The organism is Streptomyces caelestis (assembly GCF_001279005.1).
GTDB classification, from domain to species: Bacteria; Actinomycetota; Actinomycetes; order Streptomycetales; family Streptomycetaceae; genus Streptomyces; species Streptomyces heliomycini.
The window spans coordinates 115343-171455 of the sequence record NZ_LGCN01000120.1 but is presented as its reverse complement, the minus strand read 5'-3'; the positions used below and the strand labels follow the sequence as shown (position 1 = coordinate 171455).

At 73.5% G+C, this 56113-nt stretch carries 51 protein-coding genes and 1 riboswitch (2 of these 52 cut by a window edge); of the genes, 28 read left to right on the top strand and 23 right to left on the bottom strand.

Annotation, left to right across the window (positions count from 1 at the left end):
- Positions 1-819: the 5' portion of a helix-turn-helix domain-containing protein gene (locus ADK41_RS12625; RefSeq protein WP_030824460.1), read on the bottom strand. Its footprint begins 72 nt before the window's first position; 819 of the gene's 891 nt are visible here — the first part of the coding sequence; the start codon lies at positions 817-819; the stop codon falls past the left edge of the window.
- Positions 820-1140: 321 nt separating this feature from the next.
- Between ADK41_RS12625 and ADK41_RS12620 the strand changes: the two genes are divergently transcribed.
- The 3 genes from ADK41_RS12620 to ADK41_RS12610 all read left to right on the top strand — a co-directional run bounded on the left by ADK41_RS12620 (position 1141) and on the right by ADK41_RS12610 (position 3065).
- A complete protein-coding gene (locus ADK41_RS12620; protein WP_030824457.1) occupies positions 1141-1365 on the top strand; it encodes a DUF397 domain-containing protein in 225 nt (74 codons plus the stop codon).
- Between the two features lie 86 nt (positions 1366-1451).
- Positions 1452-1919 carry a hypothetical protein gene (locus ADK41_RS12615; protein WP_030824454.1) on the top strand — a complete coding sequence of 156 codons (468 nt, stop codon included), beginning with the start codon at positions 1452-1454 and terminating at the stop codon, positions 1917-1919.
- Positions 1920-2045: 126 nt separating this feature from the next.
- Complete coding sequence (locus ADK41_RS12610; protein ID WP_051843109.1) at positions 2046-3065, top strand: hypothetical protein; 1020 nt, start codon at positions 2046-2048, stop codon at positions 3063-3065.
- Positions 3066-3213: 148 nt separating this feature from the next.
- Here the strand turns inward: ADK41_RS12610 and ADK41_RS12605 are convergent, their stop codons facing one another.
- Positions 3214-4284 (bottom strand): hypothetical protein, encoded by a 1071-nt coding sequence (locus tag ADK41_RS12605; RefSeq protein WP_030824450.1) that lies wholly within the window; start codon positions 4282-4284, stop codon positions 3214-3216.
- Positions 4285-4623: 339 nt separating this feature from the next.
- Here ADK41_RS12605 and ADK41_RS12600 point away from each other — a divergent pair, with 339 nt between their 5' ends.
- Positions 4624-5076, top strand: coding sequence for an ATP-binding protein (locus tag ADK41_RS12600; protein ID WP_030824448.1), 453 nt, complete (start codon positions 4624-4626; stop codon positions 5074-5076).
- Between the two features lie 34 nt (positions 5077-5110).
- On the opposite strand, the gene ADK41_RS12595 is transcribed toward ADK41_RS12600, so the two are convergent.
- A complete protein-coding gene (locus ADK41_RS12595) occupies positions 5111-6430 on the bottom strand; it encodes a hypothetical protein (protein WP_030824446.1) in 1320 nt (439 codons plus the stop codon).
- A 185-nt stretch (positions 6431-6615) separates the two neighbouring features.
- Here ADK41_RS12595 and ADK41_RS12590 point away from each other — a divergent pair, with 185 nt between their 5' ends.
- A complete protein-coding gene (locus ADK41_RS12590) occupies positions 6616-6819 on the top strand; it encodes a hypothetical protein (RefSeq protein WP_030824444.1) in 204 nt (67 codons plus the stop codon).
- Positions 6820-6864: 45 nt separating this feature from the next.
- Here ADK41_RS12590 and ADK41_RS12585 read toward each other — a convergent pair whose 3' ends face one another.
- Entirely contained in the window at positions 6865-7767 is a 903-nt protein-coding gene (locus ADK41_RS12585) for an SDR family NAD(P)-dependent oxidoreductase (RefSeq protein ID WP_030824441.1), read from the bottom strand.
- Between the two features lie 100 nt (positions 7768-7867).
- Between ADK41_RS12585 and ADK41_RS12580 the strand changes: the two genes are divergently transcribed.
- The 4 genes from ADK41_RS12580 (at position 7868) to ADK41_RS12560 (ending at position 11160) form a co-directional block, all read left to right on the top strand.
- Entirely contained in the window at positions 7868-8533 is a 666-nt protein-coding gene (locus tag ADK41_RS12580; protein WP_030824438.1) for a TetR/AcrR family transcriptional regulator, read from the top strand.
- A gap of 346 nt (positions 8534-8879) precedes the next feature.
- The gene (locus tag ADK41_RS12575) at positions 8880-9743 is read left to right on the top strand and encodes an alpha/beta fold hydrolase (RefSeq protein WP_199822373.1); all 864 of its coding nucleotides are present in this window, start codon (positions 8880-8882) and stop codon (positions 9741-9743) included.
- Between the two features lie 389 nt (positions 9744-10132).
- Positions 10133-10747 carry a TetR/AcrR family transcriptional regulator gene (locus tag ADK41_RS12565; RefSeq protein WP_030824429.1) on the top strand — a complete coding sequence of 205 codons (615 nt, stop codon included), beginning with the start codon at positions 10133-10135 and terminating at the stop codon, positions 10745-10747.
- Positions 10744-11160: a DUF6069 family protein gene (locus ADK41_RS12560; protein ID WP_037803923.1), complete on the top strand. Its 417-nt coding sequence runs from the start codon at positions 10744-10746 to the stop codon at positions 11158-11160. Before ADK41_RS12565 ends, ADK41_RS12560 begins: the two co-directional genes overlap by 4 nt.
- An 83-nt stretch (positions 11161-11243) precedes the next feature.
- On the opposite strand, the gene ADK41_RS12555 is transcribed toward ADK41_RS12560, so the two are convergent.
- Complete coding sequence (locus ADK41_RS12555; protein WP_030824424.1) at positions 11244-11444, bottom strand: type II toxin-antitoxin system VapB family antitoxin; 201 nt, start codon at positions 11442-11444, stop codon at positions 11244-11246.
- Positions 11445-11674: 230 nt separating this feature from the next.
- On the opposite strand from ADK41_RS12555, the gene ADK41_RS12550 reads away from it, so the two are divergent.
- The 4 genes from ADK41_RS12550 to ADK41_RS12535 all read left to right on the top strand — a co-directional run bounded on the left by ADK41_RS12550 (position 11675) and on the right by ADK41_RS12535 (position 17070).
- Positions 11675-12700: a hypothetical protein gene (locus ADK41_RS12550; RefSeq protein WP_030824421.1), complete on the top strand. Its 1026-nt coding sequence runs from the start codon at positions 11675-11677 to the stop codon at positions 12698-12700.
- Between the two features lie 172 nt (positions 12701-12872).
- On the top strand, positions 12873-15089 hold the full coding sequence (locus ADK41_RS12545) for an MMPL family transporter (protein WP_030824418.1): 2217 nt from the start codon (positions 12873-12875) through the stop codon (positions 15087-15089).
- Positions 15090-15193: 104 nt separating this feature from the next.
- The gene (locus tag ADK41_RS12540; protein ID WP_030824415.1) at positions 15194-16393 is read left to right on the top strand and encodes a sensor histidine kinase; all 1200 of its coding nucleotides are present in this window, start codon (positions 15194-15196) and stop codon (positions 16391-16393) included.
- Positions 16390-17070: a response regulator transcription factor gene (locus ADK41_RS12535; protein WP_030824412.1), complete on the top strand. Its 681-nt coding sequence runs from the start codon at positions 16390-16392 to the stop codon at positions 17068-17070. The genes ADK41_RS12540 and ADK41_RS12535 overlap by 4 nt, the downstream gene beginning before the upstream one ends.
- 53 nt (positions 17071-17123) lie before the next feature.
- Here ADK41_RS12535 and ADK41_RS12530 read toward each other — a convergent pair whose 3' ends face one another.
- From ADK41_RS12530 to ADK41_RS12505, 6 genes are all read right to left on the bottom strand, one after another.
- Entirely contained in the window at positions 17124-17351 is a 228-nt protein-coding gene (locus ADK41_RS12530; protein WP_158717661.1) for a hypothetical protein, read from the bottom strand.
- 108 nt (positions 17352-17459) lie between these two features.
- On the bottom strand, positions 17460-18167 hold the full coding sequence (locus ADK41_RS12525; protein ID WP_030824406.1) for an ABC transporter ATP-binding protein: 708 nt from the start codon (positions 18165-18167) through the stop codon (positions 17460-17462).
- Positions 18160-19149 (bottom strand): ABC transporter ATP-binding protein, encoded by a 990-nt coding sequence (locus tag ADK41_RS12520; protein WP_030824403.1) that lies wholly within the window; start codon positions 19147-19149, stop codon positions 18160-18162. Before ADK41_RS12520 ends, ADK41_RS12525 begins: the two co-directional genes overlap by 8 nt.
- Entirely contained in the window at positions 19146-20060 is a 915-nt protein-coding gene (locus tag ADK41_RS12515; protein ID WP_030824400.1) for an ABC transporter permease, read from the bottom strand. Before ADK41_RS12515 ends, ADK41_RS12520 begins: the two co-directional genes overlap by 4 nt.
- Before the next feature lie 5 nt (positions 20061-20065).
- Complete coding sequence (locus ADK41_RS12510) at positions 20066-21034, bottom strand: ABC transporter permease (RefSeq protein ID WP_037803955.1); 969 nt, start codon at positions 21032-21034, stop codon at positions 20066-20068.
- Positions 21035-21054: 20 nt separating this feature from the next.
- Positions 21055-22644 carry an ABC transporter substrate-binding protein gene (locus ADK41_RS12505; RefSeq protein WP_030824394.1) on the bottom strand — a complete coding sequence of 530 codons (1590 nt, stop codon included), beginning with the start codon at positions 22642-22644 and terminating at the stop codon, positions 21055-21057.
- A 201-nt stretch (positions 22645-22845) separates the two neighbouring features.
- A riboswitch (cobalamin riboswitch) is annotated at positions 22846-23026 on the top strand.
- A 30-nt stretch (positions 23027-23056) separates the two neighbouring features.
- Here ADK41_RS12505 and ADK41_RS12500 point away from each other — a divergent pair.
- From ADK41_RS12500 to ADK41_RS12485, 4 genes are read left to right on the top strand one after another with little or no spacing between them, the layout of a single operon-like run.
- Entirely contained in the window at positions 23057-23785 is a 729-nt protein-coding gene (locus ADK41_RS12500) for an energy-coupling factor ABC transporter permease (RefSeq protein ID WP_030824392.1), read from the top strand.
- Positions 23782-24264 (top strand): energy-coupling factor ABC transporter substrate-binding protein, encoded by a 483-nt coding sequence (locus tag ADK41_RS12495; RefSeq protein ID WP_051843108.1) that lies wholly within the window; start codon positions 23782-23784, stop codon positions 24262-24264. The genes ADK41_RS12500 and ADK41_RS12495 overlap by 4 nt, the downstream gene beginning before the upstream one ends.
- Positions 24265-24270: 6 nt before the next feature.
- A complete protein-coding gene (gene cbiQ, locus ADK41_RS12490; RefSeq protein WP_030824387.1) occupies positions 24271-25020 on the top strand; it encodes a cobalt ECF transporter T component CbiQ in 750 nt (249 codons plus the stop codon).
- Positions 25017-25859 (top strand): energy-coupling factor ABC transporter ATP-binding protein, encoded by an 843-nt coding sequence (locus ADK41_RS12485; protein ID WP_030824385.1) that lies wholly within the window; start codon positions 25017-25019, stop codon positions 25857-25859. Before cbiQ ends, ADK41_RS12485 begins: the two co-directional genes overlap by 4 nt.
- A gap of 19 nt (positions 25860-25878) precedes the next feature.
- On the opposite strand, the gene ADK41_RS12480 is transcribed toward ADK41_RS12485, so the two are convergent.
- From ADK41_RS12480 to ADK41_RS12470, 3 genes are all read right to left on the bottom strand, one after another.
- A complete protein-coding gene (locus tag ADK41_RS12480; RefSeq protein WP_030824383.1) occupies positions 25879-26673 on the bottom strand; it encodes an SGNH/GDSL hydrolase family protein in 795 nt (264 codons plus the stop codon).
- Between the two features lie 228 nt (positions 26674-26901).
- Positions 26902-32088, bottom strand: a complete 5187-nt coding sequence (locus ADK41_RS12475) for a DNA repair ATPase (protein ID WP_234318693.1) — start codon at positions 32086-32088, stop codon at positions 26902-26904.
- Positions 32089-32160: 72 nt separating this feature from the next.
- A complete protein-coding gene (locus ADK41_RS12470) occupies positions 32161-34206 on the bottom strand; it encodes a flotillin family protein (protein ID WP_030824379.1) in 2046 nt (681 codons plus the stop codon).
- Positions 34207-34597: 391 nt separating this feature from the next.
- Here ADK41_RS12470 and ADK41_RS12465 point away from each other — a divergent pair, with 391 nt between their 5' ends.
- On the top strand, positions 34598-35656 hold the full coding sequence (locus ADK41_RS12465; RefSeq protein ID WP_030824377.1) for a PucR family transcriptional regulator: 1059 nt from the start codon (positions 34598-34600) through the stop codon (positions 35654-35656).
- 14 nt (positions 35657-35670) lie between these two features.
- On the opposite strand, the gene ADK41_RS12460 is transcribed toward ADK41_RS12465, so the two are convergent.
- A complete protein-coding gene (locus ADK41_RS12460; protein WP_030824374.1) occupies positions 35671-36114 on the bottom strand; it encodes a DUF6299 family protein in 444 nt (147 codons plus the stop codon).
- A gap of 218 nt (positions 36115-36332) precedes the next feature.
- Here ADK41_RS12460 and ADK41_RS12455 point away from each other — a divergent pair, with 218 nt between their 5' ends.
- Entirely contained in the window at positions 36333-36563 is a 231-nt protein-coding gene (locus ADK41_RS12455) for a DUF5999 family protein (protein WP_106979428.1), read from the top strand.
- A 13-nt stretch (positions 36564-36576) separates the two neighbouring features.
- Here ADK41_RS12455 and ADK41_RS12450 read toward each other — a convergent pair whose 3' ends face one another.
- Together ADK41_RS12450 and ADK41_RS12445 are read right to left on the bottom strand one after the other, a co-directional pair.
- Positions 36577-36975: a RidA family protein gene (locus ADK41_RS12450; protein ID WP_030824370.1), complete on the bottom strand. Its 399-nt coding sequence runs from the start codon at positions 36973-36975 to the stop codon at positions 36577-36579.
- Positions 36972-38186, bottom strand: a complete 1215-nt coding sequence (locus ADK41_RS12445; protein ID WP_030824368.1) for an acyl-CoA dehydrogenase family protein — start codon at positions 38184-38186, stop codon at positions 36972-36974. The genes ADK41_RS12450 and ADK41_RS12445 overlap by 4 nt, the downstream gene beginning before the upstream one ends.
- Positions 38187-38303: 117 nt before the next feature.
- Between ADK41_RS12445 and ADK41_RS12440 the strand changes: the two genes are divergently transcribed.
- The 8 genes from ADK41_RS12440 to ADK41_RS44055 all read left to right on the top strand — a co-directional run bounded on the left by ADK41_RS12440 (position 38304) and on the right by ADK41_RS44055 (position 46137).
- Positions 38304-39914 carry an AMP-binding protein gene (locus tag ADK41_RS12440; protein WP_030824366.1) on the top strand — a complete coding sequence of 537 codons (1611 nt, stop codon included), beginning with the start codon at positions 38304-38306 and terminating at the stop codon, positions 39912-39914.
- Between the two features lie 35 nt (positions 39915-39949).
- Positions 39950-40771: a PaaX family transcriptional regulator gene (locus ADK41_RS12435; RefSeq protein WP_030824364.1), complete on the top strand. Its 822-nt coding sequence runs from the start codon at positions 39950-39952 to the stop codon at positions 40769-40771.
- 1171 nt (positions 40772-41942) lie between these two features.
- Positions 41943-42128 (top strand): hypothetical protein, encoded by a 186-nt coding sequence (locus ADK41_RS12430; protein ID WP_030824362.1) that lies wholly within the window; start codon positions 41943-41945, stop codon positions 42126-42128.
- Positions 42129-42229: 101 nt separating this feature from the next.
- Positions 42230-42793, top strand: coding sequence for a MauE/DoxX family redox-associated membrane protein (locus ADK41_RS12425; protein ID WP_051843107.1), 564 nt, complete (start codon positions 42230-42232; stop codon positions 42791-42793).
- Positions 42790-43296, top strand: a complete 507-nt coding sequence (locus tag ADK41_RS12420) for a S26 family signal peptidase (protein ID WP_051843106.1) — start codon at positions 42790-42792, stop codon at positions 43294-43296. The genes ADK41_RS12425 and ADK41_RS12420 overlap by 4 nt, the downstream gene beginning before the upstream one ends.
- The gene (locus tag ADK41_RS12415; protein ID WP_030824357.1) at positions 43284-43841 is read left to right on the top strand and encodes a TlpA family protein disulfide reductase; all 558 of its coding nucleotides are present in this window, start codon (positions 43284-43286) and stop codon (positions 43839-43841) included. Before ADK41_RS12420 ends, ADK41_RS12415 begins: the two co-directional genes overlap by 13 nt.
- A gap of 8 nt (positions 43842-43849) precedes the next feature.
- On the top strand, positions 43850-45709 hold the full coding sequence (locus tag ADK41_RS12410) for an ABC transporter ATP-binding protein (RefSeq protein WP_234318691.1): 1860 nt from the start codon (positions 43850-43852) through the stop codon (positions 45707-45709).
- A 68-nt stretch (positions 45710-45777) separates the two neighbouring features.
- Positions 45778-46137 carry an adenylyl-sulfate kinase gene (locus ADK41_RS44055; protein WP_078661911.1) on the top strand — a complete coding sequence of 120 codons (360 nt, stop codon included), beginning with the start codon at positions 45778-45780 and terminating at the stop codon, positions 46135-46137.
- On the opposite strand, the gene ADK41_RS12405 is transcribed toward ADK41_RS44055, so the two are convergent.
- Together ADK41_RS12405 and ADK41_RS12400 are read right to left on the bottom strand one after the other, a co-directional pair.
- Positions 46062-48506, bottom strand: a complete 2445-nt coding sequence (locus ADK41_RS12405) for a bifunctional salicylyl-CoA 5-hydroxylase/oxidoreductase (protein ID WP_030824352.1) — start codon at positions 48504-48506, stop codon at positions 46062-46064. The genes ADK41_RS44055 and ADK41_RS12405 overlap by 76 nt on opposite strands.
- Positions 48507-48511: 5 nt before the next feature.
- Positions 48512-49339, bottom strand: a complete 828-nt coding sequence (locus ADK41_RS12400) for an enoyl-CoA hydratase family protein (RefSeq protein WP_030824350.1) — start codon at positions 49337-49339, stop codon at positions 48512-48514.
- 202 nt (positions 49340-49541) lie between these two features.
- On the opposite strand from ADK41_RS12400, the gene ADK41_RS12395 reads away from it, so the two are divergent.
- The gene (locus ADK41_RS12395; RefSeq protein ID WP_051843105.1) at positions 49542-50015 is read left to right on the top strand and encodes an ATP-binding protein; all 474 of its coding nucleotides are present in this window, start codon (positions 49542-49544) and stop codon (positions 50013-50015) included.
- 15 nt (positions 50016-50030) lie between these two features.
- Here the strand turns inward: ADK41_RS12395 and argF are convergent, their stop codons facing one another.
- The 4 genes from argF to ADK41_RS12375 all read right to left on the bottom strand — a co-directional run.
- Positions 50031-51038 carry an ornithine carbamoyltransferase gene (gene argF, locus ADK41_RS12390; protein WP_030824346.1) on the bottom strand — a complete coding sequence of 336 codons (1008 nt, stop codon included), beginning with the start codon at positions 51036-51038 and terminating at the stop codon, positions 50031-50033.
- 59 nt (positions 51039-51097) lie between these two features.
- Positions 51098-52333, bottom strand: coding sequence for an arginine deiminase (locus tag ADK41_RS12385; protein WP_030824344.1), 1236 nt, complete (start codon positions 52331-52333; stop codon positions 51098-51100).
- 394 nt (positions 52334-52727) lie between these two features.
- The gene (locus tag ADK41_RS12380) at positions 52728-55286 is read right to left on the bottom strand and encodes a polynucleotide kinase-phosphatase (protein WP_030824342.1); all 2559 of its coding nucleotides are present in this window, start codon (positions 55284-55286) and stop codon (positions 52728-52730) included.
- On the bottom strand, positions 55283-56113 hold the 3' portion of the coding sequence (locus ADK41_RS12375) for a 3' terminal RNA ribose 2'-O-methyltransferase Hen1 (protein ID WP_030824334.1). 633 nt of this gene lie beyond the right edge of the window; the window shows 831 of its 1464 coding nt (coding positions 634-1464); the start codon falls outside the window, past its right edge; it ends in the stop codon at positions 55283-55285. The genes ADK41_RS12380 and ADK41_RS12375 overlap by 4 nt, the downstream gene beginning before the upstream one ends.

Here is a 56113-nt window from a genome sequence, read left to right as displayed (position 1 = left end):
GTCATAGCGCTGTTGGAGAACTCTCACCTCTTTCGAGTCACCGATCAGCCTCCCGCTCTCCTGACCCTCCGAGTATGCGAGTCGACGCCCTTCCGGGGTCTCCAGCAGGCGCAGAGGGCCATCCATGCACGAGTGATACTCGGCTTCCAACGGCATGATCTGCAAAGTCACATGGCGAGGCGACGTGTGCTCCAGAACCTGGTTCAGCTGCTCGCGCCACACCTCGGCACCGCCCAGTCTCCGTCGTAGTACCGCTTCCTCAACGATGAAGTGGAACGGAACTGTCGGACGCTCATGCAACATCCGCTGCCGTTCCATCCTCGCCTCAACCTGGGCCTCCAACTGCTCATCCGTCAGCAGCGGAATCCGGTTCTCGAAGAGTGCCCGCGCATACGCCTCCGACTGCAACAACCCCGGCACCAACCGGCACTCGTACGTGCACAGGCTCACCGCTTCCCGCTCCAGCCGAGCCCACCGCCGGAACCACGCCGCCAGTCCCGCCTCCCCCCGCGTGAGATGCCGCGCGGACTTCCGCAGCGCCCCCGTGTTGCCCAGCGCCTCCTCCGCGCGCTCCACGAACGCCTCGTCCGGCATCCGCCGCCCCAACTCCACCGATTCAACGGTGTGCTTGGAGTACTGGACGAAGGCGGCCAACTCGGCCCGGCTGAGCCCGGCGTGCTCCCGCAGCGCTTGGACGAACGCCCCGAACGTCCGCAAGCTGTCCGACGGATTCGGCTCCCGCTCCCACTCCCCCGCCGGAACCGCCCGCGCACCGCCGGCGCTCCCGGCCGCCTCCCCCTCGACCCCGACCACGTCCATCCGCCGCCCCTTTCCTCTCCTCCGCACCGCGCACCACGACGGCTCCTCGCGCCGCCCGCGTCCACCTCCAGCCTGACGGATCATCAGACGTACCGTCCACTCTTCGTGTCCGTACGCTGACTCAGCGTACGGGGTGCCACACTCGTCCCCGCCCCCGTCCGACCGCCACCCTGAGGTCACGGAGAGCCGGGAGGAACCGCCCCCGTCCACCGCTCACCTGCGGAAACGACCGGGCGGCCGTCTCCCCTCCCGTGCACTCCCGCCCACCACGGGCGGTGGCGGCCGGACCCGGCCGCGTCGGACGAACTGGAAGGTGCAGTCATGCAGAACGGAACCGACCTCTACGCGCTCGACATCAGCGGGGCCTCGTTCACGAAGGCGTGCGGCGGCCCCTGCACCGAAGGATGCGTGACCCTCGCCCGGATCGGCGAGGACGCCTGGGCGCTGGGCGACAGCAAGCGGCCGGACGCGCAGCCGCTGCGGTTCACCACCGAGGAGCTGGACGCCGCCGGTATCGACCCGGCGCGCTTCGGCCTCGGCGCCTGACCCTCCCCCCTCCCCTCCCCGCCGCCGGCCGGACCGGGTTCCTCCCCGCGTCCGGCCGCCGGCGCTCCTCGCAACGGGAGCAGCACGTGCACCACCACGCCTACCTCTGGACCGGCCCGAAGGCGCGCTTCGACGACGAGGCCCTGCGGCGGCCCCCGCACCCCGATCCGCCCCCGGCCGGGAGCAGACCGGAGCTGATCGACCGCTACCGCCAGGTCGCCGCGGAGTTCCGCACGTCGGACCTCCCGCCCCTGGAGACGGCGTACTGGCTCGTCAAGCCCCGCTCACTGGTCCGGGGCACCTGGGACGAGGCGAAGGAGGCGGCGGCCTGGCTCGGTGAGCGGCTGGCCGAGTACACGCCCCGGTTCGCGGCGGAGGGCGACCGGGACACCGCGCGCCTGGTCCGGCTGGTGGACGCCGCCGCCGAACGCCTGCGCGCGGGCGCCGACGTCTCGTACGGCCACTACCTCGAACGCCCCTCCTACCTCACCCTGGCCGTGGTCACGTGCTCCCCGAACCGCACGCTCCCCGAACCGGCCTGCCCGTGCGCGTAGAGCAGCCCCGGCACTCACCCCCGCCCTGACCGCACGCCTCGGCGTCAACCGCAGAGGTATCCACCAAAAGGGTGATCACGCCTCAAAAGCCAACGAATGTTCTTGCTTCGCGCATAGTTTCACCTCATGCCCAACGTCAGTCACGACACCCTGCACGGCTTCCTGCCGGGACGTCCGAAAGCGCTGAACCGTGCGCTGGACCTCCTGGACCTCGGAATCCCGCCCGGTGTCACCACCGAGATCCTCCCGACGGACGCGTCCAGCGCCCCGAAGATGTTCACCCGGCAGATGGACTCCGTGCTGCGGGTGGTCCGTCCCGACGGGCGTGATCCGTTCATCCTGCTGGTCGAGGCGCAGACCCGCATCGAGACGAAGAAGGAGACCTCCTGGCCGTACTACGTCGCGTACTTGCGTGACCGGTACAGGCTCGAGGTCGTCCTGCTGGTCCTGTGCGTGGACACGGCGACGGCTGCGTGGGCGGCCAGACCCCTGCACACCGGTCTGGGGCGTCCCACCCAGGTGACGGTGCCCCACGTGCTGGGCCCGGCGAACGTTCCGCGGGTGAGCCGGGTCCAGGACGCCTCGGCCGACCTGGACTTCGCCGCGTTCTGCCTGTGGATCCACAGCAACGCACCGGACATCGAGGGCATACTGACGGTCATGGGCGAGGCCTTGGCCCAGGACACGGACCGCGAAGCGCGGGACGACCTGGCGGGACTGATCGAGGACGGCTTGGGCAGCGAACACGCCCGGAAAATCTGGAGGAACCTGATGGAAACCCTCTTCACCCCCAGGCGAGGCACCATCGTGGGCGACGCTCGCCTTGCAGGACAGGAAGAAGGACTCAAGGAAGGACGCGAGGAAGGACGTGAGGAAGGGCGCGCGGCCGGAAAGGCCGAGCAACTGCTGCGCCTGATGGAGCGCCGCGGCTTCTCGCTGACGGAAGAGACCCGACAGCGCGTCACCACCTGCACGGACATGCCGATCCTGGATCTCTGGTTCGACCGCGCCATCGACGCCACCACCCTCAACGAGGTCTTCGCCGTCCCCTCCTCCACGGACCGCGTCCCCGCCCCCGTCCAGAGGCCGGAACACACCGCGGTCCCCAGCCAAGGGATGACGGACCCCGGGTCCTCGGCCGACTGACACCAAGGGCGCACACCCGGCCGCGCCCCACTCCGGGGTGCGGCCCGCTCGGTTCACGGCCCGGCCCCCAGCGCCTCGTGCATGCCCGCTCCGAAAGCGCACCGACTCCTCTCCGCCTCCGCGGAGGAGCCCGCCCCGGAGCCGACCTTCATTGGATCAGGTCGGTGTGCGGGTGCTCGGGGGAGGTCGGGCAGACGTAGAGCTGCATGTTGTCGGTGCTGCCCACTTCCACCCTCGTCGGCTGCGCGGGGGACAGACCGGCGGGGCGACCGTCGGCGTAGGCGGCCCGGTCCTCGTACGGCACCCAGCCGTACCTGCTGCTGTCCCATTCGAAGGAGGCGATGGTCAGCAACGGGACCATCTGCGCGTCGCAGACGGTGCAGTACCGGCGGTACGGGTCGGTGCGGCCCCACGGCGGCCAGCCGCCGACCTTCCAGCCGGGAGCGTTGGCCAGATTGCCGTCGTAGAACTCCGCCGGATACTCCGCGTACGAGCCGTCCACGTCCGCACCGGCCGCCTGCCATCTGCTCCAGTCCCCCACCACCTTCCTCAACTCCGTGGTCAGATCCAGGCTGTTGGGATACTCGGTGATCGCTTCCGGGGCCAGCGGACACGGCTCCGGCACATAGCCCGAGCAGTTCGCCTCATACGGTTCCGGTGGCGTGGCGAGGACGTCGACGACCGAGGCGGCGGACCGCCAGAACACCGCGGTCGCGGGCTTCCAGTTGGGCTCGTGGTCGTAGGGACACCAGAGGACCTGGAGCAGATCGGCCTCTCCGGGCGGCCGCAGCAGGGGTACGTCGCGCACGTACAGCTGGGCCACGGGCAACAGGGGGACCGGGCGCTCCGCGGGCCAGGGAGGGCCGGCGTCGAGCAGCTCCGCGTACCTCTCGGCCTTCTGCTCCAGGGCCGCCTGCTCCTCGGGCGTGAACGAGGGGCCGTCGGGGGCCTCGTACCGCCGGGCCCGGCTGTGCCTGCCGAGCCGCACCTGTGCCGGCGACTCGCGGAACCCGCTGTCGCCGTGCAGGTGCGCGTCCTCGCAGTGCGGCCAGGGTTCGTCGGCCGGCCACAGCAACGGGCCCCCGACCGAGCTGTCCTTGACCGAAGGCGATCCCGGACGGGGATGCAGCCGGATCGCAGGACGCGCCAGCGGAGCCAGTTCGGGAAAGACCGCGGTCACCTCGACGGGCCGCGGTGGAGTCGTCCGTACGAAAACCATGCCGGTGATCCTGTCACCCGCCACCGACAGTCCCCCGCCGCCTCGATCGGCGTCCACGCTCAACCGGCCGCGACGCCCGCCCACCCCAGCCGCGGTGACAGCGTGGACGGCGGGCCGGCCGACGCGCCACGCCGCCGCGAAGGCTCTCCCACCGACCGCCGAACCGCTCGACCGGCCCGGCCGCGGACGCGCTCCGGGAACCCTCTGCCGCCTTCCCGCGTTCCTCACACGGCGGCGCGGGAATCCGGCGTACCGCCCGCCTCCCCCCGTCCGTACGCCTCCTCCCCGTACGGGGCGCGGCACTCGCCCCCGCCCGCGTCCGGCCGCCACCCTGGCGCCATGAACCACGCAACACCTCACGTCGGCACGCCCGTTCACACCTTCACCCAGCTGCTGTCGTCCACCCGGCGCGGCGCCCGTCTCGCCCGGCTGCTCGCGGTGACCGAGCTGCGCTCCCGGGGCGCTTCCCACGACCTCACGGAGCGCGCCGAACTCGTCGTCGCGGAACTCGCCGCCAACGCCGTCCTGCACGGCCGCGTGCCCGGCCGCTGCTTCCGGCTCACCCTCGTCCTCGACCCGGCCGCCGACCGTCTCCGCGTCGAGGTCAGCGACGCCCGCGGAGACCTCCGCCCGCACCCCCGCCGCCCCACGGACACCGCGCCCGACCCCCTCCCCACCGGCGGACGCGGCCTGACCCTCGTCACCGCCCTCGCCGACCACTGGGACTGCGTCCCCTACCCGCCCAGCGGCAAGACCGTCCGGGCGGTGTTGACGACGCCGGTCGACGGGTGACGGCGCCAGCCGGGGAGAGCCGGAGCCCGCGCGCCTACGCCTCCGCGGGCAGCGCGGGGAACACGACCACCGAGCCGTCCTTGTCACGGGCGATCTCGATCGCCACGTCCGTCGGGCGGCCGCCCACCGCGACGCCGTCGCCCAGCCCACGGATCTGGTACGCCGTATGCATCAGACGGTCGACCTCACCGGTCGTCAGGACGGGACGCACACTCTTCGGTCGGGCCAGCTTCAACGCCGACAGCCGCAGCACGACACCGGCAAGGCCCTTCTCCAGCTCGTCGAGGCGCTGCTCGTCACCCCGCAGCGCGCGAGTGAAGTTCTCGAACAGGTTGTCGGGCTCGCTCTGGGCCAGCTCGACCGCCTGGAGGACGTTGACACGCCGCTTCAACGCGATCGCCAGGGCGGCCAGTTCGAGGTGGGTGCGGAACGTGCCACCCTGTTCGTCCACACCGGGGAACGACTCGGTCAGCGTGCCGATCTCGACGGGCGCGCCGTCGGGAAGCTTGTCGAGCGCGCTCGTCCACCGGGCCAGGCGGATGTCGGCCTTGCTCAGCGCGGTGTCGATGGCGTGCACCGCCGAGTCGAGTCCCAGCGAGACGCCGAGCTTGCCCTGGTCCAGCAGGACGGCCGTGGCCTTGTCGATGGCGGGACGGCAGCCGTTGAGCGCGCTGTGCTCGTCGTCGAGCTTGTCCGCCTGAAGCTGCTCCAGCAGTTCCGTGATGTGCTCGATGGCCTCCTGCCGCTTGGCGTCGGCGTGCGCGCTCACCCCGACCGCCACGGCCATGAGGACGAGCGGTGCGGCCACGGTGAGCAGCGTGCCCCCGGCGGCCGCGGCACCGGCGGTCGCACCGGCCCCGCCGGCCGTACCAGCCGCTGCCGCTCCTCCGGCAGGCACGAACGTGGCCTGGGCGGCGATCTTGCCCGTCGTCGGATTCACGATGGGGCCACGGATACCGCCGGCCACCGCCTTCGACCTCATCGGGCGGAGGATGCCCTGACCGACCTGCTTGGCGACCTTCGCCGGAACCACCATGACGTACAGCCCCTCGCCGGAAGCCGTCGCCTTGGCCGCCGCGGAACCGCGCGCCGACTGTGTGATCAGCTGCGACAGGTGCTGCGCCAGCGGACTCGCGGCATCGAGCGAGATGCCCCGGCTGCGGTCGAGCTTGTCCGGCAGCGGATGCAACTCGAGTGTGGCGATCGGCCGGTCGGCCAACGCGGCCAGCACCCCGCGCAGTTCGGCCAGACGCTCAGCCGTCATCGGCCCGTCCCCGGCCACCGCCGGCACCTGGACGTCACCTGTCGCCAGCGTCCAGACCGGAACGTTCGGCGCCTTGCGATAGTCGATCATCGTCCCCCCAACTCATCCGCACGTCAGCCTGCGCCTGACGTCCCAGCAGAACGGTATAGCCGAATCACAGCACCCAGGGGTCACTCGATCCGCATCGACCGGCTCGCCGGACCGGTGAGAATCGAACGACCCTCGCAGCATAGACTCCGTTGACAGTACCAACACACTCTTCTACGGTTCTTGCGTTGCCTGAGCCCCGGGAGTTCACCCTGACCTCCCGCGAACTGCACGTCGTCCATGCGGCGCTCACGGCCGTCGCCCCTATGTTCCTGACGAACAGGGGATTCTCGGAGGAAGGGTTCTACAACAGGACCGGCTTCTTCCGGGAGAACTTCGACGCCATGGCGTCGAACATCATCAGTGCCGTGTCCGAGGCCACGACGCCATAGGCGGACCGGTCGTCCCACCCGGCACCACGCCGTGGGGTCACCGCTTCACCGCACGGGAAACGTCACCCCGGTGAGCTCCTCGGAGACGGTCCACAGGCGCTGCTGAACGGCCTGGTCGTGGGAGTCGGGGCTGGAAGTGACCAGCTTGGGGTGGTCTCGGGTCTCGCTCCGGTTGCCGGGGCCGTAGTACTGGCCGCCGACGACCGCGGGATCGGTGGCGGCGCGCAGGGTGGGCAGGGCGCCCATCTCGGGCTTCTGGGCGAGCAGCGGCGCGAGCCAGGTGACGGGCGCGCGGAGCGGGGCGGGCAGGTTGCGGGCGAGCTCGGTGTTGGAGACGCCGGGGTGGGCGGCCACCGCGATCGTGGTGCCGTGGGGTGCGAGCCGGCGCTGCAGTTCGTACGTGAACATCAGGTTGGCGAGTTTGGCCTGGCCGTAGGCGGCGACGCGGCTGTAGGAACGCTCCCACTGGAGGTCGTCGAAGTGGATGGCGGCCCGGATGCGGTGACCGGTGCTGCTGACCGTCACGACGCGGGAGCCGGGGACGGGCAGCAGCCGGTCCAGCAGCAGACCGGTCAGGGCGAAGTGGCCGAGGTGGTTGGTGCCGAACTGCAGCTCGAAGCCGTCGACGGTGGTCCGTCGCGGGGTGTGCATCACCCCCGCGTTGTTGATCAGGAGGTCGATACGCGGGTGGACCGCGCGCAGATCGGCCGCCGCGGACCGGATCGACTCCAGGGAGGCCAGGTCGAGAGCCTGGACGGTGACGTCGCCGGCGATGCGGGCGGCCGCCCGCCTGCCCTTCTCGACGTCGCGGACGGCCAGGACCACCGTCGCCCCGCGTGCGGCGAGCATCCGGGCGGTCTCGAAGCCCAATCCGGTGTTGGCGCCGGTCACGACCGCCACCCGGCCGTGTTGATCGGGGATGTGTTGCTCGGTCCAGTCGCTGCTCACGACACCCTCCTAAAGAACCATCGGTCTGTTACAAGGGTCAACGTAAAAGACCACCGGTCCCTTGTCAAGGGACCGGTGGTCTCTAAGCTAGGCTGAGGGGGTGACATTTCAGCGGGCGCGAAGCGAGGAGCAGCGGGAGATCCGCCGCCGGGCGATCCTGGACACCGCGGCGGCGATGCTCGACGAGATGCCCGTGGCCGAGGTGAGCCTCAACGAACTCAGCCGGCGGGTGGGCCTGGCCAAGTCGAACGTCCTGCGGTACTTCGAGTCACGCGAGGCGGTACTGCTCGAACTGCTGGACATCTTCCTGGAGAGGTGGCTCGCCGAGCTGGCGGAGGAACTGGCCGCGGGCATCGAGGCGGATGCCGCGCCGGAGGTGCGGGCGGGCCGGCTGGCCGAGATCCTCAGCCGCTCGCTGGCGAGCCGGGTGGTGCTGTGCGACCTCTTCGGCGCGCAGGGCGGCGTCCTCGAGCACAACGTCTCCGTCGAGGCGGTCAAGCGGCACAAGCGCTCCTCCCTCAAGCGGCTCGCGGACATGACCGGGCTCGTGCGCCGCCACGTGCCCGAACTCGGCGACGGCGCGCAGCTGTTCTGCCTGATGAGCCTGGTCTCGGCGGGCGCCCTGTCGGCCTACGTCCCGCCGCCGCCCAGCCTCCTCGCCGCCTACGCGGAGGAGCCCGCCCTCGGCGTGCTCCACCTGGATCTGCGTGACGCCCTGCGCACCTCCTTCACCTCGACGCTCCTGGGCATACTGCCGCGCGCCTGAACCGTCGGCGACCCGCCCGGTGAACGGATCGGCCGAGGCCGTGCCGAGGCGGGGCGGGGCGGGGCGGCGATGTGCACAAGTGGAAGGACTCGTCCGGGTAGTGCGGATGATCTTTCGCTGAGTACTGTGAGCCATCGGATGACGGGCAGCTTGCCCCCCAAGTCGCCTTCGTGACTCCGTGCTTGTCCGCCGGCGCTCGCCGTGCACGAGAACCTCCCCGCAGCGGGATCGGTACGCCGCGGGACGACCACTCGTTCCCCGGCCTCGGCCGTGAGGCGGTTCGCGTCGCCGGAACCGGCGACACGCGTGCCGCCGGCGTCGCAGGGGCCAGAAAGTGAGCAGACAGATGCAACCGACGTTCGTACTGGTTCACGGGGCTTTCGCGAACTCCTTCTCCTTCGCGCCGCTCCAGGCCGAACTCGGCCTCCTCGGACACCGCTCCGTCGCCGTCGACCTTCCGGGGCACGGGTTCGCGGCGACGTACCCGCGCGCCTACCAGGCGCCGCAGGACCTCGAAGGGCTCGCCACCGCGCCCGGGGCCATCCAGGGCGTCACGCTCGCCGACAACGCCGCGCACCTCATCGGGACACTGGAGCGGGCCAAGCGGAACGGGCCCGTCATCCTCGTCTCCCACAGCCGGGGCGGCATGACGGCCACCGTCGCGGCCAACCAGCGGCCCGACCTGATCGACCACATCGTCTACGTCTCCGCCTGGTGCCCCGTCGACCTCGACGTCGGCGCCTACTACGCCGAGCCCGAGATGGCCACCGTCGACGCCACGGGGCTGGCCTCGGCGATGGTCGGGAACCCCGCCGAACTCGGACTGCTGCGCTCCAACTTCCGCACCGCCGACCCCGGCGTCCTCGCGGCCTTCAAGGCGGCTTTCCTCGCCGACGGGACGGACGAGGAGTTCATGGTCTTCCTCAACACCTTCCAGCCCGACGAGAACCTCGACGCCGGCACACCCGACGACCGGGCACGGGCCGACACCTGGGGACGGATCCCCAGGACGTACGTCCGGCTGACCGAGGACACCAGCGTGCCGCTCGCCATGCAGGACCGGATGATCCGCGAGGGCGACGCGCTGACGCCGGGGAATCCCTACGACGTCCGTACGCTCACCAGCAGCCACCTGAAGTGGCTGGTCGACCCGGCGCCGGCGGCCCTGATGCTGGGGGAGATCGCCGCGCTCCTGCCCACCGGCTCGTGACGGGACGCGCGAACCGTGGTGCGCGCGGAGAGACCTCGGCCGAGTAGCCGGCCGCGCCCTGGGAAGTGACCTGCGGTTTCCCGCCCTTGCGGATCGCAGCGCCCGGACGCCCGAGGCGGACGCTCCCTCAGAACCGCGGTGTGAACGACCCGGCGGATCCGCGCGGCGACCATGACGCGCCTCGGTGACGAACCGACCCGGGCCTTCGGCGTCCAGGGCGCTCCGACCGCCGTCCGCATGGGCCGCGAAGGCCAGGGCGAGGGCGGATCGGAGAAGGCTGCCGCAGTCCTGGTGGACATCGGCAAGCAACCGGCCGGGGACAGGGAAAGCACTCGGAGTGAGTGCTCACTCATTGACGGAGTGAGCGCTCACTCCGTACTCTTGCAGTCATGACGGCACCCGAGGAGAACCAGACGACCACCCGCCGCCGCGCCCCCTCCATGTCACCGGAGCGGCGCCGCGAAATGATCATCCAGACCGCGATCCCGCTGATCGCCGAGTACGGCGCCGCGGTGACGACCGCGAAGATCGCCCGCGCCGCGGGCATCGGCGAGGGCACGATCTTCCGGGTCTTCGCCGACAAGGGCGAGCTGCTGCAGGCCTGCGTGGCCGAGGCACTCTCCCCCGAGCATGCGGTCCGCGAGCTCGACGCGATCGACCTGTCCCAGCCGCTGCCCGACCGGCTGGCGGAGGCGGCCGAGGCGCTGCAGGCGCACATGTCCAGGATGGGCGCGATCATCGGCTCGCTGGGGCATCACGGCGGCAAGCACCCCGGCACGGTGCGCGGCGCGGGTCGCGACGAGTCGACGACCCGCATCCGCGCCGCCCTCGCGGAACTGCTGGAGCCCGACAGGTCCGCTCTGCGCCGGTCGCCGGAGCAGATCGCGGCCCTCTTCTTCGGGCTGCTCTTCACCCAGCCGCGTACGCAGGACGAGCCCGACCTGACCCCGCAGGAGCTGGTGGAGGTCTTCCTGCACGGGGCGCTCCCGGGGGGCGCCAAGTGAGCGCGCGGAGGAGGCGCCTGGGGGTCACGGCCCTGGCCGTCCTGGCCCCCGTCCTGGTGTGGCTGGTCGCGGACCCCCTGCTGGGGCACCGGCTGCGGATCGCCGACGGCGAGCGGACCCTCGACGTCGGCGCCGCGCCCGTGGCGGTCGTCGCACTGCTCGCGTCGCTCTGCGGCTGGGGCCTGCTGGCCGCCCTGGAGCGGCTCGGGGCGCGGCGCGCCCGCGCCGTCTGGACCGGGGCGGCCGGCGCCGTACTGGCCGTCTCCTTCATGCCGTTCCTCGGTGACGGCATGGACGGCGGCACCCGGATCTCCCTCGCCCTGATGCACCTGGCGGTGGCGGCGGTGCTGATCCCGGGGCTGGGCGGCAGGCCCCCCGCGAGCACGACAGGAGCCGGTGCCGGCAGGGGGTGACCGCCAGGCGGCGCCCGACCCACCGGCCGGCACAGGGAGGGACCCGTGCCCCGGCTCCCTCCGCCCGGCGGTGCGGGCGGGGATCAGCCCTGCGGCTCCTGCGGCTTGGCGTCGATCTCGCGCAGGGTCTGGTCCTTGAGCTCGGTGCGGGCCTCCGTGCGGTGACCGCGCGCGATGTAGTCCCGTACGACCACCTCGACCGCGTCCTGCGGCGAGCCGACCCCGGAGAGCACCATCACCTCCACCACGAGTTCGGCGTCCAGACTGACGTTGACCTTGGCCACCGCGCTCCCCCTCGCCTCGTCCTCCTCGCACTCTAGCCGCACGGGGTCGCGCGGGCACGCGGGGCGGCGCTCGGGAAGGTGACGGGCGGTCATGTCCGGGAAATTCCCTTGTGACGTACAACCGTTCGGGCCGATGATCCGTCTTCACGGACGACCGCTCTGGTCGTATTCACGAGGAGACCGTCATTCCCGCCATACGCAAGACCCTCACCGCCACCGCCGTCGCCACCGTGGTCCTGGCCGGGTCCGCCGCCTGCGGCACCGTGGAGAACCTGTCCGCCGGACAGAAGCTCGACCAGGCCGTCGAGAAGCTCGGCAAGGAGCGTTCGCTCTCCTTCGAGCTGGACCTGGACACCGACGCCGCGTCGCTGAAGGCGCTGGACGCCGAGGCGGAGCCCGGCGAGGAGATGCCCGAGGAGGTCGCCGAACTGCTCAGCGACGCGCGGATCTCCTTCTCCGTGCAGTCGAAGAAGCCGATCGAGGAGTCCGGCGAGAAGGACCTCACCGCCATGGCGATGAAGTTCAGCGGCCAGGACGGCGACCTGTTCGAGTACCGGCTGGTCGGCGACTACACCTACGTCCGTGCCGACCTCGACGCGATCGGGCGGATGAGCGGCGGCCCCATGCCGTCGGCCGACGAACTGCCCGACAGTGCGGGGGCGTTCAAGAAGCTCCTCGCCGGTGAGTGGATCAAGATCTCGACGAAGGAGCTGAAGGAGACCAGCGGGCAGATGTCGGGGGCGGAGGGCGCAGGGGAGCCCTCGGCGGAGCCCACGCTCGACGCCAGGACGCAGAAGAAGCTCACCAGGGCGCTGCGTCAGGTCATCGCCCGGCAGGTCGACTTCACGACCTCCGAGGGGCCGGACGGCACCGAGCACATCAAGGCCACGGCGCCCTTCCGCACGCTGATGACCGAGCTGTTCGACGAACTCGGCCCGCTGACGGAGCAGCTGCCGATGGGCGCCGAGACGCCGACGGCCAAGGACTTCAAGGACGTGCCGAACGAGAAGGTCACGGCCGACTTCACGCTGAAGAACGGCGAGCTGACCGAGGTCTCCGTGGACCTGGCCAAGCTGGCGGAGAACGCGAAGGTCAAGAAGTTCGCGCTGGTGCTGCGTCTGGGCGGGGGCGAGAAGGCCACGGCCCCGGCGAACGCCACCGAGGTGCGGATCGACGAGATCGTGGAGGGCCTCTTCGGCGGCTTCGCGGCGAGCGGGCTCGGCGAGGAGGAGTTCATGGAGGGCATCGAGGGCTGACCCGGAGGGGAGGTCCGCGAGACGGGGCGCCGTCTCCTCCTCGAGGAGGAGACGGCGCCCCGTCTCGTGCGAGCGCACCAGGGGAAAGTGACGGCAGGCGCACGACGCCGTGACGGGCTCCGCCCGCGAGTCTCGGTACACAACCGAGTTCGAACGCGGAGATCCCTGACCTGTGGCTACCTTCCTGTACCGCATCGGCCGCGGCGCCTTCCGGCGGCGCTGGCTCGTGACCCTGCTGTGGGCGGTGATCCTCGGCGCCGCCGGGGCCGGCGCCGCCACGGCGCCCGCCGCCGGTGACGACGGCACGTCCTTCATGCCCGGCATCGAGGCGCAGCGCGCCTTCGACCTCATCGGGGAACGCTTCCCGGGGTCGGACGCCGACGGCGCCGACGCGCGGATCGTGTTCATCGCCCCCGACGGGGAGAAGGTGACCGCCGCCGGACACCGCGCCGCCATCGACGCGTTCGTGGCCACGGCCGGCGACGGACCGCAGGTCGCGAACGCCGTGAGCCCCTTCGCCGCGAACGCGGTGAGCGAGGACGCCTCCACGGCCTACGCCACCGTGACCTACGAGGTCTCCTCCGGCGACCTCTCCGACACCGGACGGAGCGCGCTGGAGAAGGCCGTCGACGAGGCCCGCGCCTCCGGTCTCACGGTGGAGGCCGGCGGCAGCGCGCTCTCCTCGCAGCCGGCCGCCGGGGGCGCGGCCGAGGCCGTCGGCATCGGTCTCGCCGCCGTCGTCCTGCTGATCACGTTCGGCTCCCTCGCGGCGGCCGGGCTGCCCCTGCTCACCGCCGTCGTCGGGGTGGGCGTCAGCATCTGCGCGATCCTGGCCCTCGGCAGCGCCCTGGGGCTGTCGATGACCACCGGGACGCTCGCCTCGATGCTCGGGCTCGCGGTCGGCATCGACTACGCCCTGTTCGTGGTCTCCCGCTACCGGGAGGAGCGGGGGAACGGGCACGATCCCCGGGAGGCGGCGGGTCTCGCGGTCGGCACGGCCGGCTCCGCGGTGGTCTTCGCCGGCCTCACGGTCGTCATCGCGCTGGCCGGGCTGTCCGTGGTCGGCGTGCCCATGCTGACGAAGATGGGGCTGAGCGCCGCGGGCGCGGTCGTCGTCGGCGTGCTGGTCGCGCTGACCCTGGTGCCCGCACTGCTGGGGATGTGGCCGGACGCGGTGCTGTCCCGCACGGCGCGCGGGCGCGGCACCGCCGCCGCACGGCGCACCGGTGGCGCGGGAGGCGGCGGTTCCCGCTGGGCCCGGTTCGTGCTGCGCCGCCCGGTGACGGTGCTGCTGGCCTGCGTGGCCGGCCTGGGCGTGCTCGCCCTGCCGGCCGCCGACCTCCGGCTGGGCATGCCGGGCGCCGAGGCGAAGCCGGTCTCGACGACGGAGCGGCGCGCCTACGACGCGCTCGCCGAGGGCTTCGGGCCGGGCTTCAACGGCCCGCTGACGATCGTCGCCGACGTCCGGGGCGCGTCCGCCCCCGAGGCCGCCGCGGCCACCGTCGCCGACGCGATCCGGGACACGGACGGCGTCGTGTCCGTCTCGCCGCCCCGGTTCAACGCCGAGGGCGACACCGCGCTGTTCTCGGCGGTCCCGGCCACCGCGCCGACCGACGAGCGCACCAAGGACCTCGTGCAGACCATCCGGGCGGAGCGCCCCGGCCTGGAGGACGGCACGGGCGCGACCTTCGAGGTCACCGGCAGCACGGCGATGAACATCGACGTCGCCCGGGCGCTGCAGGACGCCCTCGTGCCGTACCTGTCCGTCATCGTGCTCCTCTCCCTCCTCCTGCTGATGCTGGTCTTCCGTTCCGTGCTGGTGCCGGTCAAGGCCGCCGTCGGGTTCCTGCTGTCGGTGCTGGCGTCGCTCGGCGCGGTCGTGGCGGTGTTCCAGTGGGGCTGGGGCGCCGGACTGCTGGGCGTCGAGCAGACCGGGCCGGTCATGAGCCTGATGCCGATCTTCCTGGTGGGCATCGTCTTCGGCCTGGCCATGGACTACGAGGTCTTCCTGGTCTCCCGCATGCGGGAGGCGTACGTGCGGGGCGAGCGGCCGGCGCAGGCGGTCGTCAGCGGGTTCCGGCACAGCGCCCGGGTGGTCGCCGCCGCCGCGGTGATCATGATCGCGGTGTTCTCCGGGTTCGTGGGGTCCGGCGAGTCGATGATCAAGACCATCGGTTTCGGTCTCGCGGTCGCCGTGCTGTTCGACGCGTTCGTCGTCCGCATGGCGTTCGTGCCCGCCGTCCTGGCCCTGCTCGGTGACCGGGCGTGGTGGCTGCCCCGCCGGCTCGAGCGGCTGCTGCCCCGCGTGGACGTCGAGGGCACGGGGCTCACCGGGCGGTCCGCGCCCGCGGACGGGGACCGCCCCGCCCCGGAACCGGTCCGCGGCTGATCCGGGCCCGCTCCCGGCGGGCCGCGCGGCCGTCCCCCACGGCCGCGCGGCGCCGTCCGTCACGTGTCACGATGTCCCCGCAGGCCCGACCCGGAGAACGCACGATGAGCACACCTTGGCGAAGCCGGGCGGCGAGCCGTCCTCGGACCACCGAGGCCGTCCTCCTCGTGTCGCTGTTCGCGGTCGCCGTCTCCGGCTGTCTCCTCTCCTCCTCCGTGATGCCGGGACCGCCCCCGCTGTGGCCCGCGCTCGCCCTGTCCGCGCTCGCCTGCGCGGCACTGCCCCGGCGGCACGGCCACCCCCTCCCGGTGCTGGCGGTGACCGCGCTGAGCACGGTGGCCATCGCCGCCCTGGGGCACCTCGTGACGGCCATGACCATGGCCCCGCTCATGGTCGCGCAGTACTCCGTCAGCCTGCGCGCCGAGCGCCGGACGGCGTGGTACGGCGCGCTGGCGGTCACCGCGGCCCTGGTCGTCTCCGGTCTGTTCCACAGCGGGCTGCGGCACCAGTGGATCATCGGCATCGTCAATCCGGCGGGCTGGGTGCCGCTGTCCGCGGCCCTCGGCGGCTACGTGCGGGTCCGCCGCGAGTACGCCGCCGCCAGGACCGAGCACCTGGCCCGCGAGCGCGAGGAGGAGGCCCGCCACCGCGTCGTCCAGGAACGCATGCGCATCGCCCGCGAACTCCACGACGTCGTCGCCCACCACCTCGCCCTGGCCAACGCCCAGGCGGGCACCGCCGCCCACCTCTCGCGGATCGATCCGGAGCGGGCGTACGCGATCCTGGACGAGCTCTCCGGGACCACCGCGGCGGCCCTGCGCGAACTCAAGGCCACCGTCGGACTGCTGCGCCAGGACAGCGACGCCGACGACGGACTGGCGCCCGCACCCGGCCTGGCGCAGCTGCCCGCACTGGTGGCCGCCTGCGCGACGGCCGGGCTGGACGTCACCGTCACCGAGGAGGGGCGGCCGCGGCCGCTCGCGCCGGGGCTCGACCTGACGGCGTACCGGATCGTCCAGGAGGCACTCACCAACGTCACCAAGCACGCGGGCACCCGCACCGCGCGGGTCCGGCTCGCCCACACCCCCCATTTCCTCACCCTGACGATCACCAACGACACCGCCGACCCCGCGTCCCGGCCCGGTTCCGGTCCCGCCTCCGGCCACGGCTTCGGGCTCCTCGGCATGCGCGAACGGGCCCTCGCCGCGGGCGGCGCCTTCCGTGCGGGCCCCCGGCCGGAGGGCGGCTTCGAGGTCGCCTGCACCCTTCCCCTGCACGGCCACGACGAAGGCGCCGCCCCATGACCATCCGCGTCCTGCTCGCCGACGACCAGGCCCTGCTGCGGGCCACCTTCCGCATCCTCATCGACTCCGACCCCGGCCTGACCGTCGTCGCGGAGGCCGCCGACGGCCGGGAGGCGGTCGACCTGGCCCGCCGCCACACGCCCGACGTGGTCCTCATGGACATCCGCATGCCCGGCGCCGACGGTCTCGCCGCCACCGCCGACATCTGCTCCCGGCCGGAACTGGCCGCCACCCGCGTCCTGATCCTCACCACCTTCGAGAACGACCAGAACGTCGCCAGGGCCCTGCGGGCCGGCGCCAGCGGCTTCCTCGGCAAGGACGTCGGCCCGGACGTCCTGCTGGCCGGCATCCGCACCGTGGCCGCCGGCGACTCCCTGCTCTCCCCCACCGCGACCCGGGCCCTCATCACCCGCTTCCTGGCCACCCCGGACGACGCCGCCCCGCTCGCCCCGCCGGAACGCCTCACCGCGCTCACCGAGCGCGAGCGCGAGGTCATGGCGCTGGCCGCGCACGGCAGGTCCAACGCCGAGATCGCCGACCACCTCGTCGTCAGCCCGCTGACGGTGCGCAGCCACATCCAGCGCGCCATGACCAAGCTGCACGCCCGTGACCGGGCCCAGCTCGTCGTGATCGCCTACCAGAGCGGCCTGGTGCGGCCCCCCGCGCAGGACGGCTGACCGCGCAGGACGGCTGACCGGGCCGGGCGGTGGCCGCCGCGCTCCGTGGTCCGTTAGTGTCCGAAGAGGCGCCGGTGGCCGTGGACGGGCTGCGTCCCCCCGCTCTCCCGGTCCTCCCCCGTGGCCGCCACGGGCTCGGTCACCCGGACCCGGCGTTCATGGTGCCACCGCCTCAGCCCGCCGGCGAGCGCGGCGAGCCCCGGACAGAAGATCAGGGCCAGGGCCACACCGGAGGGGGAGAGCCCCGGCGGGCTGAGCGTCGCTGTCCGGTTGCCGAACACCTCCACCGTGTCCTCGGGTCCCCGGAGAAGTTCTCCATGACGACGACGGCCGTGAAGGCGGCGGTGGCCGGCGCCGGCGGGAGCAGCGACACGGGCATCGCTCTCACCTCATGATGCGGCCTTTCCGGCCGGGGCCCCGGCGCCGGGTCCCCCACACGAGCGGCCGGTGACGGTCTCCCAGTCGGCCGTGCGGTCGCACCAGCGGTCCAGGAGGGTCCGGTCGTGGCCCACGGCCAGCAGGCCCGCGCCGGTCGAGGCGCGGTAGTCCTCGACGACACCGACCAGTGCGGCCGTGGTCGACGCGTCCAGCATCGCGGTCATCTCGTCGCAGATCAGCCAGCGCGGGCGGAGCACCAGCGCACGGGCCACGCACGCGCGTTGGAGCTGGCCGTCGCTGACCTCGTGGGGGCGGCGGGCGAGCAGGTCGGGGGTCAGGCCGACGGTTTCGGCGAGTTCGGCCATCCGGACGGGGACGGCCGCGCGGCGGCCGGTGGCGCGCAGGGGTTCCGCGATCAGGTCGGTGAGGCGCAGGCGGGGGTCGGCGGAGAGCCGGGGCTGCTGGAAGACGACGCCGACGGCGGTGCGCAGCTCGCGCGGGGCGCGGTGGCGCCAGCGGTGCACGGGGGCGCCGTCGAGGAGCAGCGTGCCGGCGTCGGGGCGGTGGAGCAGGGCGGCGACCCGCGCCAGGGTGGACTTGCCGCAGCCGCTGGGGCCGAGCAGGCCCACGGACTCGCCCGGGGCGACGGTGAGGGTCGCGTCCCGGACGACGGGGGCGCGACGGTCGTATCCGGCGGTGATGGCGCGCAGTTCAAGCACGGATGTCCTCCGGGGCGGGGGCCGGGGCGGGGGCCGGGGCCGGGTGGTGGCAGGCGATCGACCCCGTGAAGGGCGGGAGGGCCGTGCAGGCGTCCGTGGCGCGGTCGCAGCGGGCGGCGAAGGCGCAGCCGTCGGGGAGGTCGCCGAGTTCGGGGGGCATGCCGGGGATCGGGGTGAAGGCCCGGTCGGGGAGGGCGTCCAGGAGGCCCCGGCTGTAGGGGTGCCGGGGTCCGGGGGCGCCGAAGAAGGCCTTCGCGTCGGCGAGTTCGACGATGCGGCCCGCGTACATGACCGCCACCCGGTCGGCGACGCGCTCCGCCGCCGCGAGGTCGTGGGTGATCATCAGCAGGGCCCGGTCGCCGTCGGCGTCGACGTGGCGGCGCAGTTCGTCGACGGTGCGGTCCACCAGGTCGCGGTCCAGCCCGGTGGTGGGTTCGTCGGCGAGCAGCAGGGGCGCGTCGCCGATCAGGGCGAGGGCGGTGGCGGCGCGCTGGGCGAGGCCGCCGGAGAGTTCGTGGGGGTGCCGGTCGAGGTGGTCCGGCGGGAACCCGGCGCGCCTCGCGGCCCGTTCGGCCGCGGTGCGCAGGGCCGTGCGGCCCCGGACGCCGGTGAGCTGGGCGACCGTCTCCTCCATCTGGGAGCGGACGGTGCGCACCGGGGTGAGGTGCGCGGCCGGGCTCTGCGGGATGAGACCGATGCGGCGGCCCCGTACCGTACGGGCGAGGGTGCGCTCGTCGGCGGTGAGCAGGTCCAGGTCGCCGAGGAACGCGCCGCCCGCGGTCTGCGCGTTGGCGGGGAGCAGGCCGAGCAGGGCGGAGGCGAGGACGGACTTGCCGCAGCCGCTCTCGCCGATCAGGGCGAGGCACTCGCCGGGCGCCACGTCGAAGCGGGCGTCGGTGACGGCGGCGATCCGGCGGCCGCCCGGCAGCAGGAAGCGCACGGACAGGCCGCGCACCGACAGCACGGGGGGTCGCTCGGTCACAGGGTCAGCTCCGATCGGCGGCGGGGGTTGATCCGCTCCCGCCAGACTCCGGCGAGGCCGGCGACGGCGAGGGTGGGGATGATCAGGAACAGGCCGGGGAAGAGGGTCGGCCACCACTGTCCGGCGAGCAGGGAGCCGCGGGCACCCTGGATGAGGGTGCCGAGGCTGGCCGTGTGGGTGGGCAGCCCGAGGCCGAGGAAGGACAGGGCCGACTCGTGCCACATGGCGTGCGGCACCATCAGGACGGCGGCGAGGCCGGCCTGGGGCAGCACGCCGGGCAGCAGGTGCCGTACGCCGACCCGCCACCGGGAGGCGCCGCCGGAGACGGCCGCGTCGATGTGGGGGCGGGAGCGTAGCGAGAGGACCTCGGCGCGCACGATGCGGGCGGTGGACAGCCAGTGGGTGAGGCCGACGGAGACCACCACCGGCCAGACGCCCGGCCGGAACATGGCGACGATGAAGACGCCGAGCAGCAGGTGCGGCACGGAGGAGAAGGTGTCGACCAGGCGCATGACCACGCGGTCGGCCCGGCCGCCGAGCGCGCCCGCGGTGGCGCCGACGGCGGTGCCGATCACCGTGGCGGCGAGCGCGGCCACCACGCCCACGAGGAGGGAGACCCGCAGCCCGTACACACAGCGCAGCAGCAGGTCGCGGCCCACGTCGTCGGTGCCGAAGGGGTGGGACCAGGACGGCGGCAGGAGTTTGGCGGCGAGGTCGACGGCCTGCTGGTCGAGCCGGACCAGCGGCGGTACGAGGAGCACCGCGAGGACCGTCACGGCGACCAGGGTCGCGGAGATCCGCAGGCGCAGGGTGTGGGTGGAGCGGCGGGCGGCGCCGTGCGCGCGCCACGCCGGCCCCGCACCCGGCCCCGTCTTCGTCTTCGTCTTCGTCACGGCGGTGGTGTCAGCCATGGTGGTCACATCTCATTCAGCTTCACCCTCGGGTCGATCAGTCCGTAGAGCAGGTCGGCGAGGAGGTTTCCGGCGAGGACGGCGGCGGTGGCGAGGGTGGTCAGCGCGGCCAGCAGCGGGAAGTCGACGGAGGTGGCCGCCTCCACGGTGGCCGCGGCGATGCCCGGCCAGCTGAACACGGTCTCCACCAGCAGGGCGCCGGTGATGAGTTCGGGGACCCGGGAGCCGATCAGGGTGAGCACGGGCAGCAGTCCGGAGCGCAGGGCGTGGCCGAGCAGGACGCTGCGTTCGCTCAGGCCGCGGGCGCGAGCGCCGCGCACGGGGTCCTCCGCGAGGGCGTCGCCGACGCCCTGACGGACGTAGAGCGTGAACCAGGGCAGCTGGGAGACGGCGAGGACGCCGGCGGGCAGGACCAGGTGGCCGGCGACCTGGCCGAAGGTGACCCGGTCGCTGCCGGTGTCGGTGAGGCCGCCGGCCGGCAGCACGTCCAGTTCGAGGGCGAACAGCCAGACGGCGAGCAGCGCGATCCAGAAGACCGGGGCGGCCTCCAGGGCGTACGCGAGGGAGGTGACCGTGCGGTCGAGGAGCGAGCCGGGACGGCGGGCGGCGAGGACGCCGAGCACGGTGCCGAGCAGGACGGCGACGGCGAACGCGACGGCGCACAGCAGGGCCGACCAGACCAGCCGCTCGCCGATCACCTCGGCCACGGGCTGGCGCATGACGGTGGACCGGCCGAGGTCGCCGCCGAGCGCGGAGGTCAGCCAGTCCCACCAGCGGGCGGTGAAGGGCCGGTCCACGCCGAGGTTCTCCCGCAGCCGGTCCAGGGTCTCCTGGTCGGCGCCGAGCGCGGCGGTGCCGGCGTACGCCTTGACGGGGTCGAAGGGGGAGGCGGCGGCGACGGCGAACACGCCGAAGGTGACGACGAGCAGCACGGGCACGGCGGACAGGGCCCGCCGTGCCGTGAGCCGGGTCATCTCCCTCCAGGGGAGCGCGGTCATGCGTCGGGCTGCCAGTCCTCGACGTTCCACCAGGGGCCGCTGGCGAAGCCGTGCTCGTGCGGTTCGACCTGGGTGGTCAGGCCCTTCCAGCGGTCGGCGAGGACGTACATGTGGTCGATGTGGGTGAGGAAGGTGTAGCCGGGGTTCTTCACCAGTGCGCGCTGGAGGGTGTCGTAGGCGGCCTTGCGGTCCTCGGGGTCCTGGCCGCGGCGGCCGGCGTCGAGGGCCTCGTCGACGGCGGGGTTGTCGTAGAGGGCCATGTTGTTGAAGCCGTCGCCGGCGAGGGAGGAGTGCAGGAGCGTGTAGAGGCCGAAGTCGGGGTCGCCGACGCTGCCGAAGCCGGCGAGGACGGCGTCGTGCTTCATCCGGGGTTCGATGACCTCCCAGGTGGCGCTCTCCACCCGGACGTCGATGCCGGCCTTCTTGGCGTCGGAGGCGTAGGCGAGGGCGTGGTCCTGGCGGACCTTGTCGCCGGAGGGGTAGTAGAGGGTGAAGCGGGCGGGGCGGCCGTCCTTGGCGCGGACGCCGTCCTCGCCGGCCTTCCAGCCGGCCTCGTCGAGTACGCGCCCGGCTTCGGCGAGGTCCCGGGAGCGCTCGACGTCCTTCGCGAACCAGGGGTCGTCGACGGGCAGCGGGCCGTAGGCGGGGCGGCCGGCGCCGTCGAGGATCTTGTCGACCATGGCCGTGCGGTCCACGGCGAGGTCCAGGGCGCGGCGGATCGCGGTGTCGCCGGCGACCGGGTTGCCGGTGGGCAGGGAGACGGCGCGGAAGTCGTACGAGGTCGCCCGGTAGGTCTTCCTGCCGTCGTCGTCCTCGAAGGTGGCGGCGAGGTTCGGCGGGAGGGTCGCGCCGTCGAGGTCGCCCGAGCGCAGCCGGGTGGCGCGGACGTCGTCGTCGGCGACGATCGCCATGGTGAGCTTCTTCACCTTCGGGGCGCCGCCCCAGTAGTCCGGATTGGCCTCGAAGGTGAGCTTCTCGCCCTTGCTCCAGCCGGTGAGGACGTACGGTCCGGTGCCGACCGGCTTCGTGTTGAAGGAGCCGGTGTTGGGGTCCTGTCCGCCCGCGACGTGCTCGGGCACGACGGGCAGCACCGTGCGGGCGGCGAAGGCCGCGTAGGGGTGGTCGAGGGTGAAGACGACCTTGTCGTCGCCGACCGCCTCGACCTCCTTGATCGCGGCCAGTTCGCTCTTGGCGGTGTTGTTGGTCCCGTCGGCCAGCACGGTGTCGTACGTGAAGACCACGTCGTCGGCGGTCAGCGGCTCGCCGTCGCTGAACCTCACGCCGTCGCGCAGGGTGTACGTGTAGGTGCGGCCGCCGTCGGTGACCTCGGGGAGGGCCTTCGCCAGCGCGGGCTTCAGCTCCATGTCCGCGTCGCGGGCGAGGAGTCCGTCGAAGATCTTGGAGTTGCCGTCCTTGCCGTAGCCGAGCAGGGGGCTGAGGGTGTCCGGTTCGGACGGGACCCCGATCACGACGGAGTCGGCGGACGCCCCGCCGTCCGCGCCGCCGTCGCCCGGCGCCGAGCAGGCGGCGACCGCACCGGCCATCGCGACCGCGGCGGCGGCCCCCCGTATTCGTCGGGTCGTCATCGAACCTCGCTCCATGTTGCCTGGATATGGTTGTTGCATATTAATTGCAGCAAGGTACTGCCCAGGACGGCGGCCCCTCACTCCCTCGCCCTGGTGAGCGGCGCCGCTCCTGTCGAGTGCGCAGGTGTGCGCCGGAGTGCGAGCCGCCGGGCGCCGTCCGCGCGCCCCCGGCGGCCGCTTGTCACCGGACCGCAGCGGGCACTACTGTCGCCACGCCTTGGTGACGGGAAATCGGTGCGATACCGGTGCGGCCCTCGCCACTGTGATCGGGAAGTCCGGCTCCAGTCCTCACGGACGGCCACTGGGTCCTAGGACCCGGGAAGGCGGAGCACGGGCGGTGGTACCCGTCAGCCAGGAGACCGGCCAAGGCGCGTCAACCATCCACGAGGTGCTGGAGAGGGTCTGCTGAGCCATGCACATTGCCGAGGGTTTTCTGCCTCCGGCGCACGCGGTCGCCTGGGGCGTCGCGTCGGCGCCGTTCGTCGTCCACGGAGCCCGGTCGCTCATCCGCGACGTCAGGGAACATCCCGAGAGCACCCTGCTGCTGGGCGCGTCGGGAGCGTTCACGTTCGTGCTGTCCGCGCTGAAACTGCCGTCGGTCACCGGGAGTTGCTCCCATCCCACCGGCACGGGGCTGGGCGCGATCCTGTTCCGGCCGCCGGTGATGGCGGTGCTGGGCACCATCACCCTGCTGTTCCAGGCGCTGCTGCTGGCCCACGGCGGGCTGACCACCCTGGGCGCCAACGTCTTCTCGATGGCGGTCGTCGGCCCCTGGGCCGGGTACGGGACCTACCGGCTGCTGCGCCGGTACGACGTGCCGCTGATGGTGGCGGTGTTCTTCGGCGCGTTCGTCGCCGACCTGTCGACGTACTGCGTGACGAGCGTGCAGCTGGCGCTCGCCTTCCCCGACCCGGGCAGTGGATTCCCGGGCGCGCTGGGCAAGTTCGGCTCCGTCTTCGCCGTGACGCAGATCCCGCTCGCGGTGAGCGAGGGACTGCTGACCGTGCTGGTGATGCGCATGCTGGTGCAGTCGAGCAAGGGGGAGCTGACGCGGCTCGGGGTGCTGGTCGCCTCGGCGGCCGGGCGGAGGGCCGCGAACCCGGCGGAGACGGCGGACTCGGCGGAGGCGGTGACCCGATGAGCCGTCACGCGAAGATCAACACGCTGCTGCTGGCACTCGTGGCCGCGCTCGCCGTGATCCCGCTGGTGTTCGGGCTCGGCGACCACAAGGAGGAGCCGTTCACGGGCGCGGACGCCGAGGCGGAGACCGCGATCACCGAGATCGACCCGGACTACGAGCCCTGGTTCTCGCCGCTGTACGAACCTCCGTCCGGCGAGATCGAGTCGGCGCTGTTCGCCCTCCAGGCGGCGCTCGGCGCGGGCGTCCTCGCGTACTACTTCGGGGTGCGGCGCGGGCGGCGGCAGGGGGAGGCGCGGGCGCTCGCCCGGCTGACGGCCGGTGCGGGCACGGGCATGGACACGGGCGACAGCGGCGGACCCGTGGGCGAGGCACCGGCGGTGACCGCCGGCGCCGGCTCCGGCGGCGTGGCCGGGACACCGGCGGACACCGGGACCGGTACGGCCGACGGCGGCGGGGCCGACTCCCGGCCGCGGGGCTGAGCCTCCGTGCTGCCGATCGACGCGGCGGCCCACAGCAGCCGCTGGCGCCGCCGTCATCCCGTGGACAAGGCCGTGCTGGGGCTGGGCCTCACCGTGCTGGCGGTCTCGCTGCCGCCGTGGCCGGGCGCGGCCCTGGTGCTGGTGACGGCGCTCGCGGTGCTGCTCGGCCCGGCCGGGGTGCCGGCCGGGCGGCTGTGGCGGGCGTACCGGGTGCCGCTGGGCTTCTGCGTCACCGGGGCGCTGACACTGCTGGTGCGGGTGGGCGGGCCGGGCGGGTTCGTGTCCTGGGCCGAGGGCGGGCCGCTGCGCGCCGGGGAGGTGCTGCTGCGCACGTCGGCGGCCTCGCTGGGCGTGCTGCTGTTCGCCTTCACCACACCGATGTCCGACCTGCTGCCACGCCTGGTGCGGGCCGGGGTGCCGGCCCCGCTCGTGGACGTGGCGCTGGTGACCTACCGGATGAGCTTCCTGCTGCTGGACTCGGTGCGCCGCGTCCGCCGGGCGCAGGCGGCCCGGCTCGGGCACACCACCCGGGCGGCGACGTGGCGTTCGCTGGGCGGGCTCGGCGCGACCGCGTTCGTCCGGTCCTTCGACCGGGCGGCGCGGCTGCAGAGCGGGCTCGCCGGGCGCGGCTACGACGGCACCCTGCGCGTGCTGGTGCCCGAGGCCCGCGTCTCCGTCCGGTTCACGGCGCTGAGCGTGGCGCTGCTGGCGGCGCTGGCCGCCCTCACCCTCGTACTGGAAAGGCCGTTGTCGTGAGCGGATCCGTCCTGGTGGCCCTGCGGGGCGCGTCGTTCGCGTACGAGGACGGCCCGCCCGTGCTCAGCGGCCTGGACTTCGAGGTGCGCGAGGGGCGCGCGCTGGCACTGCTGGGACGCAACGGCAGCGGCAAGACGACGCTGATGCGGCTGCTGAGCGGTGGACTGCGCCCGGACGGGGGCGAGTTGACCGTCGAGGGCCGGCCGGTGCGCTACGACCGCAAAGGCCTGACGGCGCTGCGCACCACCGTGCAGCTGGTGGTGCAGGACCCCGACGACCAGTTGTTCGCGGCGTCCGTCGGGCAGGACGTGTCCTTCGGCCCGCTGAACCTCGGCCTGTCCGACGCGCAGGTGCGCGCCCGGGTGGCGGAGGCGCTGGCCGCGCTGGACATCACCGCCCTGGCCGACCGTCCCACGCACCTGCTCTCCTACGGCCAGCGCAAGCGGACGGCCATCGCGGGCGCGGTCGCCATGCGGCCCCGCGTGCTGATCCTGGACGAGCCGACGGCGGGCCTGGACCCGGACGGCCAGGAACGCCTGCTCGCCACGCTCGACGGGCTGCGCGCGGGCGGTACGACGGTCGTCATGGCGACCCACGACGTGGACCTGGCTCTGCGCTGGGCCGACGACGCGGCCCTGCTCACCCCGTCCGGCGCCCACACCGGCCCGGCGGCCGGGACGCTGGCCCGCACGGACCTCCTCGCGGCGGCGGGGCTGCGGCTGCCGTGGGGGGTGGCGGCAGGTCTGTTCCTGCGGGTGCGGGGACTGTCGGCCGACGCGGCCGCCGGTCCCCGCACCCCGGAGGAACTGGCGGCGATGGCCGTCCCCTCCGACCTCTGACCACCGGGCCCCGGGAGCCTCAGACGGCCGAGCGGAAGGCGGGCAGGTAGCCGCTCGACTGGCCGACGGCCTTCGGGTGGTAGGAGTTGGCGACCGGGACCGTCACACTGTGCAGCCACGCGTCGCCCGAGCAGAGCTCATGCCCGGTGAACTCGTCCACCACCGACGAGAAGGCGAACCCGGCGTCGGCCGCCCGCTTCGCGAGCACCCCGTTCAGCACGTCCGAGGCGTTGTTGAGCGCGCCGCGCTCGGTCTCGGTGAGTCCCGCGACGCAGCTGCCCGACAGCTTGTAGAAGCGCGGGTATCCGAGGACCACCACGCGCGCCTGCGGGGAGCGGGAGCGGATGCCGGCGTACAGCGAGTCGAGCTTCCCCGGAAGGGAGTCCCGCATCTGCGAGACGGCGGTGTTCACGCGGCTGACGCAGGTGGCCTCGCTCCGCAGCACGCAGGTCTGCATGACGTCCGCGAAGCCGACGTCGTTGCCGCCCGCCGTGACGCTGACGAGGGTGGTGGACGAGGACAGCGCGCCCAGCTGGGTGCCGGCCACGCTCGTCGTCGTCGCGCCCGAGCAGGCGACGAACCTGAACGACGAAGGGGAGTTGGCGTTCCTCCACAGCTGGGGGTAGGCGTTGGCGCTGCGCTTGCAGTCACCGCTCTCGGACGTGTAGCTCCCGGCGCCCACCCCGGAGGAGTAGGAATCGCCGAGAGCCACGTAGTCGTGGCCTGCGGCCGAGGCGGGTCGCGCCAGGCCGAGTGCGGTCGCGGCACCCAGGATCAGGGTGGCGAGAGTTGCTCCGAGGGAACGCGTTGACACGTGTCTCCGCCCTTCACGCACGAAACTCACGGGGATGGTCGAGGAAGCAAGAAGGGTTGTAGCAGTCCGCGATACCGCTCGGTGGCTCCCGCGCGGAAAGTCATCCGGAATGACCCGAATACTGCTGCGGCCGAACCGGCTCCGCGCGGGAACAAACCCCTGAACCACCGTCTGATCAGCGAATTACCCGCGCGCTTCGCCCCCGCACCCCGCGCCCCGCGCCCCGGCTCAGTCGCCGCCTTCCGGCCCGGCGTCCCGGCGCCGCGACGGGCCGGTCAGGAGGCGTCGGGGGTCGGCGGCGCGGGTGATGGCCGACTCGACGGCGGCGATGCGGTCGCCGAGGAGGGCGAGGGCGGCGACCGCGCGGGCCAGGGCGTCCTCGTCGGGGCCGGCCGGGGTCAAGGTGCGGACGTGGGCCGCCTTCAGCTCGGTCCAGCGGGCCGCCCGGTCGGGGGTGAGCGTGCCGCGCAGTTCGGCGAGTTTGAGCAGGCTCGCCTCGGCGCCGGTGGTGAGGGTCTGGGCCTCGGCCGTGTAGTGGTCGTCGATGACGGCGGCCAGCTCGGCGGCGTTCATGACCGGCTGGATCCGCTGAGCGATCTTGTTCATGTTGCGGTAGGAGCCCTGGAGCCGGAACGGCGGCTCGGTGCGGGCGTCGTCGGACTGGGCGGCGGAGGCGATGTAGGCGGCGTTGACGGCGAGGACCGTGCGGCGGGCGGTGAGCAGGTGGCGCAACACCGCCAGGACGCGGTCCAGTTCGGTGGGGGCGTAGGGGTGGACGAGGCGGTCGGCGCGGGCGGTGGGGTCGTTCCCGGCGAGGCGGATCAGCAGGTCCAGGTCGGCGCGGTCGCGGCCGGCGAGCGGGGCGAGCACCGGGTTGGCGGTGAGGGCGTTCTCCACGAAGCTGAGCGCGAAGACGTCCTCCTTGCCGGTGAGGACGTCGCCGAGGTTCCACACGTCGGCGCGGTTGGCCAGCATGTCGGGGACCCGGAAGGCCTCGCCGGACTCGGTGTAGGGGTTGCCGGCCATGCAGACGGCGAACCGCTTCCCGCGCAGGTCGTAGGTGCGCGGCTCGCCCTCCCACACGCCCTCCATCCGGCGCGTGGCGTCGCACAGCGGGATGAACTTCTGCAGCAGTTCGGGCGAGGTGTGCTGGATGTCGTCGAGGTACAGGAGGGTGTTGTTGCCGGCGGCCAGCGCGAAGTTGATCTTCTCGATCTCCCGGCGGGCGGTGGCGTTCGGCGCCTCGGCCGGGTCGAGCGAGGTGACCGCGTGGCCGAGCGCGGGGCCGCTGATCTTCACCAGGACCAGGCCCAGGCGGTCGGCGACGTACTCCATGAGGGTCGTCTTGCCGTAGCCGGGCGGGGAGACGAGCAGCAGCAGGCCGCCGGCGCCGGTGCGGCCGGACTCCCCCGTGGTGCCGAGCTGCTTGGCGAGGCTGTCGCCGATCAGCGGGAGGTAGACCTCGTCGACCAGCCGGTTGCGGACGAACGACGCCATCACGCGCGGCCGGTGGTCGTCCAGCCGCAGCCGGGTGCGCTCGGCGGTCACCAGGGCGGTGCGGCGGCGCTGGAAGGCGCGGAAGGCCGGTACGTCGCGCTCCCTGAACTCCTCGGTGCGGGCGAGGAACTCGTCCAGGCGGAGGACGAGGCGGCGGTCGGTGATCCGGGGGTGGGTGCCGAGCAGGCCCTCCGCCGTGGCGGTCAGGGGCGCGTCGGACGTGTGGCGGGGGACGTCCGGGCAGAGTTCGGCGGCCACGGCTTCCGCGAGGTCGCCGGCGGTCGGCCGTTCTCCGGTGGTCGCGGCGTACGCGGTCAGCCAGGCCTCGACCAGCTGGCGGCGGGCGGTGAGACCGGCGAGGGCGGGGAGGTCGTCGGCGTAGGCCTCGGTGGCGACCTCGCGGCGGAACGTGTCGAGGAGCGCGCGGGTGCGGGCACCGAGGACGAAGCCGTCGGGTCCGGTGGTCAGTTCGTCGAGGAGGTACGCGGCGCAGGCCTCCGGGCGGACGGGGGCGGCGGCGTCCCAGTCGCGTACGGCCCCGGCGAGTTCCGTGCGCAGCGCGTCGAGGGCGGGCGGGGGCCCGAAGGCGTCGCGGACGCGGGCCAGGGAGCGGGCGCGGCGGGTGAGGTCGGCGCGTTCCCCGTCCGTGGCGCCGTGCGTCCAGTACAGCAGGGCGTGGGCGCGGGCGGCGGGTTCGTGGCGCAGCAGGCCCGCGCCGTCGTACAGGGGCAGGAGGGCGGTGAGGATCGCGGTGGCGTCGTGGTCGTGGACGCCCCTCTCGTACCCCTCGTCGTACGCCTCCTCGGCGGCCCGGCGGACCAGGGCGGCGAGGTCGTCGGCGCCGGCCAGGGCGGCGGGGCCGTGCTCGTGCAGCAGCCGGGCGGCGAGGTGTTCGGCGCGGTAGACCTCGGGCGACTCGGACGGCAGGTGCCGGTTCCAGAGCGGCCGGTCGGCGAGGAGGGCGGGGTCGGTGACGGGGGCACGGTAGTCGGTGCCGGTGAGGGCGAGCGCGAGGCCGTCGCCGTGCGGGACGACGGTGAGGTCGAGGGGCTGGGTGGAGACGGCGAACCGGTGGCCGCCCAGGCGGATGGCGCGTCCGCCGTCCGCGTAGAGGTCGGTGCGGTCGCGCAGGGCGCGGGCGGCCTCCTGCCGGGCGGAGCGCAGCCGGCCGTCGAGCTCCTCCGCCCGGACCCGGTCGCCGAGTGCGCGCAGCTCGTCGGCGGTGCGGCGGACCTTGGCGACGAGCGGGTCGGAGGCGAAGTAGGTGCTGACCGCGTCCGCGTCAAGGAGCGCGGCACAGCGCCGGGCGACCGTCTCCAGGACGCGGTCGGCGGCGGACGCGAGCTGTTCGGCGCGGCGGGCGCGGGCGTCGGAGAGGCTCTGCTTGCGGGCGGAGAACGCCTCGTAGATCTCGGTGCGCCGGTCGGCGAGCTCGCCGAGGACGTCGTCGAACTCGGCGAACCGGGACTCCAGGGACTCCAGTTGCGCCAGCACCCGGGTCAGTTGCTCGTCGCAGGTCTCCGGGGTGTCCGCCGCCGCGAGGGCGCCGGTGACCGTCTGGCCGAGCAGGGCGAGTTCGGCGGTGAGACCGGCGCGCGCCTCCCGGTCGAGGAGGGACCGGCGGCGGGCGTCGAGGGTGGCGCGGGCGCGGTTGACGCCGCCCATCGCCTCGGCGATCCGCTCCAGGACGGCCGTGCGGACGGTGGCGTCGGCGATGTCGAGCCCGGCGACCACCTCGGACACCGTGCCCAGTGAGTCGGCGAGTTCGTCCAGGCGGGCGGCGACCGGGGCGGCCTCGGCGGTGGTGGCGACCGACTCGGTGTCGGCGACCAGTCGTTCGACGTCCGCGTGGTGGGCGGCGAAGGCGTCCTCGCGGGCCAGGAAGGCGATCGCGCGCTGTCCGAAGGAGGCGAGGTCGGCCTCGGCCCCCTCGGCGAGGGCGTCGATACGGGCGCGGTCCGCGTACCGCATCTCCTTCAGGGTCAGCAGGTGGCCCTGGGCGTGGCGGAGTTCGGTCAGTCCGCTGACCCAGGCGGCGGCCTCGCGGGGCTGCTCGCCGCGCAGCCGGCGCACCACCGTGGCGATCCGGTCCGCCGCCCCGTCGAGCGCGTCGGCGGCCCGTGCGGTGAGGTCGCGTACGGTCTCGAACTCGGCCAGCACCTGGTCGGCGGTGGCCCGCATCCGCTCCAACGGCGTGCGCAGGTCGCCCAGTTCGGTGTCGCCCAGCCAGTGGTGGGTGTCCAGGGCGCGCACGCAGGCGGCCGTCAGGGCCGTGTACACCTCGGTGGTGGGGGTGGTCTCGGCGACGGAGCGGGCCAGGGACAGGCAGTCGGAGACGCCGCGTACCAGGTCGGCGTTGCCGACGCGGGCCAGCGGGCCCTCGCCGACGGGCTGTGCGGCGGCGTGGGTGTCGGAGACGTAGGGCGAGTGCCACAGCTGTACGGGGTGGACGCGGGCGGGGTCGTCGCCGTCGGGGCGCAGCAGGGCGAGGAGCCCGTCGTCGAACAGCGCCCAGCCGTGGCAGGCCATCGGGGTGGCGACCGCCTCGCGGATGAGGTTGTACGACAGCAGCAGCGCGCGTCCGCGTCCGGGCGCGTGGAAGACGTACAGCACGTCCTCGCCGTACGGGGAGCGCACCTCGTGGGCGAACTCCATGCCGGTGGTGTCGAGTTCGTACGTCTTGTGGGGGCCGGCGGCCAGGCAGTAGCCGCCGGGGAAGACGATGCCCTGGTCGTCGGGGAGGCGGCGGCAGCCCTGTCCGATGCCGTCGAGGCGGACGACGGACCGGGTGAGGGTGTTGAAGACCAGGTGACGGGGGTCGGTCTCCTTGTAGGGGAGGATCCGCAGCAGGATCAGGGGGCCGACGCGGGCGTGGGCGATCTCGGCGTCGGCGAGGGACTGCAGGGGCTCGTCGACCGGTTCGCCGTGGATGCCGTCGGGGGTGTCGGTGTCGTTCTCGGTCTTGACGGTGAGGGTGCCGCCGAGGGTGTCGACGAACACCTCGCCCTGGACGGAGACGTGCGGGTGACGGCCGAGGACGTGGTCCTCGCGGGTGGTGGGCGTCCACGCGATGTCGGCGGGCGGGGTGCGGGCGTGGTCGCGGTCGCCGCGCGCGTCCAGGAAGACCGCCGAGCGGCCGTCCTCCGGGATCGTCCAGCGCAGGACGCGGATGTCGCCGGCCTTCTCGCCGGTCTGGAAGACGGCGAGCAGCCTGCCGTCGACCCGGCGCAGCCGCAGCAGGCGCGCCTGGCGGTAGTAGCGGTGCAGGGCGGCGAACTCGCGGACGAATCGGGGGTCGTCGAGGAGTCCGGGGACGGCGTCGTCGGGGAGGGGGTTCAGGTCGCGGTCGTGCGGGGCGAGGACGTCGCCGACCGTGGTGTCGGCCTCCGGGCGGGGCCGGGTGTCGTAGCCGAAGAGCAGCACGTCGCCGACGGCGACGATGTCGCGGGGCACGGCGGTGCGGTCGGTGCGCAGCCGTTCGGCGCCGGTGAGGCGCAGTTCGGGGGCGCCGAACTCCTCGGCCCGGCGGTGGTTCAACGCCTGGGCCCGGCGGGCGAGTTCGGCCGCCTGGGCGGCGAGGCGGTCGCGCAGCACCTGGTAGGCGCCGTCGTCGACCGCCGCCTCGGGGCCGCCCGGCGCGGGGGTACGGGACGCCTCACGGGGCCCGTCGGCGCCGGCCCGCCCACGAGCGGTGTCCGCGCCGCGCCCGCCCGGGCCGGAGGCCGCCCGGGGCCGGTCCCCGTCGTGCGCGCCCTGCGTTCGGTCCGCGCCGGGCGCCCGCTCGGAGCCGCTCGCTGCGGACGTGCCGTGGAGGCCGCCGGTCGCGGCAGCGGCGGGAGCGGCGCCGGTTCCGGGTGTGCCCGGGCCCGGGGTCTCGCGCGGGGCCGTGTTCGTGGGCTCGTGGGTGCCGGTGGTCATGGCTGGCTGCCTCTCGGATGGTGCGGTCGGGAGCCGCCGTCCCCTGTGCGGCGGCTCCCGACCGGAGGGTGGTCAGGCCCTGGCGCGGCCGTTCGGCACGGCCAGCGGTGTGTCCGAGAGGCCCAGCTCACCGGCTTTCTCGATCAGCTCCTCGAACCGTCCGGTGTTCTCACCGCCCTGCTGCATCAGGCGCATCAGCAGCGCGGAGACCGTGAGGTTCTGCACGTCGGCGGTGGAGACGGAGCTCAGGACGCGGCTCAGGTCGTCGGTGAAGCTCGCGGAGCCGTCCAGCCAGGGACCGGCGAGGGCCTGCGCGGTCTCGGAGTGCTGGACGAAGCCGTCCACGCTCTTGCCGAGCGCGATCGAGGAGACGAGACGGTCGAGGAACACCGACTCCCCGCCGACGATGTTGATGTCCGCGTTCTCCAGTCCGGTGGCGAGGACCGTGGCCTGCGCCTCGGCGACCTGCCGCTGCACCTCCAGTCCGGCGAGCCGGATGTCCTTCTCCGCCTCCAGCCGCAGCCGGTACTCCTCGTGGCCGCGGGACGCCTCGTCGAGGGCGGCCATCGCCGCCGCCTTCTCGGTGAGGCCGGCCGCCTCCGCGCGGAGTTTGCCGCCGATGGCCTCCGCGTCGGCGAGGGCCTTGGCCCGCGCCCCCTCGGCCTCCGCGCGCAGCCGGGCCTGGGTGGCCTCGGCCTCGGCGCGGCCCGCCTTCTCGATGACCTCGGCCTCCTTGTCGCGGACCTGGACGGCGGCCAGTCCCTCGGCCGCGGACTCCGCCTGGACGCCCTCGGCCAGCCGCAGCTTGGCCCGTGCGTCGAGGTCGGCGGTCTTCAACCGGGCCTCGGCGAGGGTGAGTTCCTCGGCGGCGCGGTGCGTGGCGGCCTGCTCGGCGGCCTCGGCGGCCTTGATGTCCTTGACCAGCTGCTCCTGCGCCTCGGCCTCCGCGGCGATGATCACGGCCTGGCGCCGGCGCTCGGCCTCCTCGACGGCCCGCAGCCTCAGGATCGACTCCTCCTGCTCGGCGACCGTGCGGTCCACCGCGACCCGTTCCCGGACGACCTCGGCGATCTCCCGCTTCTCCGCCTCGACCTCCTTGTCGGCGGCGATCCTGGTCAGCTGGGTCTCCCGCTCGCGGGCGATGACCTCGAGCAGGCGGTCCTTCTCGATGCGCTCGCTCTCCACGGCGATGACCCGCTCGCGGTTCTTGGCGGCGACGGCGACCTCGCGGGCCTGGTTCTCGCGCTGCACGCCGAGCTGCTCCTCGGTGCGCAGGAAGGCGCTCTGCGCGCGCAGCCGCTCCTCCTCCACCACCCGCGCGGTCTCGGCCTCCTCGCGGGCCCGTACGGTCTCGATCTCGCGCCGCTGCTTGATCTCGGCGTCCGCCTGCCGGCGCTCCAGCTCCAGGATCGCCTCGCGCGCGTCGACGTCCTGCCGGGTGATCTCCTTCTGCTCGTTGCGCTGGGCCTCGTTGGTGCGGACGTGCTCCACGGCCGTCAGCTCGGTGATCTTGCGGATGCCCTGCGCGTCGAGGACGTTGCCCGGGTCGAGCTGGGTCAGCGGCGTCTGCTCCAGGTAGTCGATCGCGGCGTCCTCGAGGTGGTAGCCGCTGAGGTCGACCCCGATGACCTCGATGATGCGGTACCGCAGCTCCTCGCGCTTGGTGTAGAGGTCGGTGAAGTCCATCTGCTTGCCGACGGTCTTCAGCGCCTCGGAGAACTTGGCGTGGAACAGCTCCTGGAGCGTGTTGCGGTCGCTGGCCCGCGCGGTGCCGACGGCCTGGGCGACCTTGATGACGTCCTCGACGGTCTTGTTGACCTTGACGAAGAAGGTGATGCGGATGTCCGCCCGGATGTTGTCCCGGCAGATCAGGCCCTCCTTGCCGGCCCGGGTGATCTCGATGGTCTTCACCGAGATGTCCATCACCTCGGCCTTGTGCAGCACCGGCAGCACGACCGACCCGGTGAAGGTCACGTCGACCCTGCGTACCTTGGAGACGATCAGCGCCTTGCCCTGCTCCACCTTGCGGAACAGTTTCGAGACGACGAGCAGGCCGATGAGTACGAACAGCAGGGCGACGCCGACGAGTACGGCGATGCCCACGGTGGCGGCATCCATGGGACACGTCCTCCTGGTCTGGAATGCGGGCGTAAGTCGGTTGGAGCGGCGCCTCGTTGGCGAGGCGGACGAAGGTCCGGCGGAGGAGGAGACGGCACAGGCGGCGCTGCGGTTCTGCGCCGGTGCGGACGGTGTCCGTCCGCACCGGCGCGCCCCCTGCCCACCGTTCGCCGTTCACGTCAAGGGGGGTGACACCGCTCCCCTCCGGGTTCCGGTGCCGGGCGCCTGCCGGTGCCCGGCACCGGAACCATCCGCGGTGCTCCCCGCGGACCATGCTGCCCGCTCGCGACGCGCTCGCGCATTGCCGGAATCCGGCAACATTCATTAAGGTCTTGATGCCGGTGCGACACAACCGACGCGTTAGGGAAGCGTCAAGAATCGGGGGGAAGACGTGACCGAACGGGAGATTCCGGAGCAGTATCTGGAGGGCTACGCCCACCTTCTGGCCGAGGTCGCGGCCACGGGCAGGCGCCTCAACCGGGACGAGATCGCCTCCCGGCGGGCCCTGGGGGAACGGGCCGCGGAGGCGGGCTTCGGCCTGCGGTCCCTGGTCAGCGCGCACCTCTCCGGCGCCCGCGGGACGTGGCCGCGCGGGGCGGACTCGGCCGACGAGGCGCTCGCGGCCGTACAGCAGGTCGTGGACGCGTTCGCCGAGGGGTACGAGCGGGCGCAGCGGCTGGCGGTGCGTCAGGAGGAGGCGGCACGGCGGGAGTTCATCGACGACCTGCTCTACGGCCGCAGCGACCTGGGGCGGCTGGCGGAACGCGCCGAGCGCTTCGGGCTGCGGCTGTCCCACGAGCACGCGGTCGCCGTCGCCCGGGGCGTGGCCGCCTACGACGAGGGCGACCCGGTGCCGCGGCAGGTGGAGCGCGCCCTGATCTCCCGGTTCGGTGACCGCAGCATCCTGCTCACCACCAAGGACGGACGGCTGCTGTGCATCGCGCCCGGGCACCAGCGGGAGGTGCTCACGTACTTCGCCAAGCAGGCGCACGCCGCCACCGACGGCGGCCAGGTCGCCGTCGGCCGTCCGCAGTCGGGTCCCGGCGGTGTCGTCCAGTCCTACGAGGAGGCCCTCAGCTCACTGGAGATAGCCGAGCGGCTGGGGCTCGACGATCCGGTGCTGCACGCCTCCGACCTGCTCGTCTATCCCGTGCTGGCGCGCGACCGCCAGGCCATGGCCGACCTGGTGCACAACACCCTGGGGCCGCTGACCACGGCCCGCGGCGGCGCCGTGCCCCTCCTGGACACGCTCACCGCGTACTTCGACTCCGGCTGTGTCGCCGCGGAGGCGGCCCGGCGGCTCTCGCTGAGCGTGCGCGCGCTGACGTACCGCCTGGAGCGCATCCACAAGCTCACCGGCGCCAACCCGTCGGACCCCGCCCACCGTTACGTGCTTCAGACGGCGGTGATCGGCGCACGCCTGCTGGACTGGCCCGCCGGCGAGTCGTGAGCGGGGCTCCCGGGTCAGCCCTGGACCAGGGTGATGTCCCGGTTCCCGACGGCGTGGAAGACGGGCACCAGGAGGAGGCCGTCGGGGCGCAGCTCGAAGAGGGTGGCCTCGACGTGGGCCCGGCCCGCCTCGAGGGCGCCGGCGGGCACGGTTCCGCTGTTCTCCCAGCGGTGCTCCTTCCCGTCGCACACCGCCTGGGCGCCGCCGACGGAGTAGTGGACGTCGGACGAGGGCCGGCTGACCGAGGAGCTGACGAGGACCGGTCCGTCGCCGTCGAGGCAGCGGTAGGTACCGGAGAGGGTGACGGAGCCGTCGGCCATCCGGCCCTCCTTGTCCACCGTCACGTACTCCGCGGGCGCGGAGGGGGCGGCCGACGCCGGCGCGGGGGCCGCCGCGGCGAAACCGAGCAGCAGCAGCGCGGAACCGGCCGCGACGCCGAGGACGGGGCGTACGGACATGGGGAACCTCCCGGAATGGGTGGAATGAGTGGTTCCACCTGTACCCGGCACGGGGCCCGGGAGCGGTCATCGTCACCCCTTCGGTGGCGAGTCGGCCCGGCCGCCGGGGAACCGCCCCGGGACCGTCCGGGGGCTGTCACGTTTCCCGGCGGGCGGTTCCGCCGCGGGCGCGGCCCGGGCGCGGTCGGCGCATACGGCCCCTTCGGATCGTTCCACCCATGTGGAGGTGCGCCCTGTGCGCCCACCGGTCCTCCTGCCCCCGTGCCGACGACGCCGCCGCACATGTGGTGGCCGCCCACCCCGAGCGGGGCCGGAGCCTGCCGTGCGACGGTGCGATCGTCTTCGACGACACCGGCGAACCGCTCCCCGACGGCCGGGTGATCGCCCCGCACCGGGCTCCCGCAGACCGGTTCGCGGCCCCCGCCGACCGGCTCGCGGTCGCCGCCTGAACCGGTCCGCCGCTCAGGGCAGCAGGGCGAAGCCGTCGAGTTCGACCAGGGCCCGTTCGTCCCACAGCCGGACCACCCCGACGACCGCCATCGCCGGGTAGTCGCGGCCGGCCAGTTCCCGCCAGACGCGGCCGAGTTCGCGGGCGTGGGCGCGGTACGCGGCCACGTCGGTGGCGTAGACGGTGACGCGGGCCAGGTCGGCGGGGACGCCGCCGGCCGCGTGCAGGGCGGTGAGGAGGTTGGCGAGGGCCCGCGCGAACTGGTCGGGCAGGGTGTCGCCGACCACCTCGCCGTCGGCGTCGAGGGCGGTCTGGCCGGCCAGGAACACCAGCCGGGAGCCGGTGGCGACGACGGCGTGCGAGAAGCCGGCCGGCGGGGAGAGCGCGGGCGGGTTGACGCGCTCGGCGGTCACCGGTCCTCCAGGTTCCCGTACAGCTCCTTGGCGATGATGCCCCGTTGGACCTCGCTCGCCCCCTCGTAGACGCGGGGGGCGCGGACCTCGCGGTAGAGGTGTTCGAGCAGGTGCCCGCGTTGCAGGGCGCGGGCGCCGTGCAGCTGGACGGCCCTGTCGACGACGTACTGCGCGGTCTCGGTGGCCAGCAGTTTCGCCATCGCGGAGCGCCGGGGGACGTCGGCGGCGCCCTCGTCGTACGCCGTCGCCGCCGCGTACACCATGAGCCGGGCCGACTCCGTGCGCAGCGCCATCTCGGCGACCTGGTGGGCGACGGACTGGAGGTCCTTCAGCTTGCCGCCGAAGGCGTCCCGCCGGGCGGTGTGGGCGAGGGTCGCGTCCAGGGCGGCCTGCGCCATGCCGACCGCGAAGGCGCCGACGCTGGGGCGGAACAGGTTGAGGGTCTCCATGGCGACCCGGAAGCCCCGGTCGACCTCGCCGAGCACGTCGGCGGCGGTCACCGGTACGGCGTCGAAGGCGAGGGCGCCGACGGGGTGCGGGGAGAGCATGTCGAGGCGGCTGCCGGTGAGGCCGGGGCGGTCGGCGGGCACCAGGAAGGCGGTCACGCCGCGCGCTCCGGCGCCGGGGGTGGTGCGGGCGAAGACGGTGTAGAAGTCGGCGTCGGGGGCGTTGGAGATCCAGCGCTTCTCCCCGGTGAGCCGCCAGCCGGAGCGGCCGTCGCCTCGCGCGGCCAGGGACTCCGGCGCCGGGTCGGCGACCGGGGCCGCGTCCCGCCCGGGCGTCCCCGCCGGGCCCGGCCGGCCGGCCGGCTCCGCCGTCAGCGACAGTGCCGCCGCGTCCGAGCCCGCGCCCGGCTCGCTGAGCGCGAAGGCCGCGACGACGCTGCCCTCGCTCACCCCGGGCAGCCAGCGGGCGCGCTGGGCGGCCGTTCCGTGGGCGTGCACCGGGTGGGCGCCCAGGCCCTGGAGGGCCAGGGCGGTCTCCGCCTCGGTGCAGGCGTGGGCCAGGGACTCCCGCATCAGGCACAGGTCGAGCGCGCCCGAGGCGAACAGGCGGGACAACAGGCCGAGGGCGCCCAGTTCGGCGACCAGGGCGCGGTCGACCCGGCCGGGCTCGCCCTTCTCGGCCAGGGGCCGCAGCCGGTCCGCGGCCAGTGCGCGCAGCTCGGCGCACCAGGCGAGTCGCGCCGGTTCGAGCGAGAATGCGGTCATCGCCGGTCCCTTCCCTCGCCACCGGTCCACTCCCGAGGTTATCGCGGACCGTTGACTGCCGTCACCAACGCGATACGCTCCGGATGCGAGCCCACCACGCCAAGGGGGCGAACCGCCATGGATCCACGGGTCACCGCGCACGTCGACACCTTCGCCCGCGACCGCCTCCCGCCACCCGACCAGTGGCCCGAGCTCCGCTTCGACCTGCCGGAGCTGCGCTACCCCGCCCGGCTGAACTGCGCCGCCGAACTGCTGCACGGCCCGCCCGACGGCCGCCCGGCGTTCCGCACCCCCGGCGGCGCGGCCTGGACGTACGGCGAGCTGCGCGCCCGCGTGGACCGGCTCGCACACCTCCTCACCGGCGACCTCGGGATCGTCCCCGGCAACCGGGTGCTGCTGCGCGGCCCCACCACCCCGTGGCTGGCCGCCTGCTGGCTGGCGGTGCTGAAGGCGGGCGCGATCGCCGTCACCGTGCCGGCCCAGCAGCGCCCGCACGAGCTGAGCACCGTCTGTGAGATCGCCGAGGTCCGCCACGCCCTGTGCGACGTCCGGTCCGTCGACGACCTCGCCAGGGCCGGCGTGCCGGGCCTCTCCCTCACCGTCTACGGCGGCGACTCCCCCGGCGACCTGCTGAACCGCCCGGCGCCCACCACGCCGTACGAGGCCGTGCCGACCGCGGCCGACGACGTGGCGCTGATCGCCTTCACCTCCGGCACCACCGGGCGCCCCAAGGGCTGCATGCACTTCCACCGGGACGTGCTGGCGATCGCGGACACCTTCTCCCGGCACGTGCTGAAGCCGCTCCCGGACGACGTGTTCGCCGGCAGCCCTCCGCTGGGCTTCACCTTCGGGCTCGGCGGCCTGGTGGTGTTCCCGCTGCGGGCCGGGGCGAGCGCGCTGCTCCTCGAACAGGCTCACCCCGACCAGCTGTTGCCCGCGATCGCCGCGCACGGGGTGTCGGTGCTGTTCACCGCGCCCACCGCCTACCGCGCGATGCTCGCCGCGCTCGACGGCCACGACCTCGCGTCGCTGCGCCGCTGCGTCTCGGCCGGCGAGAACCTGCCCGCCGCCACCTGGCGGGCCTGGCACGAGCGCACCGGGCTGCGGATCATCAACGGCATCGGCGCCACCGAACTGCTGCACATCTTCGTCTCCGCCGCCGACGAGGCGATCCGCCCCGGGACGACGGGAGTTCCGGTCCCCGGCTGGCAGGCGCGGGTGCAGGACGCCGACGGCACGCCCGTGCCCGACGGGGCGCCGGGGCTGCTCGCGGTGCGCGGCCCCGTCGGCTGCCGCTACCTCGCCGACCCGCGCCAGCGGGAGTACGTGCGCGACGGCTGGAACATCACCGGCGACACCTACGTCCGCGACCCCGACGGCTACTTCCGGTACGTCGCCCGCGCCGACGACATGATCATCTCGGCCGGGTACAACATCGCGGGCCCCGAGGTCGAGGACGCCCTGCTGCGCCACCCGGACGTCGTCGAGGCGGCGGTGGTGGGCCGGCCGGACGAGGCGCGCGGCCAGGTGGTGGTGGCGTACGCGGTCCTGAAGGAGAGCGCGGAACGCGACGCCGAGGCGCTGCGCGCCTTCGTGAGGTCCGAGCTCGCGCCGTACAAGTGCCCGCGGGAGATCGTGTTCCTGGACGCCCTGCCCCGCACGGCCACCGGCAAGCTCCAGCGGTTCCGGCTGCGCGCCCCCACCGGGAGCGGGGACGACCGTGCGTGACGCCGGGGAATCCCGCCGTCCGTATACGACTTAAGATGATCAACGTGTCCGACCAGCAAGTCCCCCACGCTCCGAGATCCCTCATCGTCACGCTCTACGGCGCGTACGGCCGCCGCGTGCCGGGCCCGGTGCCCGTCGCCGAGCTGATCCGGCTGCTGGCCGCGGTCGGCGTGGACGCCCCGTCCGTCCGCTCCTCGGTGTCCCGGCTCAAGCGGCGCGGCCTGCTCGTCCCCGCGCGTACCGAACAGGGCGCGGCCGGATACGAAATGTCGCCCGAGGCACGCCAGTTGCTCGACGACGGCGACCGGCGGGTGTACGCCGCCGATTCCCCCGCGGACGAGGGCTGGGTGCTCGCCGTGTTCTCCGTCCCGGAGTCCCAACGGCAGAAACGGCACGTCCTGCGCTCCCGGCTGTCCGGCCTCGGCTTCGGCACAGCGGCCCCCGGCGTGTGGATCGCCCCCGCGCGGCTGTACGAGGAGACCAGGCACACCCTGGAGCGTCTGCGCCTGGACGCCTACGTCGACTTCTTCCGCGGCGAGCACCTGGGCTTCGCGCCCACCGCCGAGGCGGTCGCCCGCTGGTGGGACCTGGCCCGGATCGCCGAGCAGCACGAGGCGTTCCTGGACCGGCACGCACGGGTGCTGCGCGCCTGGGAGCGGCGCGCGGACACCCCGCCCGAGGACGCCTACCGCGACTACCTCCTCGCCCTGGACTCCTGGCGCCACCTCCCCTACGCCGACCCCGGCCTGCCCGCCGCCCTGCTCCCCGCGAACTGGCCGGGCACCCGCTCGGCGGCCGTCTTCCGCTCCCTGCACGAGCGGCTGCGGGACGCGGGGGCGGGGTTCGTCGGCCTGTAGGTACGAGTGGTGTCGCCACTCTTCCACGGCCACGGTTCCAGGTCCTTGCCGGGCCCCTCACGACGCAGGGTCAGACAGCCCCTCCTGTGCCGCGGACGCTGCCACACGATGAAGAAGGACGTCCTCGCCGCGCCGGGGGCGACGGGCCTGAGGTACGTGTGCGGTGGTCTGGCCTCCTTCACAGGGGAGTTGTGCCGTGACGGCGTTCTGGCATTCGCCCCGGAGGTCGCGTCCCTCGGTGAGACACGGCTGGGGGTGCGGGCGGATCTCCGCGAAGCCCCGCGGGGAGTCCCGGGCCGCCGCGTTCGTGTCGGGAGGGGCGGTCGGTGAGGAGGGGAGAGCAGATCCGAGGGCTGCCGAGAGCGTCCATATGGTGACGGCGGCCAGGCTCGTCGTGACTTCCCCGGCCAGAACCCACAACGGGGGCGGCCGTCGCAACCCGCCGAGCCGCAGGGCCGTCATCCATGAGCGGGTCCGGCGCCGCGCCCCGGCAACGTCGTCGGAGTGCGGATCGGGGGTGGGCTCGGAGGACCGTGCACTCACCCCTTCCTCGGCCCGACGCCTGGCCTCCAGCCAGGCGTCGACGTCCGTTCCGGGTGCACCGCAGGCCCGGACGGACGCTGCCAGGGTTTCGGGGGCGGCAGACGTGTGCCCCGGAGCATGTCACTAACCGCGCTGCGGGCCGGCGACTCCCCCGCGCGCGGGCGCGTTCCTCCAACTCGCGCAGGGTGAGACCGGACCTCTGCTTCAACTCGCGCAGCAGACCGACGAGGGCCGCGGCGTCACCCGCGCCCCGCAGATCGAACTCCCCCACCCCGTCCGTGTCCACACCCGCATGCTCTTCGGTCCGGCCCGGTGCCACAAACGCGAATCCGGTCAACCAGCGGAAGGGATGGGACATCTCCAGTCATGCGTGACGCTTCCCGCACGCACCTGCGCCCTCTCGCCGGCTGCTCCCGCCGGTCCGGACAACGCCGGACGACACCGGACACGGCGCGGACAGTCCTCTGACCAGGCCGGACAGCGGCGGTGCGTCCGGGACGGGCGAAGGTGCTTGTGCCGGACGGGTGCCGCTGCGCAATCTCGTTACCGTCCACGGGAGCCAGGCGCTCCGGGGCACTCCCGGGGGGCGCGTCCCCCGTCTCACCCACCCTAGAAGGAGGAACAGATCATGCGTGTCGTCATTCAGGCGGTTTCGGACCGTCTGCTGGAGAAGGTGGCCCCCAGGGCGGCAGCCTCGGCCGTGTCGTGCTGGCAGTACGAGTGCATCCCCTACAGCGGGTGTGCGCAGAAGAAGGCGTACTGGGCGTACGACCCGTGCAACGACCGGGACTACAAGAAGTGGTGCGGCTGCTGAGCTCCTGACTCCGCAGGTACGGGTCCGGCCGCCCCTCCGGGCCCCCGGACCCGTACCCCCCCTGCCCCACCTCGCTCCGGTCAACCGAAGGACTCAGCCCGGTGAACCATCTGATCGACACCGGCCGGATCTTCCTCGGCCTGGTCTTCTTCTGCTCAGTCGTCGGCAAGATGCGCGGCGCCGCCGCCTTCACCGGCTTCAGGACCGCGATGGCGCGGCTGGCCCCCGCCCTGCGCGGCCGGACCGGGCCCGTCGCCGTGCTCGTCGTCGGTGCCGAGGCGGTAGTGGTCGGCGCTCTCGCGGTGCCCTCGACCGTGACCGCCGGTTTCGCCCTGGCCGCCGTACTGCTGGCGGCGTTCACGGCCGTGCTGGTCGGGGCGCTGCGCAGGGACGAGACTGTGGCCTGCCACTGCTTCGGCGGAGGCGGACGGCCCGTCGCTCTCCGGCATGTGCTGCGCAACGCGGTTCTCCTGTGCGTGGCCTCGGCCGGTCTGGTGGCTCAGCTCATGACAGCGGACGGCGCCACCGCCACGTCGCGACCCGCCGTATTTCTGTTCACGGCCGGCGCGGGGGCGTTCCTCGCTCTCATCACCGTCGCCCTGGACGAACTGGCGTACCTCCTCGGCCGGTCGGACGCGAAGAGCACGGGGAGGGCCCGCGGATGAACCTCCCCGTGGTGGGCGCCGTGCTCGTCACACTGACGGTCGGCGGCGGTCTGGTACTGGCCCGGCAGCGGTACGTCGTGGTCACCGTCGCCGGCGTCAGCATGCTCCCCACCCTCGCTGCCGGGGACCGGGTGCTGGTCCGCCGTTCCGCGCTCGCCCGGGTCCGCGCGGGCGACCTGGTGGTGTCGCGCCCTCCGGCCGGCGGACGCTGGGACGCCATGACGCTGCCGACCTGGCTGATCAAACGCGCGGTGGCCGTACCAGGCGACCCGGTGCCGGGGCACGTCGTCCTCGACGTGCCGGAGGAGCCCGGCGCCCCGGTACCGCCCGGCCGGGTGGTCCTGCTGGGCGACAACCCCGACGAAAGCCTGGACTCGCGGTTCTGCGGCTACTTCCGCGAGAACCAGATCGTCGGCGTCGTCGTCCGGTGCCTGGCGCACGGCGACCCGGCTCGCTCCCAGAACACAACCCGTCGGAAGGACACTTCGTCATGCCGTACCTGACTGCCGCCGTGCTCCTGCTCGCGCTCCTGGGCGTCTTCAACCTGGCCTTGACGTTCGGACTCGTCCGCAGGCTCCGGGAGCGTCCCGCCCCACCGGCGGGCGAGGAATGGGACCGGGCCTCGGGACTCGCCGCCGGTGCACCGGTGGGTGCCTTCTCCGCCGTGGACGTCGACGGGCGGCCCCTCACCCACGAGAGCCTGCCCGACGGGCTCATGGTCGTCTTCGTGTCACCGGACTGCCCCGCTTGTGAGGAGACCTTGCCTCATGTGGTGGAGCGGGCTCGCGAGTACGGCCGAGACCAGGTGCTGGCCGTCGTCATCCGGGACGGGGACACGCCGGGCGACCCCGAACCGTACGTGGAACGCCTCGCCCCGGTGGCTCGCGTGGCGGTCGCCGACATGGGTGGCGACCTCACCACGGCGTTCGCCCTCCAGGGTCTGCCCGCGTACGCCGAGATGGGGGCGGACGGCCGGGTCGCGGGCACGGGGCGCATCCTGCCGCGCTGGTCGGCCCGTGAGCGGGACCGGGCGGGCGCCGGCGCATGAGTAGGCGTGTGAGCCGTGTGAGTGATGTGGGCGAGGCGCAGGACGGGCTCACCGTCAGGGCCGCGGCCGACGCCGCGCGCAGCACCGTTGTCCTGGCCCGGCGGGCGGCGCCCTGGGACCTGGCGGCGCTCGTCGCCCTCACGGTGGGGCTGGCGGCGGTTCCCGTGGTGACGGCCTGGCTGACCAGGCTCGTCCTCGACCGCCTCACCGGTGTCGCGGGGGCGGAACTGTTCGCCCTGGCCACGGGGCTGGCCGCCACGGGGCTGGTGGCGGCGCTGCTGCCGCTGCTGAGTCAGTTTCTGGGCGCGCGGTTCAATCGTGCGGTGAGCCTGCACGCGGTGGACCGGCTGTACAGCGCGGTGAACTCGTTCCACGGTCTGGCACGGTTCGAGAACCCCGCTTTCCAGGACCGGCTGCGCATGGCGCGCGGAGCGGCCGGGCAATCGGTCGGGCGCCTGGTGGACGGCGGCCTGCGGGCCGGCGGTGCCGCGCTGACCACCATCGGCTTCCTGACCGCGTTGTACGCGGTGGACGCGACCATGACCGTGCTGGTCACGGCGAGCGCCATACCGGCCCTGGTTGCCGAGCTGAAGCTCTCCCGCCGCCGGGCGCGCACGGAATGGCGTGTCAGTGCGGCCCAACGGCGTGAGTTCTTTTACCAGATGCTGCTCTCCGGCCTGGACGCGGCCAAGGAGATCCGCCTGTTCGGGGCGAGCGGGTTCCTCAAGGAGCGGATGCTCGCGGAACGCCGGACCGCCGACGCCGAGACCCACCGGACGGACCGCCGCGAATTCCTCACCCAGAGTCTGCTCGCCCTGATCAGCGCGCTCGTCGCCAGCACGGGTCTGGTCTGGGCGGCACTCGCGGCCCAGCGCGGTGAGCTGACGGTCGGTGAGGTGTCCATGTTCGTGGCCGCCGTCGTCGGCGTGCAGGGCGCCCTGTCCGGCCTCATCCGGTCGCTCGCCGACGGCCACCAGCAACTGCTGATGATGGGCCACTACCTCGCGGTCGTACGGGCGGGCCCGGACCTCGAAGGCCCGCCCCACCCGCTGCGCGCGCAGGAACACCTGCCCGCCCTGCGCGAGGGAGTCGAGTTCCGCGACGTCTGGTTCCGCTACGCCGAGGACCAGCCCTGGATCCTGCGCGGAGTGAACCTCTTCCTCCCATACGGTGAGGCCGTCGCTCTCGTCGGCCAGAACGGTGCGGGCAAGAGCACCCTCGTCAAACTCCTCTGTCGCTTCTACGACCCGACGCGTGGCGCGGTGCTCTGGGATGGCGTGGACATCCGCCAGGTCCCGGTGCCGCAGCTGCGCCGGCGTCTCGGCGCCGTGTTCCAGGACTATGTTCCCTACGACCTCACGGCCGCCGAGAACATCGCCATCGGAGACGTCGAGACGCTCGCGGAGCCACGCAAGATCCGGGAAGCGGCGAGCAGGGCCGGAGTTCACGAGATGCTGTCCCGGCTCCCTCACGGCTACGACACCATGCTGAGCCGGATGTACGCCCAGGAAGCCCAGCACGACGACGAAACGGGTACGGCACTGTCCGGGGGCCAATGGCAGCGCCTCGCGCTGGCACGGGCGTTCGTCCGCGACGAGCCCGACCTGCTCATCCTCGACGAGCCGAGCTCTGGCCTGGACGCAGAGGCCGAACACGACGTCCACCTGCGCCTGCGTCGCCATCGGGCCCACCGCACCAGTCTGTTGATCTCCCACCGTCTCGGTGCGGTCCGCGACGCCGACCGGATCGTGGTCCTGGCCGACGGCCGGATCACCGAGGAGGGCACCCACGGCACACTGCTCCTGGACGGAGGAACGTACGCCCAGCTGTTCACCTTGCAGGCGAGCGGCTACCAGGAGGAGGTGTAGCCGCCCGCGACCGCGTCGGGCCAGGGTGCGGAGTCCCCCCGCTCGCCGCGCCGGGGCCACGGCGGGACATCGGAGGACAGGGTCCGTCACGGGGGCGTGTCCCTTGTCGTGGTGTACGTCGCCACCCGCCGGAGATCTGCGCCGCACGGGACGTCAAGGGCCTGTGCGCCCGTCGCGCCGTCGGCCGGCTGACCGGGCTCACCGGCGTCGACGACCCGTACGAGCCGCCCGCCGGTCCGGCCCCGGCCCCGCGCACGGAGTCGCAGACCCCCGTGGGAGCCGGCCGGCGCGGTCCACGCGGTGCCGGCGGGGCACGGGACGGCCCGGCGGCCGGGCCTCGCGGCGTCCGGGGTCAGCCTCCGAGGCCGAGACGGGGCCCGGGGGCGTCCGTGCGGCCGGTCCGGGGCCGTCTGCTGCCCGCCAGGTAGGGCGCCGGCCAGACCGCGCCCGGGCCCTCGTAGCCCTGCTCGGCCGCCGCGTGGAGCGTCCAGTGGGGGTCGTAGAGGTGCGGGCGGGCCAGGGCGCACAGGTCCGTGCGCCCGGCCAGGATCAGGGAGTTGACGTCGTCCCAGGAGGAGATCGCGCCGACCGCGATCACCGGGACGCCCGCCTCGTGCCGGATCCGGTCGGCGAACGGGGTCTGGTACGAGCGCCCGAACTCCGGTGTCTCGTCGGCCACGACCTGCCCGGTCGACACGTCGATCGCGTCGGCGCCGTGCGCGGCGAAGGCGCGGGCGATCGCGACCGCGTCCTCGGCCGTGGTGCCGCCCTCCGCCCAGTCGGTGGCGGAGATCCGCACGGTCATCGGCCGGTCGCCGGGCCACACCGCGCGCACCGCGTCGAACACCTCCAGCGGGAAGCGGAGCCGCTTTTGAGGCGAGCCGCCGTAGGCGTCGGTGCGGTGGTTGGTGAGCGGGGAGAGGAAGCCGGAGAGCAGGTAGCCGTGGGCGCAGTGCAGTTCCAGCAGGTCGAAACCGGCCCGCGCGGCCCGCACGGCGGCGGCCGCGAACTGCTCCCTCAGGTCGGTGAGCTGGGCCCGGGACAGCTCGCGCGGCACCTGGCCGCCGGGCCTGTACGGCAGGGGCGAGGCGGCGACGAGGGGCCAGTTGCCGTCGTCGAGCGGCTCGTCCATGCCCTCCCACATCAGCTTGGTCGAGCCCTTGCGGCCGCTGTGGCCGAGCTGCACGCCGATCGCGGCGCCGGGCGCCCGCGTGTGCACGAAGTCGGTGATCCGCCGCCACGCCTCGGCCTGCCGGCCGGTGTAGAGGCCCGCGCAGCCGGGTGTGATGCGCCCCTCGGGGCTGACGCACACCATCTCGGTCATCACCAGTCCGGCGCCGCCCAGCGCGCGGGCGCCGAGGTGCACGAGGTGGAAGTCGCCGGGGACGCCGTCGGCCGCCGAGTACATGTCCATGGGCGAGACGACGACCCGGTTGCGCAGGGTCAGTCCGCGCATCCGGAACGGGGTGAACATCGGGGGCGTGCCGGGCGGGCAGCCGAACTCGCGCTCCACGGACCGGGTGAAGCGGGCGTCGCGCAGCCGCAGGTTGTCGTGGGTGACGCGGCGGCTGCGGGTGAGCAGGTTGAAGGCGAACCGGCGGGGCGGCTGGGCGAGGTGGAGGGACAGGTCCTCGAACCACTCCAGGCTGGCGCGGGCGGCCCGCTGGGTGGAGGCGACGACGGGTCGGCGCTCCGCCTCGTACGCGGTCAACGCGTCCTCCGTCGACGGTTGTTCGTCCAGGCACGCGGCGAGCGCCAGCGCGTCCTCGACGGCGAGCTTGGTGCCGGAGCCGATGGAGAAGTGCGCGGTGTGGGCGGCGTCGCCGAGGAGCACGACGGCGCCGTGCGACCAGCGCTCGTTGACGACCGTGCGGAAGGTGGTCCACGCCGAGTCGTCGGACTTCAGCGGGCGTCCGCCGAGCGCGTCGGAGAAGATCTTGGCGCAGCGCGCGACCGACTCGCCCGTGTCGATCGCGTCGAATCCGGCCGCGTGCCACACCTCCTCGCGCATCTCGACGATCACGGTGGAGGCGCCTCGGTCCCGCGACCCGGAGGGCCTCGTGGAGGGGTGGTGGCCGGGCGACGGGCGGGAGTAGGGGTAGCCGTGCAACTGCATCACGCCGTGCTCGGTCTCGGCGATCTCGAAGCGGAAGGCGTCGAAGGCGAAGTCGGCGGCCAGCCAGATGTAGCGGCAGCGGTGCGTGGTGATCCGGGGCCGGAACACGTGGGCGAACGCCTCGCGCGTGCCGCTGTGCACTCCGTCGGCGGCCACCACCAGGTCGTGCGTCCGCGCCAGCCGGGCCGGGTCGGGCGCCTCGGCGCCGAAGCGCAGGTCGACCCCGAGCGAGCGGCAGCGCTCGTGCAGGATCTCCAGCAGGCGGTGCCTGCCGAGGGCGGCGAAACGGTGTCCTCGGCAGGTGTGGCGGGTGTTCCGGTGGACGATGTCGATGTCGTCCCAGTGGACGAAGGCCCGTCGGAGGGCTCCGTAGACCTCCGGGTCGGCGTGCTCGATCCCTCCCAGGGTCTCGTCGGAGAGGACGACGCCGAAGCCGAAGGTCCTGTCGGCGGGGTTGCGTTCCCAGAGGGTGATGTCGCGGCCGGGGTCGAGGCGTTTGAGCAGCGCGGCGGTGTAGAGGCCGCCGGGGCCTCCGCCGATGACCGCCACGCGGAGGGGGTGGCCTTTCCTGTCGGGCGGCCGCGGGTCCGTGAGGGTCGACCGCGCCCACGCGGCGGCAGCCGGAGATTCGGAAGAGCCCTGCGCTCCTGGGGTGTGGAGCGTTCCGTCGGCCGGGAGCATCCTGCCTACCTCCCTCGCCACTTCGGCGGGCGCTTCTCCGTGAAGGCGGCGTGGAACTCCGCGTAGTCCTCGCCGTTCATCAGGAGGGCCTGGGTCGAGGCGTCCAGTTCCACCGCCGCCGACAGGGGCATGTCCAGTTCCGCCGTGAGGAGGGCCTTGGTTCGGGCGTATGCGAGTGCCGGGCCGTCGGCGAGACGGCGTGCCAGGGCCCGGGCGGCCTCGTCCGCGCCGCCCTCGTCGGCGAGTGCGCTGATCAGACCGATGCGTTCGGCCTCCGGCGCCCGCACCGTGTCGCCCAGCATCAGCAGCCGGGTGGCGTGGCCGAGGCCGACCACGCGGGGCAGGAGGTACGCCGCGCCCATGTCGCCGCCCGACAGGCCGACCCGGGTGAAGAGGAAGGCGAAGCGGGCGCCGGGGTCGGCGACCCGGAAGTCGGCGGCCAGGGCGAGGACCGCGCCGGCGCCCGCCGCCACCCCGTGCACCGCGGCGATCACCGGGAACGGGCACTCCCGCACCGCCCGCACCACCTGGCCGGTCATCCGGTTGAAGTCGAGGAGCTGCGCGGTGTCCATGGCGAGGGTGGCGCCGATGATCTCGTCGACGTCGCCGCCGGAGCAGAAGCCGCGCCCCTCGCCGGCCAGCACCAGGGCCCGTACGGCCCGCTCCCGGGACAGCTCGGCGAGCAGGTCGCGCAGGTCGGCGTAGGCGCCGAAGGTGAGCGCGTTGAGCTTGTCGGGGCGGGCGAGGGTGACGGTGGCGACGCCGTCGGCGAGGTCGACGCGCAGGTGCTCCCAGCGCGCGGTGCGGGCGGCGGAGCCGGTGAAGGGACTCATGAGGGCGGCCTCCTGGGGCGGGCACTGCGCTGCTCAGTGAGTTCTGCCTCATGAATTTATCACTGATCGGTGACTGTCGTCACGGGTGCGCGATACGCCGTTCGGGCGTCGCCCTCGGCGGGCCGCCCGTCGCCGGGGCCGGACGCCCCGGCCGGACCCCGGGGCCCGCCCCCTCGCGGGGCCGCACCGGGCGCGCCGTACCATGGGCAGCCGAAAAAGCAGGAGCACCCGCTCCACGAACGGACCCGCCGTGTACGAATCCCCCGCCTCCACCTCCTGGCGCGTAGCGCTGCCGCACACCGCCGCGGCGGTGCCGGTGGCCCGTGCGCTGGTCCGTACGGCCCTGGCCGAGCGGGAGCACGCCGCCGACTGCGACACCGCGGAGCTGCTGACGGCGGAGCTGGTGGCCAACGCCGTGGAGCACACCTCCGGCGGCGCCCCGATAGAGCTGGTGGTGCGGCTGCTGCCGACCGGCTGCCAGGTCGAGGTGCACGACGCCGACCCGAAGCCGCCCGGCGACCTCACCCGCCCGGCCCGCGGCGTGCCCGACCCCTGGCAGGAGCACGGGCGGGGGTTGCTGCTGATCCGCACGCTGAGCTCGTCCTGCGGTCACCGCCCCACCGAGTCCGGCAAGGCGGTGTGGTTCCGGCTGCCGGGCCAACGGCGCCCGGTCTGAGCGGGACGCGGGGGCTCAGGCGAGGGTCGCGACCAGGACCGCCTTGATCGTGTGCATACGGTTCTCCGCCTCGTCGAAGACCACCGAGTGCGCCGACTCGAAGACCTCGTCGGTCACCTCCAGGGAGGTGAGACCGTGGGTCTCGAAGACGTCCCGGCCGACCTTGGTGCCGAGGTCGTGGAAGGCCGGCAGGCAGTGCAGGAACTTGACGTCCGGGTTGCCGGTGGCGCGCAGGACGTCCATGGTCACCGCGTACGGGGCGAGGGCCTCGATCCGCTCGCCCCAGACCTCCTTGGGCTCCCCCATGGAGACCCAGACGTCCGTGGCGACGAAATCGGCGCCCGCGACGCCCTCGGCGACGTCCTCGGTGAGCGTGACGCGCGCCCCGCTCGACGCGGCCAGCTCCTGCGCCCGGTCGACGACCTCCTGGACGGGCCAGTAGGCCTTGGGGGCGACGATCCTGACGTCCATGCCCAGCAGGGCCGCGGTCACGAGGTAGGAGTTGCCCATGTTGAAGCGGGCGTCGCCGAGGTAGGCGAAGGAGACGTCCGTGAGCGGCTTGGCACTGTGCTCGGTCATCGTGAGCACGTCGGCGAGCATCTGGGTGGGGTGCCAGTCGTCGGTGAGCCCGTTGAAGACGGGCACCCCCGCGTACGCCGCGAGCTCCTCCACCTTGGCCTGGCTGTCCCCCCGGTACTCGATCCCGTCGTACATCCGGCCCAGCACCCGCGCGGTGTCCTTCACGGACTCCTTGTGGCCGATCTGCGAGCCGGACGGATCGAGGTACGTCGTCGAGGCGCCCTGGTCGGCGGCCGCCACCTCGAACGCGCAGCGCGTGCGCGTCGAGGTCTTCTCGAAGATCAGCGCGATGTTCCTGCCCCGCAGGTACCGGTGCTCGGTCCCGGCCCGCTTGGCGGCCTTCAGTTCTGCGGCCAGCTCCAGCAGGCCGAGGAACTCCTGCGCGGTGAAGTCCAGCTCCTTCAGGAAGTGGCGGCCGGCGAGGGCGGTCGGGACAGTCGCCATGGGGTGCTCCAGGGATGGGGGACACGAATCCTTGGAAGTGTATACGAAGTTTTGTATTTCTATACGGCGCCCTGTACCGGGTCCCGCTGGACGGGACAGCTCATGCAGCGCGGCCCGCCCCTGCCCCGGCCCAGCTCGCTGCCGGGGATCTCTATCACCTCGATGCCCTGCTTGCGCAGGTGCGTGTTGGTGGTGGCGTTCCGCTCGTAGGCGACGACGACGCCCGGCTCGACGGCCAGGACGTTGCAGCCGTCGTCCCACTGCTCGCGCTCGGCGGCGTGGACGTCCTGGGTGGCGGTCAGCACCCGGATCTCGCTGAGCCCCAGCGCGGCGGCGATCGCGCGGTGCATGTGCTCCGGCGGGTGGTCGGTGACCTTCAGCTCCTTGTCCCCCGCGCCCGGCTCGATGGTGTACGAGCGGAGCATGCCGAGGCCCGCGTACTGGGTGAAGGTGTCGCCGTCGACCATCGTCATCACGGTGTCGAGGTGCATGAAGGCGCGGCGCTTCGGCATGTCGAGGGCGACGATGGTCTCGGCGGAGCCGGCCGCGAACAGCTTGTGCGCGAGCATCTCCACCGCCTGCGGGGTGGTCCGCTCGCTCATCCCGATCAGCACCGCGCCGTTGCCGATGACCAGCACGTCCCCGCCCTCGATGGTCGACGGGTAGTCGGCCTGCCCCTGGGACCAGACGTGGAAGGGCTCCGCGCGGAACAGCGGATGGTGCCGGTAGATCGCCTCGAAGTGCACGGTCTCGCGCTGCCGGGCCGGCCAGCGCATCGCGTTGATGGCGACGCCGTCGTAGATCCAGGCGGAGGTGTCGCGGGTGAAGAGGTGGTTGGGCAGCGGGCCGAGCAGGAAGTCGTCGAGCTTCATGGCGTGGAAGCGCACGGAGGTGGGTTCCGGGTGGGCGTCCAGGAACTCCCGCTTGGTCATCCCGCCGATCAGCACCTCGGCGAGCTCGGACGCCGGGAGCGTCTCGAACGCGGCGCGGAGGTGGTCGGTGGCCAGCGGACCGTACTCCTTCTCGTCGAAGACGCGGTCCAGGACGAGCGCACGGGCCTCCGGGAGGTCCAGCGTCTCGGAGAGCAGGTCGCCGAAGAGGTGGACGACGACGCCGCGGTCGCGCAGGACGTCGGCGAACCCGTCGTGCTCGGCGCGCGCCCGGCGCACCCAGAGCACGTCGTCGAAGAGCAGGGCGTCCTTGTTGCTGGGGGTGAGCCTTTTGAGCTCGAGGTCGGGCCGGTGCAGGATGACGCGGCGGAGCCGGCCGGCCTCGGAGTCGACGTGGTAGGTCATGCCTTTCATCCTGACCGCCCGGACCCGGGTTCACCCCTGCCCCCGGGGCCCCGGATCCCGGAAACCCGCCTCCGCCGGCCGCCGCGCCCGGCCGGACCGGCTCGGGCCGCACCTCGAGGACGGCGCCGTGACGGGCCCGGCGCCGTTTCCGGAGCCGGGCGGGGACGCCTCGGGCGTCCTGGACGGCGACGAGGCCGAGGACGTCCTGGTGAGGTGTGCGGAGGAACCTCCGCGCCCCGGAGAAGGCCCGCACACGGGGTCGGCGCGCACCGGCCCGGCCCGGCCCGGGCGCGGGGCGCGGGTGCCCCGGCCGGACCGGGCCGTGGTGCACGTCCACCGGCCCAGGCGGAGCACGGGGGACCCGCAGGACCGGGCCTCGGTGCGCGTCCGCCCGCTACAGCCGCGGGTCCACCGGCTCGGACTCCAGGGCCAGCACGGCGAAGACCGGCTCGTGCACCCGCCACAGCGGCTCGCCCCCGGCGAGGCGGTCCAGGGCCTCCAGACCGAGGGCGTACTCGCGCAGGGCCAGGGAGCGCTTGTGGCCGAGGAAGCGGTCGCGCAGACGGGCCAGGTTCTCCGGACGGGTGTACTCGGGACCGTAGACGATCCGCAGGTACTCGCGGCCCCGGCACTTGACGCCGGGCTGCACCGGGCGTCCCTTCTCGTCGTGCACCAGGGCGCCGACCGGCTTGACGACCATGCCCTCGCCGCCGCGCCCGGTCATCTCCAGCCACCAGTCGACCCCGGCGCGCACGGACTCGGGGTCGGCCGTGTCGACGTAGAGGCGACGGGTGGTCCGCAGCAGTCCGGTGGTGTCGTGCTCGACCGCGCGGTCGATGAGGGCGAGCTGCTCGTCGTGGGGCAGGGCGGCGAGGCTGCGTCCCTGGACCGCGAGGATCTGGAACGGGGCCAGGTGGACGCCGTCCAGGCCGTCGGTGGTCCAGCAGTAGCGGCGGTACGCGTCGGTGAACGCCGCGGCCGAGTCGGCCCGTTCGCGCTGGCGGCCGAGCAGGTCCCCGACGTCCACACCGCGGGCCGCGGCGCCCTCCAGGGCGGCCAGGGCGCCCGGGAGGACCGCGCCGGAGGCGGCGCCGACCGCCGCGTACTGGGAGCGCAGCAGGCCCGCGGCCTTCAGCGACCACGGCATCAGTTCGGCGTCCAGCAGCAGCCAGTCGGTGGCGAGTTCGTCCCAGAGGCCGGCCTCGGTGACCGCCGTGCGCAGCCGGCCGAGGACCTCCTCCGTGACGGAGGCGTCGTCGAAGAAGGGGCGGCCGGTGCGGGTGTACAGCGAGCCGGTCTCCCCTCCGGCGGCGCCGAAGCGCCGGGCGGCCACGTCGGCGTCGCGGCAGACCAGGGCGACCGCGCGGGAGCCCATGTGCTTCTCCTCGCACACGACCCGGGCCACGCCGTCCCGCGCGTACTGGGCGAACGCCTCGGCCGGGTGCTCCAGGTAGCCGTCGAGGTGCGAGGTGGCGGTGGGCGCCATCGTCGGCGGGAGGTACGGCAGCAGGCGCGGGTCGATCGCGAAGCGGCTCATGACCTCCAGGGCCGCGGCGGCGTTCTCCTCGCGGATCGATATCCGGCCGTGGTGCCGGGTCTCGACGAAGCGGCGCCCGTGCACGTCCGCCAGGTCCAGCGGACGGCCCTCGTGGCCGCCGGGGGCCTCGGTGCGCAGCGGGCGGGCCGGCTCGTACCAGACCCGCTCGGCCGGCACGTCGACCAGTTCCCGCTCCGGCCAGCGCAGCGCGGTGAGCTTGCCGCCGAAGACGGCGCCGGTGTCCAGGCAGATGGTGTTGTTGAGCCAGGTCGCCTCCGGGACGGGGGTGTGGCCGTAGACGACGGCGGCCCGGCCGCGGTAGTCCTCCGCCCACGGATAGCGCACGGGCAGGCCGAACTCGTCGGTCTCGCCGGTGGTGTCGCCGTAGAGGGCGTGGCTGCGGACCCGGCCGGAGGTGCGGCCGTGGTACTTCTCCGGCAGACCGGCGTGGCAGACCACCAGCCGGCCGCCGTCGAGGACGTAGTGGCTGACCAGTCCGTCGATGAACTCCCGCACCTCGGCGCGGAACTCCTCGCTCTCGCCGTCCATCTGCTCGACGGTCTCGGCGAGTCCGTGGGTGTGCTGCACCTTGCGGCCCCTGAGGTGGCGGCCGAACTTGTTCTCGTGGTTGCCGGGCACGCACAGCGCGTCGCCCGCCTTCACCATGGCCATCACACGGCGCAGCACGCCGGGGCTGTCCGGGCCGCGGTCGACGAGGTCGCCGACGAAGACGGCCGTACGGCCCTCGGGGTGCCTGCCGTCGACGTACCCCAGCTTGCCGAGCAGCGCCTCTAGTTCGGCCGCGCAGCCGTGGACGTCGCCGATGACGTCGAAGGGGCCGGCGAGGTGGGTGAGGTCGTTGAACCGCTTCTCGGTGACGACGGTGGCGTGCTCGACCTCCTCCGCGCCGCGCAGCACGTGCACCTTGCGGAAGCCCTCGCGCTCCAGGTGGCGCAGGGAGCGGCGGAGTTCGCGGGTGTGGCGCTGGATCACCCGGCGGGGCATGTCGGCGCGGTCGACGCGGGTCGCGTTGCGCTCGGCGCACACCGCCTCGGGGACGTCGAGCACGATGGCGATCGGCAGGACGTCGTGCTTCCTGGCCAGCTCGATCAGCTGCCGCCGGCCGTCCTGCTGCACGTTGGTCGCGTCGACGACGGTGCGGCGGCCGGCGGCCAGCCGCTTGCCGGCGATGTAGTGCAGCACGTCGAAGGCGTCGCGCGACGCGCTCTGGTCGTTCTCGTCGTCGGCGACCAGACCGCGGCAGAAGTCGGAGGAGACGACCTCGGTGGGCTTGAAGTGACGGCGGGCGAAGGTGGACTTGCCCGACCCGGAGGCGCCGACGAGCACCACGAGGGAGAGGTCGGTCACGGGCAGGGCGCGGCCCCGCGGTCGCGGGGTCACGGCGGTGGCGGTCATGCGGCCTTCGCCTCCTTCACGGCGCCGGTCGTGAACACGGCCATCTGGGTGGGCGGTCCGACCTCGGGGTCGTCCGGTCCGACGGGGACGACCTCCACCGTGTATCGGTGCCGTTCGGCCACCTCGGCCGCCCAGGCGCGGAACTCCCCGCGGGTCCACTCGAAGCGGTGGTCACCGTGCCGGACATGGCCGGCCGGGAGGGTCTCCCAGCGCACGTTGTACTCCACGTTGGGGGTGGTCACGAGGACCGTGCGGGGGCGGGCCGCGCCGAACACCGCGTACTCCAGGGCGGGCAGCCGGGGCGGGTCGAGGTGCTCGATCACCTCGCTGAGGACGGCGGCGTCGTAGCCCCCCAGCCGCTTGTCCGTGTAGGTCAGCGACCCCTGGAGGAGCCGGACGCGCGCCGCCTGCCGCTCCCCCATGCGGTCCAGCTTGAGCCGCCGGGAGGCGATGGCGAGCGCCCGCATCGACACGTCGACGCCGACGATCTCGGTGAAGGAGGGGTCCTTGAGCAGTGCCTGGACGAGCTGGCCCTGACCGCAGCCGAGGTCGAGCACCCGGGCGGCTCCGGAGGCGCGGAGCACGGTGAGGATCGCCTCCCGCCGTCGTACGGCGAGCGGGGTCGGCCTCTCCTCGGACTCCGTCTCCGCCGCCACGGCGTTGTCGATCTCCTCGACGTCGCTGTCGTCGGCCTCGGCCAGCCGGACCAGCTCGAGCCGCTCCATGGCCTGGCGGGTCAGCGACCAGCGGCGGGAGAGGTAGCGGCTGGTGATCAGCTTATGCTCCGGGTGCCCGGGCAGCCAGCCCTCACCGGCGCGCAGCAGCTT

Coding starts and splice junctions, on each gene's coding strand:
- ADK41_RS12600 (WP_030824448.1), top strand. CDS start 4,624: ATGAACCACGCAACACCTCACGTCGGCACGCCCGTTCACACCTTCACC.
- ADK41_RS12610 (WP_051843109.1), top strand. CDS start 2,046: ATGCCCAACGTCAGTCACGACACCCTGCACGGCTTCCTGCCGGGACGT.
- ADK41_RS12460 (WP_030824374.1), bottom strand. CDS start 36,114: ATGTCCGTACGCCCCGTCCTCGGCGTCGCGGCCGGTTCCGCGCTGCTG.
- ADK41_RS12605 (WP_030824450.1), bottom strand. CDS start 4,284: ATGGTTTTCGTACGGACGACTCCACCGCGGCCCGTCGAGGTGACCGCG.
- ADK41_RS12435 (WP_030824364.1), top strand. CDS start 39,950: ATGATCAACGTGTCCGACCAGCAAGTCCCCCACGCTCCGAGATCCCTC.
- ADK41_RS12495 (WP_051843108.1), top strand. CDS start 23,782: ATGAGCCGTCACGCGAAGATCAACACGCTGCTGCTGGCACTCGTGGCC.
- ADK41_RS12385 (WP_030824344.1), bottom strand. CDS start 52,333: ATGACCTACCACGTCGACTCCGAGGCCGGCCGGCTCCGCCGCGTCATC.
- ADK41_RS12540 (WP_030824415.1), top strand. CDS start 15,194: ATGAGCACACCTTGGCGAAGCCGGGCGGCGAGCCGTCCTCGGACCACC.
- ADK41_RS12380 (WP_030824342.1), bottom strand. CDS start 55,286: ATGACCGCCACCGCCGTGACCCCGCGACCGCGGGGCCGCGCCCTGCCC.
- ADK41_RS12620 (WP_030824457.1), top strand. CDS start 1,141: ATGCAGAACGGAACCGACCTCTACGCGCTCGACATCAGCGGGGCCTCG.
- ADK41_RS12395 (WP_051843105.1), top strand. CDS start 49,542: ATGGGCAGCCGAAAAAGCAGGAGCACCCGCTCCACGAACGGACCCGCC.
- ADK41_RS12510 (WP_037803955.1), bottom strand. CDS start 21,034: ATGACCCGGCTCACGGCACGGCGGGCCCTGTCCGCCGTGCCCGTGCTG.
- ADK41_RS12515 (WP_030824400.1), bottom strand. CDS start 20,060: ATGGCTGACACCACCGCCGTGACGAAGACGAAGACGAAGACGGGGCCG.
- ADK41_RS12575 (WP_199822373.1), top strand. CDS start 8,880: ATGCAACCGACGTTCGTACTGGTTCACGGGGCTTTCGCGAACTCCTTC.
- ADK41_RS12405 (WP_030824352.1), bottom strand. CDS start 48,506: ATGCTCCCGGCCGACGGAACGCTCCACACCCCAGGAGCGCAGGGCTCT.
- ADK41_RS12420 (WP_051843106.1), top strand. CDS start 42,790: ATGAACCTCCCCGTGGTGGGCGCCGTGCTCGTCACACTGACGGTCGGC.
- ADK41_RS12535 (WP_030824412.1), top strand. CDS start 16,390: ATGACCATCCGCGTCCTGCTCGCCGACGACCAGGCCCTGCTGCGGGCC.
- ADK41_RS12440 (WP_030824366.1), top strand. CDS start 38,304: ATGGATCCACGGGTCACCGCGCACGTCGACACCTTCGCCCGCGACCGC.
- ADK41_RS12400 (WP_030824350.1), bottom strand. CDS start 49,339: ATGAGTCCCTTCACCGGCTCCGCCGCCCGCACCGCGCGCTGGGAGCAC.
- ADK41_RS12415 (WP_030824357.1), top strand. CDS start 43,284: ATGCCGTACCTGACTGCCGCCGTGCTCCTGCTCGCGCTCCTGGGCGTC.
- ADK41_RS12470 (WP_030824379.1), bottom strand. CDS start 34,206: ATGGATGCCGCCACCGTGGGCATCGCCGTACTCGTCGGCGTCGCCCTG.
- ADK41_RS12500 (WP_030824392.1), top strand. CDS start 23,057: ATGCACATTGCCGAGGGTTTTCTGCCTCCGGCGCACGCGGTCGCCTGG.
- argF (WP_030824346.1), bottom strand. CDS start 51,038: ATGGCGACTGTCCCGACCGCCCTCGCCGGCCGCCACTTCCTGAAGGAG.
- ADK41_RS12430 (WP_030824362.1), top strand. CDS start 41,943: ATGCGTGTCGTCATTCAGGCGGTTTCGGACCGTCTGCTGGAGAAGGTG.
- ADK41_RS12565 (WP_030824429.1), top strand. CDS start 10,133: ATGACGGCACCCGAGGAGAACCAGACGACCACCCGCCGCCGCGCCCCC.
- ADK41_RS12445 (WP_030824368.1), bottom strand. CDS start 38,186: ATGACCGCATTCTCGCTCGAACCGGCGCGACTCGCCTGGTGCGCCGAG.
- ADK41_RS12595 (WP_030824446.1), bottom strand. CDS start 6,430: ATGATCGACTATCGCAAGGCGCCGAACGTTCCGGTCTGGACGCTGGCG.
- ADK41_RS12505 (WP_030824394.1), bottom strand. CDS start 22,644: ATGACGACCCGACGAATACGGGGGGCCGCCGCCGCGGTCGCGATGGCC.
- ADK41_RS12475 (WP_234318693.1), bottom strand. CDS start 32,088: ATGACCACCGGCACCCACGAGCCCACGAACACGGCCCCGCGCGAGACC.
- ADK41_RS12455 (WP_106979428.1), top strand. CDS start 36,333: ATGTGGAGGTGCGCCCTGTGCGCCCACCGGTCCTCCTGCCCCCGTGCC.